Source organism: Natronosalvus rutilus, assembly GCF_024204665.1.
In the GTDB taxonomy this organism is placed as follows: domain Archaea; phylum Halobacteriota; class Halobacteria; order Halobacteriales; family Natrialbaceae; genus Natronosalvus; species Natronosalvus rutilus.
This window is the reverse complement of record NZ_CP100355.1, coordinates 1637826-1694317: the sequence shown is the minus strand read 5'-3', so window position 1 is coordinate 1694317 and position 56492 is coordinate 1637826. Positions and strand designations below refer to the sequence as shown.

Below are 56492 nucleotides of genomic sequence, written 5' to 3'. Positions count from 1 at the left end.
ACGTCGTCGTCGTAGACGTTCTTGCCGTGGAAGAACAGGTCGCCCTCGACGCGAGCGACGTCGATGAGGTCGTTCATGCGGTTGATCGATCGCAAGAACGTCGACTTCCCACAGCCCGAGGGCCCGATGAGCGCCGTCACCCGTCGTTCGGGAATGTCCATCGTGATGCCGTCGAGCGCCTGGGTCTCACCGTAGAAGACGTCGAGGTCGCGCGATTGGATCACGGGCGACTCGACCCCGGGCGATCCTCGCGGGCTGGCGATCTCGGTCATCGAGGTCACGCCGGAGTCGCCGGTCGCGTCGGAACGCCCTTCGGACTCGGCTCGGTTGGCGGTCATGCGCAGTAGGTGCCTAGTCACCCTTCGAGCAGTTACCTGTTGTGGACGCGTAGCGTACACGGTCGAGAACAGGGCACGCTCGAGAGGGAGACTTGGTCGCGGCCTTCGGCTGTGGCGGGTGAAGATTGCTCTCGGAGGCGCCGGGTCATCCCGAAAGCGCCGAGTCGTTCCCGAAGGCAAGTCGAATCGTTCGTCCGGCAGTCGCCGCTACGATGCTCGAGACGGCGTCTCTCGAACACGTTTCCGCCCGGGCTCGAAAATCTCCGCGTACCACTCCGCGGCCAGCGACTCGAGGTCGGCGCTCGCCGCCGAAACCGCGTGTGACTCCCCCAGCCCGCGCCAGGTGATCGACACCCGCGAGATCGGGACCAGTGCCAGGCCGCCGACGGTGACTGGCCCCTCGTTCGTCCGGACGATCCACTCCGTTCGCAGCCAGGAGGCCGAGCGGGTGACCGACTCGACGCTCCCGCCGGCGGCGACCCACTGCTCGACGAGCGATTCGGTCACGCGGCGGACACGGCGCTGACCGAGCCAGTGAGCGGCGAGTCCCGCGACGACCAGCGTTCCGAAGGCGACGAGGGCGAACTCGAGGCCGCCCGCGGTGAGGTTCGCGGAGGCCGCGAAGCCGGAGGCCACGAAGACGAGGGCGACGACCCGTAGATCGAAGGCGTTGGGGACGGTGCCGTCCCAGTCGGTGCGCGCGGCGGCGGACTCGAGTGACATCTGACGGTCGCTTGTGAGCGCGTTTGGGTAGGTTCGAGGGTGGCCAGATGCACGCGTTAAGTGGGTTCGGCGTCGAGTTGGGTCCCGGTCTCGAGGACGATTGAGCTAGTTCACAACCGAAGCGCCCCACGACCGCGTCGTCCCGACGAGAACCTGCCCTCCCCCGGGTCACGGCGCTCTCGCTGCGTACGCCGCGCTCGAGCGCCGTTCCCGGCCGTGTGTGTGGTGGTTGTGGCGGTGCCGTGACCTGGCGGTGGCGTCCTCGCGAGCGGTAACGGCGGTGAGCGACGGCGTACTCGAGTCGCGATTTGGCTCCGGGTGACACCGACGTTAGCGGAAAGGTATGTACGTCCAGCGCCTACGAGGAGGTATGAGCGACGACTTCGAGATCACCGCCGACCGACCCGACAGCCCCATTCAGACCACCGGCACCGATCACATTACGCTAATCGGTTCGAACACCGAGGACACCATCGCCTACTACCGGGACGTGCTGGGGATGCCCCTCGTTCTGAAACAGCCGAACCTCGACGACCCGACATCGACGCACCTCTTCTTCGACACCGGGGACGGCCGGATCATCACGTTCTTCGTGAGCGACGACCGCCAGTCGAACCCGGCACCGCTTCGCCACCAGATCGGTTCAGTCCACCACCTCGCGTTTAGCATCGATCCCGAGCGATTCGTCGACACCCGGGAGGCCCTCGAGGAGGCCGGCTACGGCTACAACGAGTTCGACCGGGGCATCTTCCACTCGCTGTATACCAGGGACAACAACGGCCTGACCATCGAACTCGCCACGGACAAGTTCTCGATTCCGGACGACCGCCGCGCCGAGGTACTCGCGACGACCCAGCGGATCCGCGAGGAGGACGAATCGGACTTCGCCGAGGAACGACACATGGAGGCCGCCCTCGAGGAGCTGGGAATCGAGGTCGACAAACAGGAATTGCCGGACGCGCCGACGGGTGCAGGCGTCGATAACTGACGCCGGACTATCGACGGCCGCGTTCAGGAATCAGGAGGGCGTCCCCTCCACCGAATACATCGTAAACTCCTCGCTCGAGATCAATCGGTCCGCGTAGGGCTCGCGCTCGATTTCCTCGAGCGCCGCCTCGGAGTGGTGGAGTTCGTCGTACACCTCGAGTTCGCGCGCCTTGTCGTAGGCACTCACGGTAAAGTAGTAGTCCGCACCGTGGTAGGCCTCCCGGTAGTTGCCGTCCTCGAACTCCTCGACGAGGACTGCTCCGCCGGCGCCGCCGTCGTAGTTGATCTCGCTCCCGGCCTCGGTGCCGTAGTGGGCATCGCCGTAGCGGTTGATCCCGTAGCCGAAGCCGGCGTACAACTGCTCGTCGACCCGGTGCTCGAGGGCGGTGTCGTAGCCGAACTGCTGCTGTTCGGTGACGTGCTGGGTCGGCTGGTAGATCAGCGGCGACGTGAACAGCGTCACGAGCGTCAGGACGAGACAGGCCGCGACGAAGACGGCGGCGAGCGCGTTCGCCCCCGGAGTCGTCAGCGGTCCGGTCAGCCAGCCGAAGAGGTGCGCGAGGGCAATTCCCGAGAGGATCGTCAGGACGACGTAGATGAAGCCGACCTGCCGGAACGCCATCGTCGGCGTCCCGAGGAAGTAGACGACGAACATGCCGCCGAGGGGCACCAGCGCGAGCGCGAAGTAGGTGACGTACGAGCGGCCGTCTGGATCCAGACTCGTTCGCCCGAGCCACGTCGCGAGGACGAACAGCGCCGCGATAGCCCCGAGCACGGCGGCGACGAGGAACATGATCGCAAACAGTTCGAGCAGGCTGCCGCCCAGTTCCGTCAGCGACCCGCCCCGCTGCCCGACGGTCGAGCCAGTCCCGATGTCGCGGCTGAACAGGCCGGAGACGAGCCCCGAGAAGGCGCGTCGGAACCGCGCGTTCGCGGCCGCCCAGACCACGAACAGGACGCCGAGCATGACCGCCGGCGCGAACAGCGACGGGTGGTGCACCATCGGATGATCGTCGTACCGGCGCTTCGCGAGGTACTGCACCCCAGCGAGCGCTCCGAGGAAGACGACCACGTTGATCATCTGCTGGGGGTGAACCAGCAGGAGGCCCACGCCCGCGAGAAACAGGCAGACGGTGAACGGCGAGATGCCGAACGGAAGGCGCTCGAGGTCCGAGCGGCGGCTCACGAGGGCGACGGTCGCGAAGAGGGCGACGGGGACGACGAACAGCGCGTTCGAGTTCGTGTGCGGCCCCATGTGCGTCGCCACGTTGTTGATGGGGAGCACCATCCAGGACGCGATGGCGGCGAACCCGGCAGCGGCGCCCGTTCCCGAGATGTCGCGTGCGATGAGCGGGACGAAGACGACGAACGGGACGAACAGGAGGACGACGGCGATCAGGAGCGCCCGCTCCATCGAGACGCCGCCCCCGAGGTGGAGGGTCGTCGCGACGGCGTGGAGCCCGGGGTAGAACAGTTCGTGGGGCTGCATCGTCCCCTGGACGAAGTCCCGGACCCACCCCAGGTGGGTGAGCGAGTCGCCCATCCCCTGGAAGTGGTAGTTGCGGATCACCGGCAGGCTGACGATGCTCGTCACCGCGAGCCCGCCGAGGGCGATGGCGCCGGCCTGGTACCACCCGCGAGTGCCGATGGTCACCCCGACCGCGACAGCCAGTGCGAGGCCCAAGGCAACCCAGGTGAGCGTCGGCGTGCCCGTGTAGATGGACCATTCGTATCCCGAAGGTGGGGATCGATGCGCGACGGCGATCGCGGTCGCCACGGCGAGAAACCCGACCGCGAGGACGAGGTCCAGCAGGGTTCGTCTCTGCGTCATCGACTCACCCGCGCGAGGCGACCGTCGACGGTGGCTGGCGTGACAGTTCGCATTGGTGAAATGCCTCGAGAAGAGAGGGGTTTGTTATCCCCCGCCTACCCCCTCGAGACGCGTTCGCGGTTTCGAACCGCCAGGGCGTCGCCCCGGCGAGCGACCGATTCGCGCGCACCCGACCGCCGATATCGGTCCGCTTTCACACGAATGGATCCCGCTCGAGGCGATGGACGACGCTCGAGGCGACGGATAGGGCCGACGGAAACCGGAGTAGAGCGAATCAGGCAGAGTCGGAGAGACAGACGAGTGCTCGAGCGGGCGGTAGATACGGCCGTCTATGGACGGTGATATGGCCGTCTATGGACCGCGGATACGGCCGCCTACCAATCTCTAGGCAGTGATTTCTACGACGCTCGACGCGTCAACGATTGTGCCTGTTTTTACCGTCCTCGGTGGTGGTCACGGGACGACCGGTCGTCACCCTCGAGCTGCAACTGGTGGCGACCCCGCTCTCGACCATGGCATTGATACACATCGACACCCCGACGACGGATGGACGCACCCTTCGAACGACCGTTCGCCCCTCGAGCGACCTCGCCCGGTTCTTCACCGGCAACCCGCTCGAGGTCACCTACGACGTCGACCTCGAGTCGGTCCCCGACTCGCTGCTCGTCGTCCCGGCGCTGGCCCAGGTGTGTCCCGTCGCCTGGGCTGCAGGTGCGGACGTCTACGTCGATACCGTCGACGCGACGTTCGTCTCGGCGCTCGAGGACGTCCAGGCGGCCATGCTCGAGATGTACGACTTCCTCGAGGGTAGCGACCTCTACGCCCGCGAGGTCGTCGACACGCGTGTATCTAGCGACGACAGCGACGATGAGAACGCGGAGAGCGGCCTCCTCTTCACCGGCGGCGTCGACTCCACGTGCTCGTACGTTCGCCACCGCGAGGAGGAACCCACGCTGATCAGCATCCGCGGATGGACGATTACGCCCAACCGTTCGGCCGACGAGCAGTGGGGCCACCTGGTCGATCGGGTGACCGGCTTCGCCGCCGACCGCGGCCTCGAAACCGCCTTCGTCGAGGCCAACATGCTCTCCTTCCTCGATCACCCGATGTTGCTCGCTCACTACAAACGCTACGTCGACGGCGGCTGGTACAGCTCCGTCGGCCACGGCCTCGGCTTGCTGGGGCTCTGCGCCCCGCTGGCTGCTGCCCGCGACATCGAGGACCTCTACATGGCCGCCACCCACTGGGAGGGGATCGACCTCGAGTGGGGCTCTCGACCCGACATCGACGACAACGTCCGCTGGGCCAAGACCCAGTGTCACCACGACGCCTACGACCTGACCCGCCAGGAGCGTCTCGACGTGCTCGCCGCCTACGCCGAGAGCGATGCCCCCGACCTCGAGCTTCAGACTTGCAACGACCGCATGGACGGCAACTGCGGGGTCTGCGAGAAGTGCTACCGGACGGCCGTCGGCCTCCGACTGGCCGGCCTCGAACCGACCGAACACGGCTACCCGTTTGCCGACGACGACTACCACGACCTGCGACGAGGGCTCGAGGGCGGGCGTTGGATCCTCGGCCAGGACGAGCGCTACATGTGGGAGGACATCCGCGACCGAGTTCACGAGACCGAGCCGCGATCTCCCCCTGAGCGGGCGTTCTTCGCGTGGCTCGAGTCCGCCGACCTCTCGGAGATCATCGACAACTCGGGGTCACCGCTGCGCCACCGCGTGCTCCGGGCGGGCGCCCGCAACGCACCCGACCCGGTGTACACGACGCTGTATCCCGCCTGGAGTATAGCGAAGGCGAGCTACCAGCGTTTGCTCACCAGGCGGTGAGCGGATCCGGGAACCGCGACCGACGGACTGGGTGGCTGGGTAGCCGACCGAGCGGCCGGGTAGAGCCGACGAACCACCGCGGCGCGCGCTGTCGAGCGGCCCCGAGCACCGTGAGGGTCGGTCGTCGACGTCGCGCGAGGGGTGAGGAGCGCAGCGAAGCGAGCACCGCAATCGGCTGGGGAGGGCGAGGCGTTATGCTATAGAAAGTCTACCTTTTGCTGGATAGGGTATTGTTCCGTCCATCCAACACAAAACCCAAACGCGTCGGTACTCTCGAGGTAGCGCCTCTTCCACGACAAACGTGCTCTCGGCCTCGAGGCCGGCGAACGAAAACGGAAATTCTGGTTATTCGTCGGTTGGCGAATCTGTGTCGACGTCCGCCTCGTTAGTGGCTGTCTCGTCAGCGTCCACCCCGAGTTCCGCTGGAATCACGTCCACACTGGCGACCGCGTCACCCGCTTCGACGTCCATCACCGTCACGCCCATCGTGTTCCGACCGACCGTCGAAATTTCGCTCGCCCGCGTGCGCATAATCTGGCCGCGCTCGCTCATCAGGACGAGCTCGTTGTCTTCCGTGACCGCCTTCACCGCCGTCACCGGGCCGTTGCGCTCGTTGGTCTTGATGTCGATCAATCCCTTCCCGTACCGCGACTGGGTCCGGTAGGCCGAGAGCAACGTCCGCTTACCGTAGCCGTTCTCGGTCACCGTCAGCAGCGCTCGCTCGTCGTCCTCGTCGGTCGAGACCAGACCTGCCACGGCGTCGCCGTCCTCGAGTTTGATTCCGTTGACCCCGCGGGCGTTCCGGCCCATGGCCCGGACCTCGTCCTCGTCGAAGCGAATCGTCATCCCCTGTTCGGTCGCGATGACCAGGTCCTTCGACCCGTCGGTGACGTCCACGTCGACGAGTTCGTCGCCTTCTTCGAGGCTGGCGGCAATGATGCCCGTCGAGAGGATGTTGTCGAACTCCTCGCCCGCCGTCCGTTTTACGTAGCCGTGTTTGGTCACCATCGTCACGTACTCTTCCCCGTCGAAGGCGTCGGTGTCGACGATGGCCGTAATGTCCTCGCCCGGATCGAGGTCGAGGATATTGACGGCGGATTTCCCCCGCGCCGTCCGGCTCATCTCCGGGATTTCGTAGGTCTTGAGCCGGTAGACCTGGCCGTGGTTCGTGAAGCACAGCAGGTAGTCGTGGGTGTTCGCCCGGAAGACCGTCGTCACGCGGTCCTCGTCCTTGACGTCCGCGCCGATGATCCCCTTGCCGCCCCGACCCTGGGCCTCGAAGTTCTCGATCGGCATCCGCTTGACGTAGTCGTCCTCGGTCATGACGACGAAGACGTCCTCCTGGGGAATCAGGTCCTCGTGGGTGACCGTCCCCATGTCCTCGATGATCGAAGTTCGCCGGTCGTCGGCGTACTCGTCTTTGATCTCGAGCAACTCCTCTTTGATGACCTCGTACAGCGCCGACTCGCTCCCGAGGATGGCCTCGAGGCGCTCGATTTCCGCCGTAACCTCCTCGTACTCGTCCTCGATTTCGGCCGACTCCATCGAGGTGAGGCTCCCGAGTTGCATCCGAACGATGTGCTCGGCTTGTGATTCGGAGAAGTCGAAGGTTGCCTCGAGACCCGCTCGCGCCTCGTCGCGGTCCTCGGAGTCCTGGATGAGGTCGACCACGTCGTCGATGTTCTCGAGCGCTTTCAGCCGACCCTCGAGGATGTGTGCGCGGTCCTCGGCCTCCGCGAGGTCGTACTCGCTGCGCCGTCGGACGACCTCCTTGCGGTGGGAGATGTACTCCTGAAGGGTCTCCCTGAGCGTCAACACCTTCGGCTGGCCGTCGACCAGCGCGAGGTTGATGACGCCGAAGGTTCGCTCTAAGTGGTTCTCGAGCAGTCGGTTCTTGACGACGTCCGTATTCGCGCCGCGCTTGAGTTCGACCACGATGCGGACGCCGTCGCGGTCGGACTCGTCGCGCAGGTCCGAGATGCCCTCGAGGGCGCCCTCGGTGACGTCCTCGGCGATGCGCTCGACCAGGCGGGCCTTGTTCGCCTGGTAGGGCACTTCGGTGACGACGATGCGCTCGCGATCACGCTTCCACTCTTCGACCTCGAACTCGGCGCGAACACGGATGCGCCCGCGGCCGGTCTTGTACGCCGAGTAGATGGCGTCGCGGCCGACGATGTTGGCTCCCGTCGGGAAATCGGGTCCCTTGACGTGTTCCATCAGGTCCTCGACGGTCGCGTCGGGGTTGTCGATGAGTTCGACCGTCGCGTCGATCACCTCGCCGAGGTTGTGCGGCGGGATGTTCGTCGACATCCCGACGGCGATGCCCGAGGAGCCGTTCACGAGGAGGTTCGGGAACGCCGCTGGCAGGACGTCCGGCTCCTGGAGACGGTCGTCGTAGTTCGAGGAGAAGTCGACCGTGTCCTTGTCGATGTCCTCGAGCAACTCCTCGGCGATAGCGGCCATGCGGGCCTCCGTGTACCGCTGGGCCGCGGGCGGGTCGCCGTCCATCGAGCCGAAGTTCCCCTGCCCGTCCACGAGCGGATAGCGCATCGAGAAGTCCTGGGCCATCCGGACCAAGGTGTCGTAGATCGCCTGGTCACCGTGAGGATGGAAGTCACCCATCGTCTCCCCAACGATCGAGGAGGACTTGCGGTGACTCGAGCGACTCGTGACGCCCATCTCGTGCATCGCGTAGAGGATGCGCCGGTGGACGGGTTTGAGGCCGTCCTCGACCCGGGGGAGGGCACGCCCGGCAATGACGCTCATCGCGTAGTCGATGTAACTCTGCTCCATCTCGTCCTCGATGCGGACCGGTTCGACCGAGGCCGCATCGATGTCCGTCGGATCTGGTACTTCGGAACTCATCGCTCGAGGGGCACCTCTATTCGTCGTCGGTCTCGTCGCGGCGTCGATTCGTGTCGTGACTGCATCGTCGTCAGTCGGTGTGTGGCTGCGTACATGGCGCTATCAGATGTCGATCCACTCTGCTTCGGGGGCGTGGTCCTTGATGAACTGCTTTCGGGGTTCGACGGCATCGCCCATCAGCACTGAGAACATGCGATCGGCCGCCGCCGCGTCCTCGACCGCGATCTGCTTGAGGATGCGGTTGTCCGGATTCATCGTCGTACTCCAGAGCTGTTCGGGGTTCATCTCGCCAAGCCCCTTGAAGCGCTGGACCTGCGTCGGGTTGCCGTTGCACTTCTCCTCGACGATCTCGTCGCGCTCGGCGTCGGTCATCGCGTCGTAGGTATTCCCGCGATACCGGATGCGATACAGCGGCGGCTGGGTCGCGTAGACGTAGCCGCCCTCGAGCAGCGGGCGCATGTGCCGGTAGAAGAACGTCAACAGCAGGGTCCGGATGTGGGCCCCGTCGACGTCGGCGTCGGTCGCCATGATGATCTTCTTGTACCGGATGTTGTCGATGTCGAACTCCTCGCCGATCCCCGCACCGATGGCGGTGATCATGTTCCGGATCTCGTCGTTCTCGAGAATGCGATCCAGTCGGTGCTTCTCGACGTTGAGGATCTTCCCCTTGATGGGGAGAACGGCCTGGAACTCCGGATTTCGGGCCTGTTTCGCGCTGCCGCCCGCGGAGTCACCCTCCGCGATGAACAGTTCGGCCTCGTCGGGATCTTTGGTCTGACAGTCCGCGAGTTTGCCGGGGAGGGAGGTCGACGCGAGTGCCGATTTTCGCCGCGTCAGTTCTTCTGCCTTCTTCGCGGCCTTGCGGGCCTTCGCGGCCTCGACGGCCTTCATCACGATGGCCTGGGCGGTGTCGGGGTGTTCCTCGAAGTACGTCGACAGGCCGTCGTGCATCGCGCTCTCGACGATGCCCCGCACCTCCGAGTTGCCGAGTTTCGTCTTCGTCTGCCCCTCGAACTGCGGGTCCGGGTGTTTGATCGAGATGACCGCGGTGAGCCCCTCGCGGATATCGTCGCCGCGGAGGTTCTCCTCGAGGTCCGAGAGCAGGTCGTTCTCGCCCCCGTAGTCGTTGACTACGCGGGTGAGGGCGGTCTTGAAGCCCGTCAGGTGGGTCCCGCCCTCGCGCGTGTTGATGTTGTTGGCGAAGGCGTGGATCGACCCCTGGAGCTCTTCGGTGGCCTGCATCGCCACCTCGACCTGGATGTTCTGGGCGTCGTCCTCGAAGTAGATGACGTCGTCGTGGAGGGAAGAGCGCGTCTCGTTGAGGTACTCGACGAACTCGCGAATCCCGCCGTCGTAGACGTAAGTGTCCTCGACTGGTTGCCCCTCGTCGTCCGTCTCGCGCTCGTCGCGGAGCGTGATCCGGACGCCGGAGTTGAGGAATGCGAGTTCGCGGAGCCGGTTCGAGAGCGTCGAGAAGGAGAACTCGGTCGTCTCGAAGATGTCGCGGTCGGGCCAGAAGGTGATCTGGGTACCCGTCTCCTCGTCGGGCTCGAGGTCGCGTACTCGCTCCATGTCCCCCTGTGGCTCGCCGTTCTCGAACGCGTGGGTGAAGACGCCGCCGTCGCGCTTGACGGTCACCTCGAAGCGTCCCGAGAGGGCGTTGACGACGGAGACGCCGACGCCGTGGAGCCCCCCGGAGACCTGGTAGGACTTGTTGTCGAACTTTCCACCGGCGTGGAGGACGGTGAGAATGACCTCGAGGGCCGGGCGGTCGTACTCCTCGTGGGTGTCGACGGGGATGCCGCGGCCGTCGTCGGCGACGCTCACCGCGCCGTCCTCGTGGATGGTCACGGTAATGTCGTCGCAGTGGCCGGCCAACGCCTCGTCGATGGAGTTGTCCACGACTTCGTAGACGAGGTGGTGGAGTCCCCGCGTATCCGTCGAACCGATGTACATCGCCGGTCGCTTTTGGACCGCTTCCAGGCCCTCTAAGACCTGGATTTGTCCGGCGCCGTACTCGCTATCTTGAGACATACAAAACCTGATTGCGGGTAGTGGTCGGGGGGTAATAAAAGTCACGTACGCGCGCGAGCGCGCGATTTCCGGTCGGCTGTCACATGTCCCTCGAGCGATCGGTTACTCAGCGTCTCAAACCGGTCGCGGCACGTAGGCTTTCCTCGCTTCGAGCGCGCAGAGACGGAGCGAACGGAACGCGTGGAACGAGCGAGTAGCGGCCGCCTGGAGCGTCGATCACTTTCACTACGGTAACGCACACCTTTTACCCCCGCCGCTACAACAGAACGACGATGACGTCGCTACAGTCGACACTCGGCGACGAGCCGGGGATCGCCGAGGAACTCGCTGACAACCAGCGAGCGATCTCCATCGCCGAGTTCTTCGAGAAGAACAAGCACATGCTGGGCTTCGACAGCGGTGCTCGCGGGCTCGTCACGGCGGTCAAAGAGGCCGTCGACAACGCCCTCGACGCCGCCGAAGAGTCCAGCATTCTCCCCGATATCTACGTCGAGATCCAGGAAGCCGACGACTACTATCGCCTGATCGTCGAGGACAACGGACCGGGAATCACGAAAGAATCGCTCCCGAAGGTCTTCGGGAAACTCCTCTACGGCTCTCGTTTCCACGCCCGCGAACAGTCGCGCGGTCAGCAGGGGATCGGTATCTCCGCGGCAGTGCTCTACTCTCAGCTCACGAGCGGCAAACCCGCGAAGATCACCAGCCGAACCCAGGGCTCGAGCGAGGCCGAGTACTTCGAGTTGATCGTCGATACCGACGAGAACGAACCCGAAATCAGCGTCGCAGAGACGACGACCTGGGATCGCCCCCACGGCACCCGGATCGAACTCGAGATGGAGGCCAACATGCGCGCTCGCGCCCAGCTCCACGACTACATCAAGCACACTGCGGTCGTCAATCCCCACGCCCGCCTCGAGTTGCGCGAGCCCACGGCCCACTTCAAGTTCGAGCGCGCCACTGACCAGCTCCCCGAGGAGACCGAGGAGATCCGCCCCCACCCCCACGGAGTCGAACTGGGCACGGTGATCAAGATGCTCGCAGCGACCGACTCCCACTCCGTCTCGGGGTTCCTCCAGGAGGAGTTCACCCGCGTCGGCAAGAAGACGGCCGACTCGATCATCGACGAGTTCCGCGACCGCCACTTCGGCCGCGAGATGGCCTGGAAGCCGCCCGCGAGCCACGAGGCCGCGGACGTCGCCGCCGCCGTCGAGAACTCCACCGCGAACAAGGGGGCCAAAGCGACGACCGACTTCGCCGAGGGAATCGCCGACACCGTCTCGAGCCGGGACCGAATCGCCCACCACGAACTGTCGACCGTCGTCGAGGAGGTCGCCGACGAGGTCGGTGACGAGTACGGTACGACGTTCGGGTCGACCGTTCGCGAGAAGGCGCTCGAGTCGGCGTGGGCCGCCCTCGTCGGGCACGATGAGGCGGACGAAGAGGACAATCAGGACGACCAGGACGGCACAGACGCCACGAACCCGGAAGACGTCTCCCGAATCGTCGCCGACCTCTACGAACTCAGCGACGACGCGACGAGCACCCGAAAGGACGACGAGGTCGTCCACGCCTTCGCCGTCCGCCTGGCCGGGACGTTCGAGGACCTCGAGGACGACCGCCATCGGCTCACCCGGAAGGCTCTCGAGTCCGCCGTCGACCGGGCCGCGGACCTGACCGAGGAGTACGACGACGTGGCGTTCGGCGACACTGCCCGCGAGAACGTCGTCGAAGCAATCTGGGACGTGATGGTGACCGTCCCGGACGACACGCCGCTCGTTCGCGAACTCGCGAGCGACCGGGACGCCGCAAGCGACCTCGTCGAGGGGATGCGAGCGACGAACATCATGGCCCCACCGACGCGGTGTCTCTCGCCGATCACGGCAGGCCTGGTCGAAGCCGGGCTGAAAAAGGAGTTCGACGCGGACTTCTACGCGGCGGCGACCCGCGACGCGGGTGTCTCCGGCGGTGACCCATTCATCGTCGAGGCCGGCATCGCCTACGGCGGCGACCTCCCGGCCGAGGGAACCGCCGACGTCCTCCGGTTCGCGAACCGGGTGCCACTGGTCTACCAGCGCGGCGCCTGTGCGACCACCGACGTCGTCAAGAGCATCGGGTGGCGCAACTACGGCCTCGACCAGCCCGGGGGCTCCGGGATACCGTCTGGCCCCGCCGTGATCATGGTCCACGTCGCCTCGACGAACGTCCCCTTCACGAGCGAGTCCAAAGACGCCATCGCGAACGTCCCCGAGATCGAAGACGAGATCGAACTCGCCATCCGGGAGGCCGCCCGCGAACTCAAGCGCTACCTCAACAAACGGCGCTCGATGCAAAAACGCCGGCAGAAACAGAACGTCCTGGGTAAGATCCTCCCCGAGATGGCCGAGAAGGTCGCCGAAGTGACGGGGCGCAACCAGCCCAACATCGACGACGCCGTGGCACGGATCATGAACAACGTCCTGGTCGAGCGTCACCTCGAGGACGGCGACGGCGGCGGTGATGGCGACGCATCGACGGTCAAACTCGTCGTCGAGAACCACTCGAGCACGAACGAGACCCTCGAGATAACCGACATCGTCTCCGCAGAACCGCAGAACCTCTCCGACGGTGCCTCGGCTGTCGAGATGGACGGTGAGTGGTTCGTCTCCTGGGAAGCGGACGTCCCCGGTGGCGAGGAGGCGACTCTCGAGTACGAAGTGTCGAGCGAGGCGTCGTTCGACATCGACGTCAAAGGCGTCGACGCGGAAAAACTGACGATCACATCATGAGCACGGACGAATCACAGGCCAGAGCACAGCTGATCGACCTCGCCGCCCAGTTCTACGACCAGTTCGAACTGGGCGAGATCCCCCACATGGAGGTCCCTACCCGATCGAAGAGCAACATCGAACTCGACGAGGAGGCCAACGTCTGGGTCTACGGCGACCGAACCTCGACCCGGAGTGCGAACTCCGTTCGCGGCGCCCGGAAGCTCCTCAAAGCCGTCTTCACCATCGAGTTCCTGGCAAATCAGCTCGAGGAGGATCGCTCCTCGACCCTGCGTGAACTGTACTACCTCTCGGAAAGCTGGGACAACGAAGAGGCCCAGTTCAACGACCAGGACGAGTCCAACGGGCTGGTCGAGGACTTAGAGATCGTCTCCGGGGTCACCCGCGAGGACTTCCACATGCGCCCGGAGGAGTCCGGCGCGAAGGTGATGGGGCCGCTGCACATCCGCGAGCAGACGAAGCGGGGCGACCGCGACATTCACTGCCAGCTCGACGTGGGGCAAGGCGGCTACCAGATCCCGAATAATCCCGACACGATCGAGTTCCTCGACCACGATGCCGAGTTCGTCCTCTGCGTGGAGACCGGTGGTATGCGCGACCGGCTCGTCGAGAACGGCTTCGACGAGGAGTACGACACCATCATCGTCCACCTCGGGGGTCAGCCCGCCCGAGCCACGCGCCGACTGACGAAGCGCTTCCACGACGAACTCGACCTCCCCGTGGTGGTGTTCACCGACGGCGACCCGTGGTCCTACCGCATCTTCGGCTCGGTCGCCTACGGCTCGATCAAGTCCGCCCACCTCTCAGAGTATCTGGCGACGCCCGAAGCGCAGTTCATTGGCATTCAGCCCGCCGACATCGTCGAGTACGACCTCCCGACCGACCCCCTCTCGGACTCGGACGTCAACGCCCTCGAGAACGAACTCACCGATCCCCGGTTCCAGACCGACTACTGGAAGGAACAGATCGAACTGCAACTCGAGATCGGGAAGAAAGCAGAGCAGCAGGCGCTCGCCTCGCGCGGCCTGGACTTCGTGACGGACACGTACCTGCCGGAGCGACTCGAGGAGATGGGCGTCCTCTGATCGTCAGTTCGTTTTCATTTCGGATTCCGTCGCTTCGGTCGCCAGGCCGTCGTCGGCTTCGACTCCGTCGTCTACCTCTAGCGCATCGCGGATCGAACTGGCGGAGGGATCGGCGTAGGCACAGCGGTCGCAGTAGCAGTTCGAGCCCTCGTTCGTCGTGACGATCGGAACGCCGGCGACGGCCAGTTCCTGCCGATAGGTTCGTTCGACGCCGTCGACGACCGGCTCGAGGCAGCCCGTGCAGCGTTTCTCGGGGGCGTGAACGCTCCGCTCCTCGATCGACCTCGTCCGGCCGTTCGTCGTGATCGGTTTTCGGCGCTCGAGGCGGCCCCTGGCCGGTGGCGAGACGACGATTCCGGTACCGAGAGCGAGCGCGCCGACCAGGAATCCGCCGAGACTCGTGCTCGAGGCGACGATCCAGAGTCCGAGTGCGAGGAGGGCGAGTGACACGAACGTCGAGAGCCACCTCGAGCGTCGTGTCGGTTCGTTTCCCGCTCGAACGGACGGACTCGCCCGCTCCCGAGTGGGCGAATCCGCCGACGGCGAATCGTCGGCGTGGAGCACTGTCCGCTCGGTTCGGTCGTAGTAACAGATCGCCGCGTAGATCGCGTTCGCGAGTCCCATCGTCCACCAAACCGTGATCGCCGCGATCAGCAGGTGAGTTCGCGTGGAGCCGAGGCTCCGTCGCACGAGGGTCGCGCTGTCGTCCGTTCGTTCCTCGACGCGCCAGCCGTCTTCGACGTGTCGTCGGACGCGGCGGCGGAGTCGCGCTCGCTGGTCGGGGGTCGCAGTTGACCGCGGGCCGGACGACCCCCGCGAGCGAACGGCCCACTGCAGCAGTTCGGTCACGGCTCCGCTCGAGGCGGCTCGGTCCCTGCTGGAATCGCCGACGTCGCCGTCGACGGCCGTCCCACACTGGCCACAGAAGTTCGCTCGCCTGGAGAGCCGTTCCCCACAGGATTCACAGAACCGACTCGAGGCTCGAGATCCGTCCATCATCGGTGAGTACGGGTCGCGGGACGTAATTGTTGTGGGAACCACATGTTATGCTGACGGTCACGCAGACGGGACGATCACTCGTCCAGGACGACCGGGATGCCTCGTCTCGCCACGTCGAGCACGAACGCGTCGGCGTCAGTCTCGAGCGCCTCGAACGTGTCGTAGTGGATCGGGAGGACGAGGTCAGGACGGATCGCCTCGGCGAGTTCGGCGACGTCGTGGCGATCCATTGTGTAACTGCCGCCGATCGGCGGGAGCAAGAGGTCGACGTCCAGTCGCTCGTGAATCGGGAGGATGTCGCTGTCGCCCGGCCAGAACGCACAGATACCGTCGATCGTCACGCCGAAGCCACAGCCCTCGCCCTCGGGATGGTAGGGCGAGCCGTCGTTGCGGGTGTAGGGCCCGTTCGGCTCGTTGTACGCAGGTGTCGTGAAGAGGTCGAGCGGGCCGAGGACGAACGACTCGTCCTCCCGAACGCGTTCGACCTCGTAGGGGAGGGCCTCTGGTTGTTCGTCGACGCGGTCGATTTCGTCGGCGTCGACGGCCTCGTGGATTACGACGATGGCGTCATCGTGCGCCACGCGCCGGATGCCGTCGGGATCGTAGTGGTCGTCGTGGCTCACGAGGATCAGGTCGCCGTCTTTCGGTTCGAGACCGTCGAGGACGCCGTACCGTCCGGGGTCGATGTAGACGACGGTGCCGGTCTCGCCCTCGAGGCGAACGGTCGCGTAGCCGAGCCAGTCGATGCGAAGCGAGTCGAATGTGACGGTCATAGCGGCCTTTCGGCCAGCGAGTCGAAAAGGGTTGTCGCTGCGGCCGATGCTGGCGACCCGGTTCCGCCCGTTCGGCTACGGCCGGGGCAACACCTGGTTCTCGAGCTCCTCGTACGACCCCGACTCGAGCACGCGTTCGACGTTCCCGGCGACGATGTCCGCCAGGCGGTCGTAGTACTTTGGCGTGTGTCCCGAGTTGTGCGGGGTGATCTGAACGTTCTCGAGCGTCCACAGCGAGTGGTCTTCCGGCAGGGGTTCGGGATCCGTGACGTCCAGCGAGGCCCCGCGGATGCCGTTGCGCCGGAGCGCCGAGACGAGCGCGTCGGTGTCGACGACTGGGCCACGAGCAACGTTGATCACCACCGCGTTCGGCGGGAGGGTGTCGAACGCCGCCGCGTCGACCAGCCCCCGGGTTTCGTTGGTGAGCGGACACGCCAACACGAGGTAATCGGTTCGAGAGAGCGCGTCGTGGAAGTCGTCCGCGTCGAAGCCGTAGACGGCGTCCGCCGGGCCGCCTTTCTCCGGCGTGTAGCGGACGCCCTGGACGTCGACGCCGAACGGCTCGAGTCGCTCGCAGACGGATCGACCGATCGCACCGAGGCCGACAACCGTCACGGTCGAGCCCTGCAGTTCGTGAGCCTGGTAGTGGCGCCACTCACGACGGCGTTGGCGGCGGGACGCAACGTGGAACCGGCGGGTGAACCAGAGAATCGCCCCCAGGACGTGTTCGCCGATGTTGGGGCCGTGGACGCCCGACGCGTTCGTCACCGTGACGTCCATCTCCTCGAGGGTCTCGAGGGGCAGGTGGCCGGTACCCGCGTAGGCGCAGGCGAACAGTTGCAAATTCTCGGCGTGCTCGAGGAGGGACTCGTCGATCGACATGCCGGTGACGATCTCGGCATCTCGGATCGCCTCCCGCTCTTCGGCGGGCGTGTTGGCAACGGTGATCTCGACGTCCGGGTTCGAAACCCGCTCTCGAAGGGCGTTCGCGTACGCCGAGATAGGCGTCCCGTGCGTTCCCTTGCGGAGGACCAGCACCGACGGGCCCTCGCCGCTCCGACCGCTGTCCATCTCGGTCATATTGCTACCCTCACGTCGATTCCTCTTGAACCTGTGGTCGGCCCGGGCTACCTCGATCACTCTCCCCTGAACGTCGGCGACTCCTTCTCGAGGAACCCGCGCAAGCCCGCGGCGTAGTCGGCCGTCGACGCCAGGTCGGTAATTCGTTCCTGTTCCTCCTCGAGGTGGGCCTCCAGCCCGTTCGTCGAGGAGGACGCGAGCAGGCGCTTGATCTCCGCGTAGGCCTTCGTCGGACCGTTCGCGAGTTCCGAGGCGACGGCCCCGAGGCGGTCGTCGAACTGCTCGGAGGCGACGACTTCGGTCGCCAGTCCTAGTTCGACGGCCTCCTCGGCGTCGACCGGTTCGTCCAGGAACGCGATCCGCTGGGCCGTCCGCCGACCGACGAGTCGGGGCAGCAGCCACGTTGCCCCACCGTCGCCAGAGAGGCCGATCTTCGGGTAGGCGTACTCGAACCGGGCATCCTCGGAGGCGATGACGACGTCACCTGCGAGAGCGAGTCCGAGTCCGCCACCGGCGACGACGCCGTTGACCCCCGCCACAACCGGTTTCGGCGCCGAGACGAGCGTCGAGACGGTTTCGTGAAGGGGCGTCGCGATGGCCTCGAGGCGCTCGGCGTCCGTCTCGTCGCCCTCGAACGTCGAGAGGTCCGCACCCGTGTTGAATACGGCGCCGGTACCAGTGAGCACGAGACACCGGACCGCGTCGTCTTCCGCGGCTTCGGTCACCGTCTCGGCGAGCGTTCTGGCCACCGTCTCGTCCATCGCGTTGTGACGCTCCGGTCTGTCGACGGTGATCGTCGCGGTTCCGTCGTCGCGCTCGAGCCGAATTACGTCCGTCTCGGTCTCGGTCATACGCGCCTCGAGGCTCGAGACCGAGAAAAAGGTGAATGGTTACGAACAGGCCGACGGTTCGAGGAGAATCGCGTCCACGTCGAACCCAGCCGTGCTCGTCACGAGTATCGCCGGATTTCGGTATCCCGCAGAGGACCGACGATCGAACGCGGTCGCTCGAGCGCCGTCAAGCTTCGATTCGACGCGAGCGAGGCGTCTCGATCATCGACCGCTATCGGCCAGCCAGCGGATCCACTCCCCGTAGGATTGGTACTCGGTGAGTCGCGTTGCCTCCATTGTCCCGTCGGAGAGGAGGGCGTATCGGTACGTCGGAACCCCACGTTCCGAAAACGGATCGTCCGACAGCCAGTGGATCGGCTGACGTCGACGTTGACTGCACCGGGCCAGCGCGTCTCGAAGCGCGGCGACCCCGTCTTCCTCCAGTTGATAGAGCGTGTGAGTGCTGAATACGCAGGGAGTCGCGTCCTCGGGAAGCCCGGCGATGACGTCGGGAAGGACGTCGAGTGCATCACCGGCGATCACCTTCGGCGGATCCTCCCGAGCCACCTCGATAGCCGCCCTGAGACGCTCGTGACGGCGCCGCTGGTCGGGGATAACGAGCGCCCGCATCCACCGAACGTCGGCGGGATCGGTCACGTCCAGCGGATTCAGGTCGATGCCCAGTCGACGGACGACCTCCGGGCGGGAGTTCGAGAGCGGCGGGGCGACGTCGCCACGAACTAGCGGCTCGATTCGAACCGCTGAATTGGGGCCATAGGAGCCGTACCCGGCGTATTCGTGCCGATAGCGATCCCAGCGGAGGTTGAGTCCGGCGCTCGCCCCGACTTCGACGAGCGCCAGCGAATCGCGACCGGCGATGCGGGAGACGTGTTCGAACGCAGGAACGAGGACCGCCGAGCGACCGACAGCGTTCGTCTGCACGCGCCGAGAGCGAACGATGTCCCGAATGCGCGATTCTCTGGTGAGACAGAACTCGCGAAAGTGAGGGTACGGGTCACCTGCTTCGGGGTCGTCGGTACGCGTCGAGTAAAAATCGGCGAGCGCGTGCTCGTCACCGTCGAGCAAGAGCGCGTGAACGGCTCCAAGAAGGAGTTGCGGGGCGGGTTGACCCGCCGACGCGTCGGCGGCGATGTCGAGGAGGGTGGGGTCGTCGGCCGCACCTCGAGCCAGCCGTTCGTAGAGGGGCGAGACGTCCGACGCCCAGTCGGCGTACCACTCGAAGTCATCCTCGAGGCTCATAGCGGGGGTTAGGAGCGAACCACGGTAAACGTTGGTCAGCGAGCAATCTAGCCTGGAAGTCGCCAAAAGCGTCCAGGCGGTAGCCGGCGGATTCGCTCGTCGGCTGGTCGGTGAGGATGGGATTTTAACCACGGTCGGACGTGCTCGCTCGCGTCGCTCGCTGTGCGCGACCTCCCTGATTCAAATCCCAGCGTTCACGCTTCGCTCCTCACGTCCGTTCGCCGCAGAAGCGGTGAGGATGGGATTTGAACCCATGAGGCTTGCGCCACCTGCTTTCAAGGCAGGCGCGTTGGGCCGCTCTGCCACCTCACCTCGAGCCGCACGTCGTCCTTTTCGACCGACTCAAAAAGCGTTGTCGGTGTCACCCTCGAGGACCGAAAGCGTCCGTTCCGGCGCGACTCGCCCCGCCAGCCGACGGGCTTGAGCCTCTGCGGCCGTCCCGACGAGTCCCCGAGGATCCGTCACCGTCGGCACCCGCGGCGCGAACCCGACCCCCAGGCCAGCGTCGTTCGCTCGAGTCGTCAGCGTCGACACCGCCGGCTCCGCGAAGGCGTCCGTAAAGTCGATCGGTTCCGTGAACGCCGCCAGGTACACGTCCCCGCCCTGGGACGGGCCGAGGACGACCTCGTTCCGGCGTAGCGACATTGCCACGCCGTCGATTTCCGTCCGTCCGACGAGGGGCGCCGTCGGCTCGAGCACCCCAACGCTCTGGACCTCCTCGCGCTCGAGGAGATGCGTTACCGTGTTGCCGACGCGAGCGGCCCGATTCGAGCCGACCTGGCGCTCGAATCGGACGGCTTCGGCGCCGTCAGCGTCTCCGGCGTCCCCGTCGAGAATCTCGAGATTCCCGAGAGCCTCGAGCACCATCCCCCGAACGGCCGCCTCGGAATCGTCGACCGCCACCTCATCGGGCAGAGTCTGCTCGTCGCGGTAGTTGATCAGCAGGTCGCCACCGCTCGAGGCGACGGCGTCCACGACGTCGGCGACCATCGCCCGGTAGTACTCCGGCCAGTCCGCGGCCGCGAACGAGTCGTGCTCGAGCAGCGAGTCGGGAGCCAGCGCCTCGTGGGGCGGGTCGACGGGAACGACGACGATCATACCCGAAATGGGGGCCGCCGCGGCCTTGAAGCCGTCGAAGCCTCAACCTATATACGGCTCTCGAGCGTCGTGTCGGGCATGCATCGTGTCGTCTCCGGTCTCGGGGTTCCGCTCGTGACCGCCGGCCTGGTCGCGGCCGCCCTCTGGACCGTCGTTGACACCTACGTCGTCAGGTCGTACACCGAGTACCTGCTGCCGACGGCTGGCGCCCTCGTCGTCGCCTTCGCGTTCGTCTTCGCGCTGTTCGTCCTGGGCGCGCGGTCTGACCGCTGGCTCAGCAGTCCGTACTGGTAACGGCGGAAAATTCTGCGTGGTAGGTGACGGCTCACGCCACCTTTCGAGTGCGGTCGCCCGACGGCGAGAGGTCCGCCACCGAGAGGATGCCGAGCTGTTCCAGGGCATCCAGGCTGTCCGATTCTTCCCATCGCTCGGTGATCTTCCCGTCCTCGAGTCGCATGAAGACCATGTTCGAACCCTCGAGTCGCTCGCCCGTGGGATTGAATCCCGCGAATGGCCCCTCGTGAGTCCCCGTGAACGTGAATCGTACCGCGACCATGTCGTCTTCGGCGATCACATCCTCGATCGTCACCGTCGCGTCGGGAAACGCCTCGTGCGCGGCCTCGACGTGGCGGACGAACCCCTCGAACCCCCTCGCCTCCTCAGGCGTGAGCGTCTCGTCCGACACCGGATCGTGGTTGACGACGTTCTCCGAAACCAACTCTTCGAGCAGGTCGGTTCGACTCTCGTTGAAAGCTTCCTCGTAGTACCGGCGGACAATCTCTTTGTTCTCTGCTGCAGTGCTCATAGCTAGCTCACCACACGATATAGGCCTCGAGCGCGTATAACGTGCGCCTCAGGGTTTTCTACGGGTCCCGCCGTCGACCAGTCAGGACGCCGTCGAAACGATTTTGATTACGTCACCCTCCTCGAGTTCGTAACTGTCGCTGATTTCCCTCGAACTGCGGGCGTCGACCGCGTGGAGGTAGCCGTCACCGATGTCCGAGTGGACCGCGTAAGCCAGATCGACCGGCGTTGACCCCTGCGCCAGGAGGAACGCGTCGGGGAGCACGTTCCCACTCCCGTCGGACCACTTCGCCGCGTCCTGGACCGGGTAGGCAGTGAGGTGATCGAGCAACTCGTAGACCGCGTAGTCTAACGCGGCCTGGACGCCGGTGCCCTCCCAGCGGGCCATCGTCTCCTGAAGCCCCTCGAGAGCCTCGCACTGGGCGTCGCTGACGTCGCCGGTGATCTCGAAGTCGGCGTCGCCTGGGTCGTAGTCGATCAGCCCGCCCTCGGCCGCGTTCCGGAGCGCGCGCTCGCCCTCGGCCGACGTCGGGATCACGGGTTTGTCGAGGTCGAGCAGTCGGTCGACGTTCTCCTCGGGCGCGACGTCGATCTTGTTCGCGGCGACGACGATCGGCTTGGTCCGCTGGCGGATCTCGGTCGCGAGCGCTTCACGGTCGTCGTCGGTCCACTGGATCGGGTCAGCGGGGTACTCGAGTTCGCGCAGAATCCGGGCGATGTCGGTGGGCGAGGCGCCGAAGCCCGACATCATGTCCCCCAGCACCTCGTCGAGGTCGAAGTCGGGCGAGCGGGACTTTCGCTCGACGCCCTCCCAGTTTCGCTCGACGATGCCGGCGAGCCACATATCCATCTCCGTCTCGATGAAGTCGATGTCCTCGAGCGGGTCGTGGCTCCCGATGTCGACGGGTTCGCCCTTCTCGTTGGTCCCGCCGGAGGCGTCGATCACGTTGACGATCACGTCGGCGTTGGTCAGTTCGTCGAGGAACTGGTTGCCAAGTCCCTTCCCCTCGTGGGCGCCGGGCACGAGCCCCGCGACGTCGAGCAGTTCGATCGGGACGTAGCGCTTGCCGTCGTGGCAGTTCTCGTTCCCGCAGCGTTCCTCGCGCTCGAGACAGGGGCACTCGGTGCGGACGTAGCTGACCCCGCGGTTGGCGTCGATCGTGGTGAACGGGTAGTTCGCGACGTCGACGTCGGCCATCGTCGCCGCAGTGTAGAACGTGGACTTGCCGGCGTTGGGCTTCCCGGCAAGCGCGATCGAGAGCATACCGTCCGTTGCCGGGATCGGGAAAACTGTCTTTCGGTTCTCGGAGTTCGCTGGAGGCGTCCAAACGAAAACGGTGCTACAGTTCGAGGGCCATCATCACTTCGTCGACGTACTCGCCTTCGAGCTTGTAGTGATCTTCGCGAATCGCTTCGACCTCCCAGCCGTGTCTCTCGAGGAAAGCGATGGCGTCCTCGTTGCTCGAGGGGACGCTGTTGTACACTTTCTCGTAGGCATTGCTGCCGGCCCACTCGAGCCCGCGCGAGAGGAGGTGTGAGCCGATCCCGTTCCCGCGATACTCCTCGATGACGCCGACCGTGAGTTCGGCCGTGTGGCTCAGTTTCTCGAGTTCGGGCGCGTGGAGGTGGACCCAGCCGACGACCTCGTCGCCGACGGTCGCGACGAAGAACATCCGCGACTCGAGTTCGTTGTGCCGGAGCAGGGCGTTCTGGTGGTCGACCTCGTCGGCGACGCTCTCGGCGACGATGTAGGTTCGCTCCTCGGCGACCTGCCGAATCGCGCCGACGATCCCCGCGAGGTCGTCCTGGCGGGCCGGGCGAATGTGGAACTCGAGGTCGTCGCTTCGGTACTCCTCCTCGGCCCCTGCGTCGATCGCGACCTGCAGGCGACCGTTGCGGTCCTCGAGTCGGCCGTCGCGTTTGAGGATAGCGACGTGATGGCGGAAGCCGCCGGGGTCGATCCGGAGGCGCTCCTGGGCGTCGTCGGGGTCGACTGCCCCGTGGCGCTCGACGTACTCGTAGATTCGTTTGCGGTCCTCGTGCCCGAATTCGATCTCTTCGGCGAACGTCATGGCATGCTATAACGCACCAGTATACTTAACCGTTGTTCACGGTGATCGCGCCGTCGGGTGCGCGCCTACTTCAAAGCACAAACTATCCACCCCGAACGGTTTCTCCCTCGACTCGAATCCTCGAGTGCGCGAGTCGGCCAGACCGACGGATTGATAACCCGTTCGTGAGAGACCGATACGAGCGCAAACGACGAATGAACGGAATCGATCTACTGGTTGCAGGAATCGCCCTCCCGATAACGGTACTGCTCGGCCTGGTCGCCCACGAGTGGGCCCACGCCCTGGTACTTCGACTCGCCGGCATCGACTACGACGTCGTGTACTTCCCAGACCGACGCGACGGCGTCCTCGCCGCCCTGGCGAGCTGTCCCTGGGCGGCCGTTCACCCCCGACCGACCGGGGACGAACCCCCCTGGCAGCTCCGGACCGCGGCAATGATCCCATTCGTGCTCGCGGTGCCCGCGCTGGTCCTCGCAACCGCGTTTCCAAGTTCGCATCCGGCTGTCGCCGCCATCCTCGTCGGCTGGCTGGCGTGTTCGATCCCCTCCCCGCAGGACTTCTCCGTGGCCTTCTACGCTCACCGCGTGCTCGAGGAGACGGCTGAGTCGGCGACGGTCGCCGCGCGATCGCCGTAACGAACGGGGAGCGAACCGCTTCTTTGGCAGTTGTCCGTTTCCGACGATTCCAGACCCGGTAGTGGAGCGTGGGTCGGCCTCCTGACTCCGCTACAGGTGGTTTCACGGTCGGGATCCACGCCAGAGAACACCAGTTCGACTCGCCGGGTACGCTGTCGCGTACACCACACTCGTGGGAGGTTCGACGAGGAACAGTCCCAGAAATACTGCGGCCGTGAGTGCGTTTCCGATGGTATTCACGAAACCGGGGTGTCCACCCGACCGCGTAAGAATCGGCAAGAGGCCACCGAACGTACCACCGAGGAGTAGTCCGCCCGTCGCGAGCACCGGTGAAGTGGGAACAGCGAAGACAGCAGACGAGTCGACGGAACTGACCATCGTACCCAGATACGCAAGGAATACGAACAGGGTAATTACGAGGGCGAGCTGGACAATCAGGGACTCGCGTGTCGATTCCGCCGACGTACGTATCGCCTCAGGCGATCGACGGACGAACGAGTAGAGCACTAGACCGAGAGCCACAGCCAGCACCCCGAGAACGACCTCACCAATGCCTCCGAAACGCCAGCCCAGAGCCCCCATACCCGTGCCGGCTACGACCAGGGCGATGGTGAGTACACGAAATCGCCGTTCGTTCCCCATACTATTCGAACACTTTCACGGAATAGAAAATACACTGATTCGAACGGTGGCGCCCTTACCGCTCCGGAACCCGCGTCAACAACTGCGCCGTGTGGAAGACGTTTCGCGTCTCGAGCAACACTTCTGCGGCTTCGCGAACGGTGAACTCGGCCTCGAGTTCGACGCCGTGACAGCGGGCGTATAGCTCGAGCCAGCCGTTCATCGACGTCCGCAGGGCGGTCAACTCCGATTCCGAAAACGGGACCATTCGGCCACCCGTTCGCGCCTCGACGTAGAGCCAGATCGCCTGTCCGGCTCCGTCCCGAAGGTACTGCCGTCCGTCTTCGACCGTGGCAGCCGCCGGATCGAACGCCTCGCGGTCGCGTTCGGCCCGGCGCTCGAGAGCGGCGATCCGGGGACCGTACCGGCTCATTCGGCTACCCCTGCCGGAACTCGACGCCCTTCCCGCCGCGGGGGTGTTCCCACTCGGTGTCGGCGACGACGGCACAGGTGCCACACTCGACGCAGGGTTGGGTGTCGAGGCTGACGACCGTCTCCTCGCCGCCGTTGGTCTTGACGGTTTCCGAGCGGTAACAGCCGCCGCCGAAGTCCTCGGCGCTGACCGGGCAGGCGTAGACGGCGGCGCCGCTCGCCTCGACAGAGTTGTCGCGCAAGCGGATGTGTGGATTGCCGACGTCAGTGTCGTAGGTCAGATCGCCGATGCGCTCTTCCAGCGTCGGCGGTTCGACCTCGTTGTCCCAGTGGATCGTCCGGCCCTGCTTTTCCCCGATGATCGACGGCAAGGTGGTGTAGCCCGTCTCCGTGTCTGGTAGCATCCCGACGAGGGTCGGGGAGTTGTAGGCCTTCTCGAGCAGCCGATTCGAGAGCCGATTCCCGACGGCGGCAGAGCCGACCGGCGAGTCGAGGACGCCTTCGATCGCCCGCGTCACGAGGCCGTGCTCGCCGACAGGGCTCGTCATCTCGTAGCGCCGCGGACGGAGTTTGCCCATCGTGCCCGACTGCTCGAGCATCGTCGTGTACCGTCGCCCGGCCGACTCGGGGTCGGCGTTCCCGCGGGTGACCGCGTGGGCGTCGGCCGCGAGCGCGCCCGCGGTGACGGCGTGGTTCATCCCCTTGATGATCGGCCCCTGGGCTTGCATCTGCCCACCGGCGTCGCCGACGAGCACGAGCCGGTCGCTGTAGGGCTCGCGGTGGGCGACCTTCTTCGAGTCGGGAACGAGTTTCGCGCCGTATTCGAGTTCGACGTACTCTTCGTCGAGCCACTGGGCGAGCAGTGGGTGCGTGAGAAGAGCGTCGAGCAGTTCGTGTGGCTCGGCCTGCTCGGCGACGAGGCTGTCCAGGTGGAAGACGGTCCCGATCGAGAGGGTGTCTTCGTTAGTGTAGAGGAAGCCGCCGCCGCGGACGTCCTCGAAGAGGTCGCCCGAGAAGAGGTGGGCGACGCCCTCGCCCTCCTCGATGTCGAAGCGGTCGTTGATGACCTCGGGGTCCATCTCGACGACTGCCTTGACGCCCTGGAACCACTCGTCGGGCTCCTCCCAGTCCATCAGGCCCGCGTCGCGTGCGAGTTCGGAGTTGGCGCCATCGGCGGCGACGATGAAGTCGGCCGTGATGGGGTCGAGTTCGTCGCACGTGACGCCCACGATCTCGCCGTTCTCCCGCAGCAGGCCGTTGACGCGCACGTCGGTCAACAGCCCGCCGCCGGTCTCGCTCGTCAGTTCGTGGACCCGGTCCTCGAGCCAACCGTCCATCCGACGCCGGAGGACGGCATCACACCACTCGGTGTCGTGCTCGTGGAGGTCGGTCAGGTCGTAAGACTTGACCTTCCGACCAGCGATGTTGTGGATCTCGTAGTCGGTGATCGGACGTTCGGCTGCTTCCTCCCGGAAGTTCGGGAAGAAGTCGTCGATCGTGTACGGCGCGGACTCCTCGGCGTAGATGAGGCCGCCGGAGACGTTCTTCGACCCGGCCTCGACGCCACGCTCGAGGACGAGCGTCTCGATGCCGTGTTGAGCCAGTCGCGCCGCCGCCGCGGCCCCGCCAGGGCCACAGCCAACGACGATCGCCTCGTAGTGTTCGTAGTCGCTCCCTGTCATTTGTCTTCACCTCCGTCGGTCGCGGCCTCCATCGGTAACTCTCCGAACTTCACCGCCTCGGTGAGCCGCGGCAGCACGTCGAAGAGGTCGCCCTCGATGAAGTAGTCGCTGAAGTCCCTGATCGTCGCCTCCGGATCGGTGTTGATGGCGACGATGGTGTCCGACTCGTCCATGCCGACCTTGTGCTGGACCGCTCCGGAGACGCCAGCGGCGATGTACAGCGGTGGTGCAACGACTTGCCCCGTCTCGCCGATCTGGCGCTCTTCCTTCGAGTACTGCTCGACGTGGCCCTCGAACTGGTAGGACGAGGTGACGATGCCCCGGGTGATCCCCAGAGCGGCGTCCTCGAAAGCATCGGCCAGTTCGAGGCCGAGTTCCATCCCGAGAGTTGGGTCGTCGCTGATACCGCGTCCGAGACAGACGACGACCTCGTGACCCGTGAGGTCGACGCCACCCTCGAGGGTGTCGTGTTCGGTGATCTCGACGCTGAACCACTCGTCCTCGAGGTCCATCTCGTGTTCGACGACGAGTCCCTCGCGGTCGTAATCGGGCTCGGGGACGTCGAACGTCCCCGGAATCACGGAGGCCCCTTGCGGGTGGAAGTCCCGGTCGGGATTGTCCAGACAGAGGATCGTCGAGTACTCGAAGCCCGAGAAGTCCGGGCGCTTCATGTGGAGCACGCGGTCGAACGTCTTCTTGACGCCGGGTTCGCCGGTCTTGACCGGGTTCGAAATCTTCTCGGGTTCGATGAACAGATCCGAGCAGTCCGAGGCCAGCCCCGAGTCGAGTTCGCCCTGGACGAGCGCCGAGAGGTCCCGTCCGTTGTTCGTCGCCGGGTAGAGGGCGTAACGCGGTTCGTCGTAGTCACGCCAGTCGGTGCTCTCCTCGCTCCCCTGCCCGCGGGCCATGTGCGCTGTGATCCGGGTGAAGGGCGTGTGCAGGAATCGCTCGAGGCGGTCGTCCTCGTGGTAGACGGCGACGTCGGCCCCGTAGGCGATGGTCTCCTCGGCCAGGTCCCGACAGTCGTCGCCCATGAGGAACGCGACGACGTTCTCTTCCTCGTACTCCTCGGCGTAGTCGTCCATCAGCTCGCGGGCCTTCCCGAGCATCTCCTTCGAGACGTCGAGCAGTTCGCCCTGCTGGGTCTCACAGAACACCCACATGTCGCGGTAGGTGCCGCCCTGGAGTGCGCGGACGTGCTTTTTGTCTCGAGTTGGGTGGGAGAGTCCGTCGTCTTCTTCCTCCTCGGCATTCGCTTCGTCCTCGTCTGCCGCTTCGTCCGCTTCCTCCTCGGCATCCGCTTCTTCCACTGCCTCAGTCGTCTCGTCGGACTCGGACTCGGTCTCTACTTCCTCCCCTTCGGCGTCCTCGCCGACGTCCTCTCGCGTCTCCTCGTACTCGCCTTCGGTCTCGTCGTCGGTTTCGGTCCCGGCGTCCTCGCCGAGCACCTCGAGCCGTCGCTCGATTACCTCACGGGCTGTCTTCCGGTTCTGTCCGGTCTGTTCGGCCTCGAGGACCGACTGGACCGTCTCGAGGTCGTCGACCGCGTCCAGTTCGCCGCGCAATTCGCCTACCGTGTACTCGTCCGGATCCAGTGTCATGATCAGTCACCCGTCGCAAACGGCTGCAGTTCCTCGAGAACCTGTCCCATCCCGTCGTCGTCTCCCGGATCGACCATCGTGGCCTCTCGCTCGGAGGGCGCCTTCGGGATCGGGTCGACCGAGGAGACGATGGTGGGCGACCCGTCCAGGCCGATATAGTCCGGATCGAGATTGAGGTCCTGGTGGTTCCAGGTCGTCAGTTCCTCCTCGTGGTCGGCCACCCGCTCCTGGGTCTCGGCGCGGAGTCGCTTGTGCTCGAGGCGGTGGGCTGCCTTCCGGTAGGTCGGCTCGAATTCCGGATCGGCGATGACGACGCACGGCAGGGGCGCTTCGACCGTTTCGATCTCGTCGACGTCGCCCTCGACGAGACGCTTCGCTCGCAACATTCCCTCGTCGGGGTCGATGTCCAGGGCCAGGACGTGGGTGACGATCGGCCAGTCGAGACACCAGGTGGTCTGCGGACCGGTGTGGCCCGTCTCCCCGTCGGCCGTTTTGAAGCCCGCAAACACGAGGTCGACGTCCGCGATCTCCTCCTGGTACTTCTCGATCCCCGCCGAGAGCGTGATCGCGGTCGCCCACGTGTCCGACGCTGCGAGTTCCCGGTCCGAGAGCAGGATGCTGTCATCGGCGTAGACTGACTCCATCGCCTCCTCCAGAACGCTCGCGTAACTCGGCGGCCCCATACTCATCCCCGTGACGTGGCCCCCGTGGCGGACCTTCGTCTGTAGGGCGGCCTGGAGTGCGAAGTAGTCGTTCGGGTTCATCACCGTCGGCGTCTTCCCCCGCTCGAGGTGGCCGTCCTCGTCGAAGGAGACGGCTCCCTCCGAGAAGTCCGGGACCCCCTTCGTCAGCACTATCGATCGCATACTCGCCTCCACTCACGTGGTATGGTTGTTCGTATCATGCCTAGTACGTTCCATCACAACAGGTGTTATTAAGAATGGTGGTGAAATCCGCTGACGTGGCGGTTTTTTTCGAGATACGAGCCGGTTTTTCCGACGCTCGCGGCGGTAGCACGTGCTCGACGCGTCACACTGCGGTCGTCAGAACGATCTTTACGAGCCGTCCACGCCACTCGAGCGCGCTACTCGAGGTCGCGCTCCGTCGTCCGCATCGTGATTTCGCCGCTGGCCCGGATCGAGCCGTCGACCTCCGCGCCGGGGTTGAGTTCGAGGTCCGAACAGGAGACGTCGCCCAGCACACGAACGTCGGGACCGAGCGCGACGGCGCCGTCTCGAGTCGTCACGTCGCCGTGGATGCGGGTTCCTTCGCCGACCGAGATGTCGCCTCGAGCCCGGAGGCTGCCGAAGACGTTGCCGTCGGTCCCAACGGAAATCGTCTCCGCGCGGACGTTGCCGTGGAGTCGACAGTCGTCGCCGATCCGGGCTGGCGTCGAGACCCGCCAGGCGTCGTCGCTGACGGTCGCGTTCCGCGGGATGACGAGCGGTTCCGTTTCGGGTTCGGCGTCGTCGTCGACGACCTCGGAGATGAGTTGCTGGGCGGCGTCCTCCTCGCCGATCAGGAGGAGGTGTTTGAGGTACATGAACAGGAAGATGATCGTCGGCATCGGGTTGCGGATGACGATCCAGCCGTTTGCCTCGAAGCCCTCCTCGATGTCGACGTCGTCGCCGATGTCGAGGTCGCCCGCGACCTTGAGTTCGCCACCGACGTGGACGCGCTCACCGAGGTAGGCGTCCTCGCCGACGAGGACGTTGTCGGCCACCTCACACCACATGTCGAGTCGACAGTCGCCCTCGGCTTCGATCGATCCGCCGAACTCGGCGCCCTCACCGGCGAGGACGTTTCGCCCGCGAACGCCGAACTCGACCGTCGACCGACCGCCGACGAGTACGTCGCCGCCGGTTACGAGGTCGTGCTCCTCGGCTTCCGTCCCCGTCGGCACGACGAGTTCGTCGAGCGGATCGCTACTGAACGCCACACTCTGAGCCAATGTGACCCCCGGGTAATAAACCCCGCGCGAACGTCTGACGGACGGCAGACGGGGCCTCGAGCGCCGAACGCAGGCGAGGTCGAGCGGGCGGACGCCCCGCAGTTCGCATCTTTTTTGCTCGCGCGTCGCTTCGATGGCGGTATGACCACACTCGCGTTCGACGATGCTGGCGTCGACGTCGTCTACGAAGGAACCGAGTTTCGCCTCGAGCGCGCCCTCATCGAGGAAGCCGTTGGAAAACCCTACCCCGAGGTGACCGACCACGAGGTGCTGCAGATGGTGGCCGAACAGCCGAATCTCCAAGGCGAACCGCGGCGTATCGCGGACATCATCTGAACCCAATTAGCGCGAGGCGTTCGACCGCGTATCGAGTGCCGACCTGGCCTCCCCGAGGAGCCACGGCAAACTCTCGTCACCGAACCGGTCCACGTGTGACTCCCTGAGGACGGACGCCGAGGACTCGAAGTCGTCGGGGGTGAAAAAGCGGGCGTCCGTCGCGTCTGACCTGGCCTCGAGGGTCCCGCTCGTCTTCGAACGAGGGACGGCGTACTCGACGTTCACCATGTACTGTTCCGGAACCGGTTCTCCCGCCTCGTCGTGGAAATACACGAGGTCGTTGGGGTCGACGACGAGTCCGGTTTCCTCCTCGAGTTCGCGGGCGACGCCTTCCCGCATCGATTCGCCGAGTTCGACTCGTCCGGACGGCAGTTTCCACTCCCCCGAGGCGCGAAAGTCCTCGACTAGGAGCAGGGCGTCGCCGTCGACGACGACAGCGCTCCCGCCCGGCGTTGGGTTGTAGAAGACGTAGTCGTCGCACGACTCGCAGCGGTAGACCATCGACGTCTCGACCCTCGAGTGCATCGGCGAATCGACGCCCTCAACCGGCGACCCACAGTAGGGGCAGAACGATGGTGGTTGATTCATGGTAACACAAACCATTCTGTAGTGTTGTAATACTTCCGTGGGATTGTTTGTGATAGATTTCAGCACCTGAATCACTTTGTGTCAAGGTTGGTTCCTCTCAGAGATGGTGAAGTAAACGAACCGGCCGTGCTGCATTTCTTCTCTGAGAATTGCACGCTATCGTTGGCACTCCAAACACGCCGGCAAACGGGTGAACCGGTCTTCCGGTTCGAGCCCCATCAGGTCGCCGAGTCCGAACCACGTCGGTCGCTCGAGAGCCGCCGAAACGTTCGAACGCCGACGAAGCGTGGCGTCGAGGCGGCGTACCGTTCGTAGGCCTCGCCGTACTGCTCGCGGAGCCACGGCTCCTCGGCCAGCGGCAGGAGGAGCCACCAGGAGACGTACAGGGCGCAGAGCGCCGACACGAGCGCGGAGTTCGCCAGCAGCGCGAATCCGACCGTAGCGACGAGGTAGGCGACGTACTGCGGGTTCCTCGAGTAGCGGTACCAGCCGCCGGTTCGCAACTCGCCGGTCAGACCGACGGTCTCCTCGCTTCCCAGATCGCGTCCAGCGGCGAGTGCGGCGACGAAGCCAGGGACGAAGAGCACGAGGCCGGCGACGAGCGTCGGCGTTCGCGGGAGGTCCAGGCTGTTCCAATCGAGGACGGCTACCGCGAGCAGAAATACGGAAAACGTCTGCGCGAGCGTCCACTGGGCGTAAAACCGCCAGTCGCGCTCGCCGGGCGGCCAGTAGTCGGCGCGACCCGCAATCGTCGCGAACACGCCGACGAAATTGAGCGATAACGCACTCGCGGCGACGACGAACGCGAGTCGTTCCGGTGTGTCGAGCGGAATCCAATCGACCATGGTGGTCAGTTGCGCCGCGGATTCGATCGGCATTATCACGAATTGACTAGTGTGTTTATATCCACTCGACCACTCGAGACGAACGAACCGTGAAGTCGCTCTCCGTGGAACTCTCCCAACCCGACTGGATGCTCCACCCGATGCAGCGATTCATCAGGGACGGCGACGCCGTTCGCTACGAGGAACTCCAGGCCTGGAACGTCGACGCCCGCCAGGACGGCCTCGAGTACGAACTCTTCTACGCCGAGGCCGACCACGAGCCCTACGAGGAGGCGCTCGAGTCCACGGAATCGATCCGGTGGTACGATCTGACGCCGATCGACGACGACTCGTTTTACCTCTACGTCTGCCAGGAGACGCGCGAGGAGGACGTCCGCTGGCGCGAGGCGTTCGCCGCGCTCGACCTCGTCGTCGTCCCGCCGATCACCTACGACGAGTCCGCGGATTTCGGGTTGACCGTCGTCGGCACGGGCGAGAACCTGCAGGCGATGCTCGAGGGTCTACCCGAGTCCATCGACGTCACCGTTCGCTCGATCGGCGAGTACGACCGTCGCCACGCCCCCATCGCGGACGCGCTCACCGACCGACAACTCGAGGCCGTCGCCGCGGGCGTCGACGTCGGTTACTTCGAGGTGTCCCGCGAGGCTGGCGTCGCGGCCGTCGCCAGGAAACTGGACTGCGCCTCAAGCACGGCGTCGCGCCTGCTCCAGCGAGCCCAGGCCCGCCTCGCACGGCGACTGGTGGCCCGGTATCACCGGTAGCCGGATCGCGCCCTCGAGGCCGATTTACCCACGCATGTGGTGGTCTCTCGCGAACATACCGATCGAAATATACATGCTTGTGGAATCGTGCTTACACGCATGAACCGAGCCGAAAAAGCCGCGCTCCAGCTGCGAGCGGTCGACGTGTTGCGAATGCTCAAGGAAACCCGGACGTACGACGAACTCGCCGAAGCGACCGGCCTGCCGGCGGGCGACCTCAACCGTTACGTCAACGGGCACGTCCTCCCCGGAACCGAACGCGCCCGCGAGGTGGTCGAGGAGGTCGGTCGCGAGGCGCTGGCGGCCGAACTCGAGGCCCGCATCCAGGTCGACTCGGAAGGGTACGTCGACAACTCCGGAGCGGTCTTCGACCAGCCGTTTCTCGACCTCGCCGCGCCCGTCGTGGCCGACGCCTTCGACTTCGAGCGCCCCGACGTCGTGCTAACGGCCGCCACCGACGGCATCACGCTGGCCGCCTCGCTCGCCAGCTACTACGGAACCCGCTGTGCGTACGCGAAAAAGAGAAAGGAGACCGCCGTCGAGGACTTCTTCGAGGCCCGCGAACGCCTCGAGTCGGGCATCGAACTCACCTACTACCTGCCTGCGGCCGCGATCGACCCGGACGATTCCGTTCTGGTCGTCGACGACCTGATCCGATCCGGCGAGACCCAGGAACTGCTCTTGGACATCGTCGAAACGGCAGGGGCGGAGGTCGCCGGGGTCTTCGCGCTCATCGCTGCTGGAAGCGATGGCATCGAGCGCGCAGAGGGTCGCACGGAGGCGCCAGTTGGGTCGTTGACGACGGTTTGAGGTCTCTTTTCGCTCTCGTCCTCACTATCTCGCTCTCCTTTCGCCCTCGTTCTCGCCCGCTCTCCTTTCGCCCTCTCTTGCTTTCTCCCTCGCTCGACCCTCGCCTCACTCGAGCATCTCTTCGGTGATCGTGTTCGGCAAGAGTTCCCCGAGCGTGTACTCACTCGGCGGGTCATCGTCGCCCTCGTCACAGCAGACGACGAGGTCGTCGTCGGCGAACTCCGCGAGTGTCTGGCGGCACATTCCACAGGGGGTGACGCCGTCGCGACGACCCGAACTGACGGCGAGTCGGACAAAGTCGCGATGGCCGTTCTTGACGGCTTCGGCGATCGCGACCTCCTCGGCGTGGAGGCTGTTACTGTAGTTCGCGTTCTCGAGGTTGCAACCGACGAAGACCTCGCCGTCAGCGGTCTCGAGCGCCGCGCCGACGGGGTACTTGGAGTAGGGGACGTGGGCTCGAGACTGGACGTCGCGGGCGGCCTCGATGAGTGAATCCATGGCTGTGGCCCACGGTTCGGCGGGGAGGTATCAAAGCGTTTCGTCGGGATTTCAGCCCCTGCCAGCGATTCCCACCGAGTGGGAGCCACTGGCGGGAGGTATGTGATCACAGGGTGACGATTATGTATGAGCCAGCTAGCAACCGACGGACATCCGTGCGGTATCAGCGACGGGGAGGGTGGCTGCAACCCCGAGCGTATCGTCTCCCTCCTCTCCGAGGACACCGCTCGCGAGCTGTATCGCTACACGGACGGCCCAACGACCGTCAGCGAGTTCGCAGAGGCACTCGAGCTTCCGCTCAGCACGACTTACCGAACCGTCTCCCGACTCGAGGACGCCGGACTGTTGCGCTCGGTGAGTCGGACCGATCCAGCGAAGTACGTCCGTGCGGCCGAGCACGTCTCCGTGAGCTACGATGAGCCGATCCGGATCACGTGCGTGCGTGGTGGATTGCCGCTGTACTGCGATCTGTAGACCCAATCGCTCTGCTTTTCGCTTTGCTCTTTTCGCCCTTCCAGAAGCCCCACGGCAGCGTTATCGGTGGTCGGCCACCGCCGACTCGATCACGTCACGCGCGTCCGAGACGAGCGCGTCGACGTCGTCGCTCTCGGCGTACAGGCGGACGTAGGGCTCGGTCCCGCTTGGGCGGACAAGCAACCACGACGCGTCGGGGAACTCGAGGCGGACCCCGTAGTCGGTGTCGACCGTCGCGTCCTCGAACGCCGCCGGCAGCGTCGACTCGAGGGTCGCCATCGCGGGGCCTTTCGCGGACTCCGGGCAGTCGACCGAGACCTTGCGGTAGGGTCGTTCGGAGACGGGTTCGCGCAGGGCCTCGAGCGACCCGGCCTCGAGGGTGAGCGCGCCGACGACGGCCGCGCTGGTGACGCCGTCGATCCAGCCGCCGGAGGCGGTGTGGATGTGTTTCCAGGGTTCGGCGGCGAAGACGACTTCGGTGTCCCCCGCGGTACCGTCTCCGGCAGCCGCTGCCTCGACCCGGGCGATGCCCTCGTGGAGCGAGCCCAGTCGAATTCGCTCGACGCGGCCGCCGGCCTCACGAACGCGCTCGTCGATTCTGGCGGAGGCGTTGGGCGTCGTGACGACGACCGGGTCGCCCGCGTCGCTCGTTTCGGCGTAGTGGGCGGCGACGACCGCCAGGATCGTGTCCTCGTGGACGACCTCGCCGTCGCCGTTCAGGACGACGAGTCGGTCGGCGTCCCCGTCGTGGGCGAGCCCCAGGTGGAACGAGCCCTCGGCCAGGAACGCCGAAAAGTCCGTCAGCGTCTCCGCGGTGGGCTTGCTCTCCCGGGCGGGGAAGTGGCCGTCGACGGTCGCGTTGATCGCCACCACGTCGGCGCCGAGGACGTCGAGCACCTGTGGGGTCGCCAGCGCGCCGACGCCGTTACCGCAGTCGACGGCGACCGACAGCCCCGCGAGCGGGCGGTCGTCCTCGGCGGGGAACCGCTCCCGGACGTAGTCCACCACGGCCTGCCGGTACCTCTCGAGGACGTCGCCGCGTCGCGGCTTCCCCCACTCGTCCCACGGGGCGAGGTCGGGCGTTTCGACGACCGATTCGATCGCCTTCTCGGCCTCGCGGTCGTACTCGACGCCGTCGACGAACAGCTTGATGCCGTTGTCAGCGGGTGGATTGTGACTCGCCGTGACCATGACGCCGCGACGCCCCTGGGAGGTGAACGCGAGCGCGGGCGTCGGCACCTGGCCGACGCGTTCGACGTTCGATCCGGCGCTCTCGAGGCCGGCCTCGAGCGCGGCGGCCAGCGCGGGGCCGGTCTCCCGGCCGTCCCGACCGACGACGAAGGAGTCACCCGGCGAGCCGGCGGCCTGACCGACCGCGAGCGCGAGCGACGGCGTCACCGTGTCGGCGACGGGGCCGCGAATACCTGCGGTTCCAAAGAGGGTCATGCGGGTGTGTTGCTCGAGGAGGTACTTAGCGACACCGTCTCGAGGAGTTTCGTTGGCCGGCGTCGGCACCGTTACGAACCCCGCCGTCCTCTCCTCCCGTTCGGTGCGACTGCAGGCACCACGCTTTTTGACGTCACCGATGGACCCTCGCGTATTTCCGACGAACGTCCGTCAGCCACCGAACTCAGGCAGGGAATGACCGTTCGAATCGTCCGGGGCGACCAGGACGTCCAGTCGACCGACCAAGAGCCGATCGTCGGCGAGATTGGCACGGTCATTGGCGACGACCCGGACGGGACAGAAGCCGAGCTAAAGAACGGGGCCGTGGGACACGTCCTCGAGGTCGTCCCCGACGCGTAGAGTCGAGCAGGATCGAAGTTCGAAACCGTCTCGAACCACTTCTCGCGTAGCCACGAACGTGCCGACTAATCGACCATTTCACTCTCTATCAACCACGATCGAGTAACTGCTTCGTGGCGAGACCCAACGCAGGATTCGGTAGAACGTCTCCTCGTAGCACCGAGTGTCTGCATCTATGGAGACTCTCTACTTGTAGTCTGGCACCCTGTTTTACGACGTGAGTACGGAGCAAAGAGGGAGGTGGCGATGGGCGAACGTCCCCGTCCCCGAATCGCACGTTTCCGGGCTACTCGCAGGGATGGTCGCCCACGCACTGAATCCGGTTCGGTTGCTCGAGAACCAGCGACTCGCTCGGTCCGCTGGCTGGGGATTGACCGGGATCGGCCTGCTGATCATCGGGTGGGCGGTTCGAACGGTTGGTGAACTGGAACTGAACGGTGGGAAGCCGACGGCGCTCGTGACGACCGGACCGTACGCGTTCAGTCGCAACCCGATGTACGTCGGGTGGACAGCGTTGTATCTGGGGATCGCATTGCTTCTGAACACCGCGTGGCTGCTCGTCGTACTCCCGGTCGTGCTGTCTACCGTTCACTTGGTCGTCCGACGCGAGGAACGTTCGCTGGAACGTGAATTCGGGGACGTGTATCGTGCCTACCGGCGCGACGTTCGTCGGTATCTCTAGACGAGGGATGCACCGTCGATGAGGAACGAATCGGCAAACGTCAAGTACATCCGTTCGGTCAGGACCGATCCAGATACGCCATCGCCTCCTCGTCGCTCACCTGGTCGAACCGGCGGTAGAACTGACCGACCGCGCGGAAGCTCGCCGGCGTCTGGAGGGCGACGACCGCGTCCGCTTCGTCTTCGAGCCTGGAAATAGAATCCGGCGAGCCGACGGGAACGGCGAGGGTGACGTGGGCCGCACCCGCCTCACGTACCTGGCGCAGACAGGCGATGGCCGTCGCCCCCGTTGCGACCCCGTCGTCGACCACGACGACGCGCTTTCCCTCGAGGTCGGGAAGCGTTCCTGCCTCGCCCTCGTCGCGGTAGCGAGCCGCCTTCGTCGCCGCGTTTTCGGCTTCCTGCTCGCGCACGTCCTCGAGGTAATCGCTGGAGACCGAGAGGTGCTCGACGAGCGAGTCGTTGAGCCAGACCGCGCCGTCGCTCGCGACGGCCCCGATGGCGAGTTCGGGGTTCGACGGCGCGCCCATCTTTCGCGCGACGACGACGTCGAGGTCGGCTTCGAGCGCGTCGGCTACCGGTCGGGCGATGGGAAGGGCTCCACGCGGAATGCCGAGGACGACGTCGGCCTCGACGCCCCGTCGTTCGAGTTCGGTGGCGAGCTGGTTCCCGGCGTCGGCTCTGTCCGCGAACATGGATACAGGTACGGGCTCGAGTGACTTGGTTATTCGCGGCGGAGCGCCTCGATCGGATCGACCCTGGCCGCCCGCCAGGCGGGGTAGAGCCCGGACAGCACGCCGACGCCAACGCCGACTGCGACCGCGATGGCAATCCACTCGAGCGGGTACACCATCGGCCACCCGAGAACCGAGACGGCCAGGTAGCCGACTCCGACGCCGAGGGCGACGCCGAAGACCGCGCCGACGGCGCCGAGAATCACCGACTCGACGAGGAACAGCTGGACGATATCCCGTTTTCGGGCACCGACAGCCTTCATGATCCCGATCTCGCGGGTTCGTTCGGTCACGCTGACGATCATGATGTTGGCGATGCCGATCGAGCCGACGACCAGCGAGATGGCGGCGATGCCGCCGATGAAGACCGTGAGCTGGTCGATGATGCCGGTCACCTGATCGATCGCGTCCTGGATCGTCTGCACCTCGATCCGATCCCCGTCGTTCTTGAGTTCTCGTGCGTCCGCGTCGCTCTCGAAGTACTCGACGACGTCGTCCTGGACCGGGTCGACGGTCTCGAGCCCGCTCGCCCGAACCTCGAGCGTCGGATAGGCCCGCTCCGTCGTTCCGCGTGGCGTCTCGACCGTGACGTTGTAGTGGGACTCGAGGGGCAGGTAGACTGCGGGCTGAACGGGTTGCCCCGTGAGGTCCTCGTCGACGACGCCGACGACGGTGACGGTGGTCCGCGAGCCGTCCTCAAGGGCGACCGTCAGTTCGTCGCCGGTCGTTACGTTCTCCTCGAACAGTTGCGCGGCACCGGTGTTGACGACGGCCTCGTCGCCCCCGGTGAAGGTCTCGCCCTCGGTGAGCGTGTACAGGTCGTCGTCCTCGAATCGCTCCCCGCTGGTCGCGATGGCCGTGAAACTGCCGGTGACGCGGTCGTCCCCGCGGGTTAACTGGACGGCCGAGAGGTCCCCGAGCGGCGCGACGTAGGCGACGTCGTCCATGGACTCGATGGTCTCGACGTCGGTTTCGGTGTAGATCGGCGAGTCGACGATCATGATGCCGGTGCCCGCCTCCGGCGAGGTCTGGGTCTGGACCTGCATGATTGGCGCGTTCTCCTCGCCGACGTCGCCGAGGATGTCGTCGGTGAACGCGCCCCCGAGGATCATGAACGTGATGACCGAGGCGATGCCGATGATGACGCCGAGGGTGGTCAGCGTCGAGCGAAGTTTGTGCCCGGCTATCGACCGCCAACTGATGCGGAAGCTCTCCCGGAGGTTCATCGATCTCCCTCCGCGCCATCGGTGCCGGACGGCTGGCCATCGAAGTGCTCGATCTCGTCGATTCGGCCGTCGACGAGGTGGACGATCCGATCGGCGTGTTCAGCGACCGATCGCTCGTGGGTCACCATGAGAATCGTCCGGCCGGCCTCGTTGAGGGCGCGAAAGAGGGCCATGATCTCAGCCCCCGTCTCGGTGTCGAGGTTTCCAGTCGGCTCGTCCGCGAGGACGAGCGCGGGTTCGTTCGCGAGCGCGCGGGCGATGGCGACCCGCTGGCGCTGGCCGCCCGATAACTCGTTCGGCGCGTGGTCGAGTCGATCGCCGAGGTCGACCCGCTCGAGCAGCGAGCGCGCCCGGTCTCGCCGGCTCTCGTCGACGGCGTCGTGAAACACCATCGGGAGGGTGACGTTCTCGGTAGCGGTCAGCCGGGGCATGAGATTGAACGTCTGGAAGACGAACCCGATTTCGGTGCCTCGAAGTCGTGCGCGCTCGGTTCCGGCGAGCTCCGCGACGGACGTTCCGTCGATTTCGACGGTTCCCTCGTCCGGCGTGTCCAGGCAACCCAGCAGGTTCATCAGCGTACTCTTCCCCGACCCGCTCGGCCCCATGACGGCCGTGAACGACCCCTCGGGGAGCGCGAGGGAGACGCCGTCGAGGGCGTGGACGGGTTCGCCCAGATGGTACGTCCGACGTACGTCGGTCGCGGCGACGACCGGACCGGAGTCCTGATCGACGGGCGCTTCGGGCATAGACATGCACCCAGGTTGTCATCTACGACGTATTATACTATTGATCTGTCTCCGTAGAATTAGAACGGCCCTCGTTTCGTTCGATCCGCATCGCGTCGTGAGGTACCACCGAATCGCCGAACTGGTTTACTGGTCCCGAGCGTTGTAGACGACGTCGACCTCGGCGTCGCCGAGTAGCGTGAAGTCCTCGAGGTCGCCGTCGAACCAGTAGGCGTCGAGCCAGTTGCCGACGGCGCCGCGGACGGTACGGTCCTCGAGCAGGTCGCCCTCGTCGACCGAGGCGTTTCGATAGTCGGCCTTGCGAACGCACCCGTCCACCTGGAGGGAGTACGTCGACGGACCATCGGCGTTCGTCCCGTCGACGACGAACACGTGGGGGAGGAGTTCGTCGTCGCCGGTCTCGTCGGGATCGACCGTCTCGTCGTTAAGCCGAACCGCCGCCGCACCGTCTGTGAAGGTCACGTCGGTGAGTGCACCGGAGAACCGGTAGCGCTGGCTGCCTTCGAGGATCGAGCTCTGAACGGTCGTTCCCGAGCGGACCGTCACCTCGTCGTCGTCGCCCTCGTACGCGATCGTTCCCTCGACCGTGACTTCGTAGCTCGCGGGCTCGCCGGTGCCCTCGATCTCGAGGACGTTCGGCAGATCCTCGCCGTACTCGCCGGGGTCGACTTCCTCGCCGTTGAGGGAAACGGCACCGGGGCCGTCGACGGTCAGCTGCTCGAGGTCGCCGTCGAAGCGGAACGCGTCCTTCCAGTTCGCGACGGTTCCGTGGACGTGACCGTCCGTAATTGCGTCGGCGTCGTCGATCGTCGCTCTCTCGTAATTCGACGGGACGACCTCGCCGTCGACGACGAACTCGTAGCGGGTGACGTCCGCGTCCGCGCCCTCGACGAGGAGCACGTTCTCGGGGCGGTCGTCGAACTCGCTGGGGTCGATCTCGACGCCGTTGACGCGAACCGCGGCGTCCCCGTCGAGCTGGAGGCTCTCGAGTTCACCGTCGAAGCGGTAGGCGTCGAGGTAGTTCGCGACGATGCCCTCGGCGCTTGACCCGTCGACCGTCGATTCCTCGTCGATCGTCGCCCCCTCGTCCGTGGACGACTCGAGGTCGCCGGTCACGGTGAACGCGTAGTCGGTGGTCGCCGTGGACGCGTCGCGGCCGTCGAAGACGATGACGTTGGGGAGGTCAGCCGAGTCGCGCTGGTCGGTCGCGGATACGATACGGCTCTCACCGCCGGTCGCGTTTCCCGACGCGGCCGCCTCCGCGCTGGTCGGACAGCCCTCGGGAACGACGTCCTCGGGCGACGTGCCGTTGCCCGACTCGAGGTCGATCGAGCCTCCTGCTCGTCTGAAGCCCCCGCTGTAGCCGGTGTCGTACTGCGTGTTCTCCATCCGAACGGTGGAGGAGCCGCCGTTGGCACCGACGACGACCGAGTAGTGCCGGCCGTTCATCGCGAGGTTGCAGTCCTGCACGACGACGTCGCCGGGGGCCCAGGCCCAGATGCCGCGGCCGTCCTTGTGCGCGCCCGTGTTCACGGCCGTGCAGTTCGTGACCGTCCCCTCGCCGAGTCGGAAGTGAGCGACCCAGGAGTCCCGGGAGTAACAGTTCGAGATGTCGACCGTTCCGCCGGCGCCGTTGTATCCCGGCGCGGAGCAGTAAAACGAGTTGTCGCCCATCTCGGAGATATTCACGCGGTCGATCTCGATGTGGCCGCTGTGCTGGGGGGCGACCCACAGACCGACGCCGTGGCGGTGGCCGTCCGTGGCGCCGTCGCCCAGGTAGACGTTCTCGATTCTGGAGGTGCCACCCTGGCGATCGGAGATACCGAAGACGGCGTTCTCGCTCGTGACGCGGCCCTTGATCCCGACGTTTCGGATCGTCCAGTTCGTGCCGTGGGCGGCGATAGTGACCGTTGCCCCGTCGGCGGTGACGTCGACGAGCGTGTTCTCGAGCGTCTCGTTCGACTCGACGCGGATCACTTCACGTTGTCCTGCGGGGACCGTGATCACGTCGTGGTCGGCTGCCGCGGCGTTGCCGGTGGCGGCTGCGAGTGCCGGACCCGCCACCGCGCTCGCGGACGCGAGCTTGAGGTAGCTTCGTCGATCGAGTAACGTGGTATTACCGTCTCGCGGGACGTTCCCGTCGTGTCCCGCAGCCGAATCGTCATCCAGTACCGAAGAGTCGCGTGCCATGCGTTCGGGTAATGCGAGGATACTGGTTTAAATCTTCCGTAGACAACATCCATTGAATTTACAGATAATAACAGCAACCGGAACGTGTGCTTTCGAAAGTAAGAACAATTACTCACAATAGTTTATACGAGCGACGGCGTAACGGACGGCAGTAATTGTATCTTACCGCTCGAGACGCGTCTTGACGGCCGAACGAGACGATAGACTGACTGCCGTGACCTTCATCCACCGATGAACGAACGAGCGACGCCTCGAGCGTAATCCCGGGTTACGACGGGTCGTTGCAGTGACCTATCGAGTGCGGAGGTGGTTTCGGCGTGTTCGAACGAGTTTCGAGTCGCTCGAAGGAGACACTGGAGTGGCAGGTGCCGTCAGAGCGATGAAACGCAGAAAGAGAGTCGCGTTGGCGACGTGGAGGGCCGCTACGTCGCTACGTCAGCAAACAGGGCGACTCAGTTCCCGCTCGCCGCGTCCTCGGCCGTCTCGGGGACGCCGTCGGGAATCGTCGGCTCGGGGTCGTTCCCAACGCCGTCGCCGAAGTCGACGCTCGAGCCGGCAGTCTCGTTGACCCCGCCGTGGAAGTCCGTGCTGTAGTCGGTGTCGGTCACTGTCACCGACGTCCCGCTCCCGTTCGCGCCCGCGTCGATCGCGTAGTTGTGGCCGCCGAGCTTGAGCTGGCAGTTGTCGATCTCGCACTCGCCGGGCGCCCACACCCAGATGCCGCGGCCGCCGTAGCCGTCGCGGTCGACCTGGACGCTCGAGTTCGTGACGGCGCTGCCCGCCGAGCCGATTCGGAAGTTCGCCACGTAGTTGTTCGCGGCGTAGCACTCGTCGATGTGGATCGTGCCGCCACCCTTGCCGGCCGGCGCGGAGGCGTAGATGCCGTTGTCCGGGAAGTTCTGGACGTTGACGTTCTTGAAGTCGATGTGGCCGCTGTGCTCAGGAGACACCCAGAAGGCGGTCTCGTCGGTGGCTTCCGAGCCGTGAATCGCACCGTCGGCCACGTACACGTTTTCGATGGTCGAGGTATTGCCACCCTGGTCGGAAATCCCGAAGGCTGCGTCGGGGCTTCCAACGTCGAACTCACCCTTGATACCGACGTTGCGGATCGTCCAGTCGGTCGCGTGGGCCGCGATGGTTACGCGCGCGCCCTCAGCCGTACAGTCGAACAGGACGTTCTCGAGCGTCTCGCCATCTCCGACGGTGACCTGGTGGTCCTCGCCGGGGTCGAGGGTCACTGTTTCGTAGTCGCTCTCTGCCGCCGCGGCGTCAGCAACGCCACCGAAGACGCCCGCTGCGACCGCGGCCGTCGCGATCGATCGAACGTAGGAACGACGGCTTACCAGTGAGTTTCGAAGGGTAGTCGAAGATTCAACGTCGGTAGTGGGGGACTTCTGCGCCATGCACTTGCGTAACCCCGCCTTTCGCACATAAACTTTTTCTTATCACACTCATTAAATTTACGTAGTTTACTTCGAACTGTTGGGTTCGTTCACGTATTTTTGAACGATTAGTCGTGGTTCGAAGAGTTTCAGAGACGATCGACCATCGGACTGGCACGCGAATAATGGCTCGTTACCGTCGATTTGGGCCGTGTGCGTCGATGGGCTCGTCTCGATACCGCCGTTTTCCGTCCGGAACGTTCGTACGTACTCGAGAATTACCCGGTGAAACAGTCCGGGATTTTTCGGTTTCGGCGCTTCCCACCGTCTCCGACCAGCCGACGAACCAGCTCACACTCGCCTCGACACCGCCCCGCGCGTACGAACAAGAACGACAACCACTAAACCGCCGACTCTCCTCCACAGAGGTATGCGAGCCGAGCCGCAGTCGTTCGACCGGGTACTCTCCTCTATGTGCACCGAGCCACACCCGGTCGCTCGCGAGGCCGCCGTCCGCTTTCTGGCGACCAACCCCGGCGATCCCGGCACCTATCCGCAGGTTTCGGAACTCGAGCGCGAGGCCGTCTCGCGCCTCGGCGACGTCGCCGGACTCGCCGAGGCTTCTGGGTACGTCGCCAGCGGCGGCACCGAGGCGAACCTCCAGGCCGTCAGAATCGCCCGCGAGCGCGCCGACGATCACCGTCCGAACGTCGTGATGCCCGAGTCCGGCCACTTCAGTTTCCGAAAAGCCGCGACCGTGCTCGAGGTCGATCTCCGCGTCGTTCCGACCGACGACGACCACCGGGCCGACCTCGAGGCCGTTCGCCAGGCCGCCGACGAGGAGACCGCCCTGGTCGTCGGCGTCGCCGGGTCGACGGAGTACGGACGCGTCGATCCCATCCCGGAACTCGGCGAGGTCGCCCGAGCAGTCGACGCGCTCTTTCACGTCGACGCTGCCTGGGGCGGCTTCGTCCTCCCGTTCACGGACTACGAGTGGAACTTCGCGCACGCGAGCGTCGACACGTTGACCATCGACCCGCACAAGATGGGCCAGGCGGCCGTCCCCGCGGGCGGCCTCCTTGTCCAGGACGAGACCCTGCTCGACGAACTCGCCGTCGACACGCCCTACCTCGAGACGACCTCGCAGGCGACGCTCACCGGCACGCGGTCGGGGGCGGGCGTCGCCAGCACGGTCGCCGCCCTCGAGGAACTCTGGCCCGGCGGGTACGCCGCCCAGTACGAGCGCTCGCAGGCGAACGCCGAGTGGCTGGCCGGCGAACTCGAGGCGCTCGGCTACGACGTCGTCGAGCCGACGCTCCCGCTGGTCGCAGCGGACGTGTCGACGCCGACGTTCGAGGCGCTTCGTGAGGCTGGCTGGCGAATTTCACGGACCGGATCGGGCGAACTGCGCGTAGTGTGTACGCCGCACGTGACGCGAGCGATGCTCGAGGCGTTCCTCGCGGACGTAGCCGAACTGACGCCGCAGGCGACGGCACCCGTCTCGAGTTGCGACTGAGGTAGATCGGCTCGAGTATCGCGTTCACGCAATCTCACGGGACCTCTTGTCGACGACACTCCCATTCTCGAGTCACCCGTCCCGAACTGGTCCCCGACTGTCCGGCGGAGACGGGGCCGTTCGCTCGAGGGGCGGGTACTCGCCGGACGAGACGGTCGTCCGACCGTTTCGCCGCGACCGGGGGGCTGTTAAGCGTCGACGTCCCGTTCGTCAAGTAGATGCTCCGAGTCGACGAGAGCGTTCGGCAGGTCTGGCGGCGAGCGTTGCGCCTGGGCTGGCCCGTCGCTGTCCAGCAGACGCTGACGACCCTGATGCGGACCGTCGACGTCATCGTCACCGGCCTGTTTTCGCCCGCGGCAGTCGCCGCGGTCGGCCTCGCGGACCTCTACGGGCAACTGCCGCTCCGGATCGGCCTCGGCCTCGGAACCGGCGCGATCGCGCTCTCGAGCCAGGACACGGGCCGTGGCGCGGAACGCACGCGCGACCGGGCGATCACCCAGGCACTTCTCATCGGTGCCCTCTGTGGCATCCCCCTCGCCATCGCCGGGCTGGTCGCCAGCCACTGGATGATCGCCGTGCTCGGGGCGGAATCGGCGGTCGTCCGTCTCGGTGGGCTCTACCTGGCGATCGTCTTCGCCGCGGCGCCGATGCGCATCATTGGTCTCGTCGGGGCGAACGCGTTACAGGGCGCGGGTGACACGCGGACGCCGATGGTCGTCAACGGCGGGGCGAACGGGCTCAACGTCGTGTTGACGGTCGCGCTCGGACTCGGCGTCTGGATCGCCCCCGACATGGGAATCGTCGGCGTGGCCGTCGCAACGGCGGCCAGTCGAACCGTCGAGGCTGGCGCAGTCGTCGCGGCCATCGCGAGCCCCTGGACACCGGTTTCGCTCGCTCGACCGCGGGACCTCACCATCACCCGCCAGCTATTCGCCGTCAGCCTACCGAACGTCGCTGAGGGGATGAGTACGTCGCTCGCGAACTTCCCGTTCAACGCCCTGATCCTCCTGTTCGGCACCGAGGCGAACGCGGCCTACCACATCGGTCGCCGCATCTATCAACAATTTACGGGCCCGTTGTACCGCTCAAGTTCGACCGTCTCGAGCATCATCGTCGGCCAGACGCTCGGCGAGGGCGAGCCCGCGGCGGCGCGTCACGCCGCCCGGTCGATTCTGGCCCTCGGGATCGTGACCCTCGGCATTTCGGGCGTCCTGTTGTTCGCGGCCGCGCGACCGCTCGTGTGGGTGTTCACGCGCGATCCGTTGACTGCGAGCTACGCCGTCGAGTTCACCCGCGTATTCGCCGTCTCGATGCTGTTCTTCGGGATCTTCTTCCCCATCGCCGGCTCCCTGCGCGGGGCCGGCGACACGCGGACGCCGTTCTACGCTCGACTGACGGGGACGGTCGTCTTCATGCTCGGCGGCTCGTACCTGCTCGGGGTCACCCTCGAGTACGGGCTCCCCGGAATCTACGTCGGTATCGTCCTGTCCTACGTCTGCTGGGCAGCGGTGGCCCTGGCCGGGTTCCACTGGGGCGACTGGACCGGCCTCGCCGCCTCGATGATGGCCGAACGGGCCGAGACGAGCGGCGGCAGCGACGACTGAGTGGGGAGAATCGAGCGACTGATCGGCGCCACCTCGAATCGAGACTCACGGGCGAACGGGCGCTGGAAAAGTAACGTCGACTCAGACCGTCAGAAGAACGTGGTCTGCAGGAACTCCACGTACTCCTGGATCGCGAGCGCCAGCGTGACGAGGAGGGCGATCGGCACGACGTACCGAACGACGTTGATCCAGTAGGTGTCGAATCCGCCATTGCCGCCACGCCCCTGGCCGAGTTCCTCGAGCGCGTCGGAGGCGAACACCCATCCGATGAACAGCGAGAGCACGAGCCCGCCAGCGATCAGCAGGATGTTGTTCGCGAATTTGTCGTAGGCGTCGAGGTAGTTCAGGTCCATCGCCGTCGGCAGGCCGATGACGAAGATGATCGCTGCCAGCGCCAGCGTCGCCGGAACGCGTGCGATGTCGAAGGTATCGACCACGTACGAGACCACCATTTCGAGGATGCTGAACGCGCTGGTGAGCGCAGCGACCGCCAGCATGATGAAGAAGACGCCGCCCACGAGATGGCCGGCGGGCATGGTCTCGAACGCGGCCGCGAGACTGATGAAGACGGCGCCAGCCCCGCCACCGTCTTGCACCAGATCCTGGCCCTGAGAGGCGAGGAACGGGAAGGTGACCAGCCCCGCCAGGATCGCGATGAACGTGTCGATGGCAACGATGATGAGCGAGTCGTTGAGCAGATTTCGATCTTCGCCGAGATAGGAGGAGTAGGTGATCATGACACCCATCCCGAGTGACAGCGTGAAGAACGCCTGTCCGGCCGCGGCGGGTAGAATGTTCACGGCATCGGAGGCGAACGTGTCGACGTTCGGCGAGAGGTAAAACTCGTACCCCGGGCCGGTGTCGGGTAGCGTGGCGGCGTAGACCGCGAGGATCACGAGGAGCACGATGACGCTCGGCACCATCAATTTGGCCGCTCGCTCGAGGCCGTCACGAACGCCCAGCGAGACGATGCCGGCGACGAGCGCCATGAAGATAGCGTGGTAGATTATGGCATTCGTGCCGGACGCCGTCTGCACGAAGAACGCTCCCGTGTCGCCGGTGTACCCGCCCGAAAAGCTGGCCACGATGTACTGGAGCACCCACCCGCCGACGACGCTGTAGTACGAGAGGATGATGAAGCCCGCTAACGCGCCGATGGCTCCCGCGAACTTCCAGGACGGGTGGCCAAGGCGTCTGAACGCGCCGACCGGATTCCGTTCCGACCGTCGCCCGATGACGAACTCAACGAGCATCACGGGGAGGCCGATGAGCGCGACGAGAGCCAGGTAAACGACGACGAACACGGCGCCACCCGATTCACCAGTCAGGAAGGGGAACCGCCAGATGTTTCCAAGTCCCACTGCGCTACCGACAGCGGCGAGGATGAACCCCGTCCGCGTTGCCCAGGTATCACGTACCATGGGTGTGCGTTTCCAGGTAATTGATTAAATACCTATTGAACTACCATCGACGCAGTCTGTCGATAGACTATTTATTAAGTTATGACACGAACGCCTCCTGATTGGTGAAGGTACCGATCACTGACGACCGCACCGTCGACCATCACGGAATTGATTCTCGAGCAAGCCTGATCTCAGAGGACTCGCAGTCGGTCCAACACGCATCGCGGGTACTGCCTCGACGGCCGCTCGAGCCGGCAGGAATTGCCCCCTCCGCGCGGCGAAAACCGGCGGGTTTTACGCCCGCGGGCGAGTGGTGACGAGTATGAGCCACGACGACTTCCCGACGGACCGCCCCGCAGTGGTGACCTGCGGGTTGCCCTACGCCAACGGCAACCTTCACATCGGTCACCTCCGCGGCTACATCGGCGCCGACGCGTTCAACCGCGCCCTCGAGACGCTGGGCCAGGAGACGGCCTACGTCAGCGGCTCGGACATGCACGGCACGCCGATCGCCGTCACCGCCGAAAAGGAGGGCGTCGACCCCGAGGAGTTCGCCCTGCGATTTCACGAACGGTACCTGGAGACGTTCCCGAAGTTCGACGTCGACTTCGACAACTACGGCCACACCCACGACGAGACGAACGTCGAACTCACCCAGGAGATCGTTCGCACCTTGGACGAGGAGGGGTACGTCTACGAGGACGAGGTGCTGGTCGCCTACGACCCGAAAGCCGACGACTACCTGCCCGACCGCTACGTCGAGGGCACCTGTCCCTACTGCGGCGCGAAGGCCCGCGGCGACGAGTGCGACGAGGGCTGTCAGCGCCACCTCGAGCCGGGCGAAATCGAGAACCCGACGAGCGTCCGCACGGGGAACCCGGCGGAGTACCGCGAGCGAACCCACAAGTTCTTCCGCGTCTCAGAGTTCGCCGACTACCTGACGGAATTCCTGGACGGCCTCGAGGGCACCGACAACGCCCGTAATCAGCCTCGCCAGTGGATCGAGGAGGGACTCCAGGACTGGTGTCTCACCCGCGACATGGAGTGGGGGATCGACTATCCGGACACCGACATCGGCGACGGTGGTGCCGAGGACATCGTGCTCTACGTCTGGGTCGACGCGCCAATCGAGTACATCTCGAGCACGAAGCAGTACACGGAGCGCGTCGGGAGCGACGAGTACGACTGGGAGCGCGTATGGAAGGACGATGGGGAAATCGTCCACGTCATCGGTCGAGACATCATCCAGCACCACACCGTCTTCTGGCCGGCGATGCTCGAGGGCGCGGGCTACAACGCCCCCCGAGCGGTGGCCGCGACGGGCTTCATCACCATCGACGGTAAGGGGCTCTCGACCAGCCGGAATCGCGCCATCTGGGCCAGAGAGTACCTCGAGGAGGGATTCCACCCAGACCTCCTGCGGTACTACCTGACGACGACCGGCGGCCTCCAGCAGGACATCGACTTCACCTGGACGGCCTTCCAGGAGAAGGTCAACGGCGAACTCGTCGGGACGATCGGCAACTTCTGGTACCGCTCGCTGCTGTTCGCCCAGCGGAATTTCGAGGGGACGCCCGACGCAGCCGTTTCAGATGAGGTCCGGGAACGCATCGAGGGCGCCATCGGCGAGTTCCGCGAGGCGGTCAACGACTACTCCCTCCGAAACGTCGGCCTCGCCGCGACCCGCCTCGCCCAGTTCGGCAACGAGTACATCCAGCGCAACGAGCCCTGGAAACTCGAGGACGGCGACCCCGAGCAGGCCCAGGTCATCCGCGACTGCGTCCAGATCGCGAAGGCCGTCGGCGTCCTGCTCGAGCCGATTGCCCCCGGCAAGGCTCAGGCGCTCTGGGAGCAACTCGGCGAGGACGGCGCGGTCGCTGACACCCACCTCAAGGACGCCCTCGAGGCGCCGCCGCGGACCTTCGGGGAACCCGGCGAGCTCTTCGAGAAAATCGAGGACGAGCGCGTCGAGGCACTCGAGACGAAGCTCGAGGAGAAGATTGCGGCCGCCGCTGAAGACGCGGATTCGAACGAGGGCGAGGAAACCAAAACCGAAACCGAAAGTGACGAACCCGGCGAGCGCGAAGATGGCGGCATGAGCGACGCAGACACCACGGAAGCGGACGCCGACGCTGACACCAGCGACCTCGAGCCCCTGCTCGAGGATCGAATCGGCTTCGAGGACTTCCAGGAACTGGACATCCGCGTCGGCCGAATCGAGGCCGCCGAGGGCATCGAGGGCGCCGACGACCTGGCTCGCCTCGAGGTCGACATCGGCTTCGAGACCCGCCAGGTCGTCGCCGGGATCAAGCGACTCCACGACCTCGACTCGCTGCCGGGGACGAAGTGCGTCCTGCTGGCGAACATGGAACCCGCCGAACTGTTCGGCGTCGAGTCGAACGGCATGATCCTCGCGGCTGGCGAGGAGGCGGACCTGCTGACGACCCACGGCGACGCCGGGCTCGGCGAGAAGATTCGATAGCGCCGCTGACTCGAGGGGAACCGATCCGACCTGAGGAGTCGTCTTTTCGCCGGATTCAGGAGAAACGGCGTGTTGACGCCAGAATCGGGTGCTGATCGAACCAGTTTCATCTGCTCGAGACCAGAATCGGGTGGGCGCACTCGAGTAACGAGGCGGTTATACCGTCTCGACGTTTACGCTCCGCAATGAGTGCGAAGGAAGCGGGGACGGAGGAGCCAATCACGATCCTGCTGGTCGAACCGAACCCGGGCGATACGCGACTCTTCACGGAATCGCTGCACGAGGCGAAACTCGCGAACCGTCTGTACACAGTAACTAACGGCGAAGACGCGCTCGATTTCCTCTATCAGCGAGGGGAGTACGAATCGAACTCCTGCCCGGACCTCATCTTGCTCGAGCCGCAGTTACCGGGGAAAAGTGGAATGGAGATCCTCTCGGAACTGAACGACGAGCCGGCGCTCGCGGAGATTCCGGTCGTCGTTCTCACGGGATCGGACGCCGAAGAGGACATCGTCAGGTCACAGGACGTCGACGCGGACCACTACATCCAAAAACCGGTCGCCCCAGACGACTTCTTCCAGTTCGTTCGATCGATCGAGGACTTCTGGTTCGCGATCGTTCAGGAACCCACCAGCTAGGGCCGAGGTCGCTCTCCTGGTGTCGCTGCCGGATGCTTCGACACTCGAGGTTCCGTCCACCGCTCGTCCTCAACGTTCATCGCTCGTCGGCGGATAGCACACGCAAGGCCAAATGACACGGGCGAGATCATTGTATATCTTCACGGATACTATCATGGTCGCCCAGAAACACAGTCGAGATGACAGGCCGTCCGCCGAGCGCGAGACCTCGAGGGGTGACGTCGGCCGTGATCCGTCGGCCGTCACCCTCGCCGAGGAGGGCGACGAGCCCAGGACGCTCCTACCGGACGGCGGCGAAGCAGAGACAAAGACAGACGACTCTTCCGGTTCCGACGACGGAACCGCAGATTCCGAAGACGACGATGACTCGAGCGACGCGGCGGACGAGTCCGAAAGCGCCGACGAAGAGACTGACAACGGAGAACCCGACGACTCCGAGGATCAGGACGGTTCGGCTGACGACGACGAAGAATCCGAAAACGGTGACGGTGAAGGCGACGAAGCGGACGAGGGTGACGGCGAGAGCGAGGGAGAGGAAGAAGCGGGAGGCGAGAGCGAGGAACCCGGCGAAGAACACGACCGCGACGCCGAGGAGGTCTACGAGAGCGAGGACGCCACCGGCGTCGCTCACCTCGACCTGGACGGCCTCTTTCTGGACGTCCTCGGGCTCGAGGTGAACCTGAACGAAGTGACCCTCGACGTCTCGGCCCGACCGGGCGACAACAACCTTCTCGGTAACCTGTTGTCGTCGGTAACTGGCCTCCTCGATAGCCTGGGGTCGCCGCTCGAGAGCATCTCGAACGCACTCGGGAAGATCCCAGGCGGGCTCAAGAGCGCCGCGACCGGTCTCCTCGGCGGACTGCGGGACCGACTCGGCGGACTCCTGCCCGGAATCGGTTCGGGCGAGGGTGACGGCGACGAAGACGAGGAAGCCGAGGACGGCGAGGAAAGCGAGGGCGGCGTCCTCTCTTCGATCGCCGACTGGTTCCGCGGCATCGGCCGTTCGATCGTCGACACCCTTCGCAACCCGCTCGAGCGAGCCATCTCCTCGCTGCCGATTGAGAAGGTACTCGCGACGATCGTCCGGTCGGTCCTCGAGCAGGTGATCGAACGGCTGGAAGCCGCGTCGGAAGGCGACGGCGACGAGAGCGCCGAGGAATCGGATGACGAAGAGGGGAGTCAGGACCAGGATCAGGAGCAGGAGCAGGAAGCGGAGGCAACTGCATGACCGACGACACACTGACCCAACGCGTCGACGTGGACGAGATCATCGACGGCATTGACTTCGAATCGCTGCTCGAGGGCACCTCCCTCGAGGACGAGTTCGACTCGGAAGAACCGATCGGGCCCGAGTTAGGCGGACTCATCGGTGCGACAGTCGGTCGGACGGTCGGCAAGGAGGTCGGCCGACTGCTCGGCGACGTCCTCGTGGATTCGATCCTCGAGAGCGACGAGGAGGAATCCGAGGAGACGGACGACGCTGACGAGTCGGCGGAAGACGAGGCCGAATCGGACGAGGCGGCCGACGGTGAGAACGATGAAGACGGTGGTGAAGCCGGCGAGTCAGACGAGGAGTCGACGGGTGAGGAGAGTGAGGGCGGCGAAGACAGCGATGACGGCGAAGCAGACGGGGGCAGTGAGGACGGCGAGGGTAGCGAGGATAGCGAAGACAACGAGGACGACGCTGACGCCACTGACGAAAATGACGAGTCGTGACGAACCCCCCCGTGATCAGCGGACGACTCGAGGGCAACTGCCACTCGAGGCGGATCGACGAAAGAAGCGGATCAACAACCGTCGCGCCGGCCACGGAGGGATCTGAATGAGCGACGACCCCACACTGCAGGAAATCGTCGTCGAGGAAGCCCTCGACTACGTCGACATCGAGTCCGTCATCAACGGAGACGGCGTCGGCGACGAACTCGAGGCCGGCGAAATCGGCGCCGCCGCCGGCGCCCGAATCGGCGAGCGGTTCGGTCGTTCGATCGGCGAACGCCTCGGCGGGGCGATCCAGGAGACGGCTACCGACGCGATCGAAGAGGGCCTGAGCCTCCGGACGTTCCTCGAGGAACTCGTCGTGTCGCTCCGGAACGCGATCGCCGCCTGGCTCGAGGAGTTCGGCCAGGAGGGGTTGGCCGAACGAGTCGCCGCCGGTGAGGCGGAAGGCGACGCGAAGGAGGAGAGCGCTACCGACGACGCGCTCGAGGAGTCCGACGAGGGCGAGGAGGGGGACGAATCCGACGACTCCACGACCGAGGACGGAGAATCCGATTCGGGCGAAGAAGGAGAGACAGAAACGGACACCGAAGCGATCGTCGAGAACGGTCCACCCTCCCTCGACACGCTCGAGGACCTGCGCCGGGAGACCCTCGAGGACGTCCTGGAGATGCTCTCCTACCGGGACCTCCAGTCGGTCGCGAAGGACGTCGGCGTGAAGGCGAACCTCAAAGGTGATGAAATGCGCGAGCAGATCGTCGACGCCGTGCTCGAGGACGAAACCTGACCGGAACGGAGCGTATTACCCATGACTACAGAAACGGACGACCGCATCACGAAACTATTGACCAACGCTCGAGCGGCGCTCGACGACCTCGGTATCCGCGAGACGGCGGACGAAAGCGATGCGGACGACGAGGCCGGCGGTGACGGCGGTGACGGTGGTGACGAGAGGCGACCACTCGAACTGACCGCCGACCTCGAAGGTGGCGCCCAGGACGGTCTTCCAGAGCCGATTTCGTCTACCGACCTGCCGTCGCTCGCGGAGGAAGCACACGAACTCGTCGAGGAGGGTGACGTCCAGTCGCTGCTCGAGCGCGTCGGCCTGGATACGCTTCCCGACGGCTCCGCCCCGTCGTCGCTCCCGGAGGCGATCGCGAACGGCGACCCTGGCCAGGTCGCCACGCTGCGGGCTCTCCAGCGGTTGGCCTCGCTCGCTGACCCCGATCCCGATTCAGATCCCGACCTGGACGACGCGGACTCGCTCGAGGAGACGGTGCTGGATCTGTACGGCCTCCTCACGAAGAGCGTCGCGGTCGAGACGGGTGACGAGGAGGCCAGCGAGGCCGACACCGAGGCGAGCGACGACGCCGATGAACCCGACGAGGAGGAGGGTGAAGCGGCTGGAGACGAGACGGACGAGGACGAGTCGGGCGAAGACGAGATGGACGAGGAAGGCGAAGCGGATCAGAAGGACGAAGACGAGACGGACGAAAGCGAGGAATCCACGTCGGAGTCCGATAGTGAACCAGCGGAAGCCACTGACGAGACTGACAGCGACGAAACTGACGAGGCCGACGAAACTGACGGCGACAGCGACCTCGAGGACTCCATTTCGTCTGCGCTCAAGGATGCAGTCGGCGGGTTCGGTGACGAAGTCGAATCCCTGAAAGCGGGGCTCGAGGCAGCGGGGCTCGGTGACGACAAGGAGGCGGATGCCGAGGACGAAGCAGATACTGAGGACGAGGAGGCAAATGGAGACGATACCGACGAGGAGAACGGCGATGAAAGAGACGAGGCCGACGACGCCGAAGAAGACGAAGACGAAGATGACAGCCTCCTGAGCACCGGAGACGACGGCGGCCCCTTCGGCGGCTCGAGCAGCCGCCGCAGGCGCGGGACGATGTACTCGACCGTCGCCCGCTCGCCCTCGAAACGGGCGGACATGAAGGCGACGACTCGTCACTCGACGATGCCGAAACGAAACTGAGGCCGTCGATCGATCCAACAGGTACTCGTCAGTGGACCCACTTTGGGCGGCTAATGGACGTTTCACGGGCGCTCGAGTCGACGAAATTCTCGAAACCCGAACTCGCCGTCTTCGTCTCCGGCGTCGTCAGCATGGGTCTCGAGATCCTCGCGCTGCGCATCGTCGCACCGCAGTTCGGGAGTCACATCTACACGGTCGGCGGCCTGCTGACGGTCTTTCTGGCCGGACTGAGTCTGGGCTACTGGCAGGGTGGGCGAGCGGCGGAGCGAGCATCGAACAGCCAGATGCGATGGTTGCTGTTCGCCACGGCAATCTACATCGCGATCATCATCTACACGAGCGATATGTTGCTGTACGCGACGGCAGCCATCCCGCTCTCGCCGCGGTACGCCTCGCTCCCGTCGATCATCATCCTCTTCGGGCCGCCGACGTACCTCCTCGGGTTCATCAGCCCCTACGCGGCGGAACTGTCGGCCAAGGAGGGCATCGGTGAGGCCTCCGGGCACGTGTACGCGCTCGGCACCATCGGGAGCATCGTCGGCTCCGGCGTGACGACGTACATGCTCATACCGTCGCTGTCGATCACGCAGATCAGCCTCTTCTTCGGGTTCGTGCTCGTCGGAACCGCTGTCGTCGTGTCGCTTCCGCGGCCGTCGAGGCGGACGCTCGCCATCGTTACCGTCGTCTCGCTCCTGCTGGTCGGTGCCGCCACCAGTAGCTCCATCGGCCTCGACCCCCGTGGCGACGTCGTCTACCAGACCCAAACGCCACACCAGCAACTCGAGGTGGTCGACAATGGCGACGTCCGAACGCTATACCTCGACGACACGCGCCACAGCGCGCGCGACCTGAACGATCCCGACCGGCACGTCTTCGAGTACACGCGGTACTTTCACCTGACGATGCTCATGGCCGAGAGTCCCGAGTCGGTCGACCGGGTGCTGTTCATCGGGGGTGGCGGCTACACCGGTCCGCAGGACTTCGAGCGCCAGTACGACGTCAAGATCGACGTTGTCGAAATCGACGAGGAGGTGACCACCACTGCCGAGACCTACTTCGGCCTCGAGCAGTCAGAGGACCTCCAGGCCCACACCGTAGACGGGCGATCGTTCCTCCAGAACAGCGACGAGACCTACGACGTGATCGTCCTGGACGCGTTCAAGCGCGACCAGGTCCCCTTCGAGTTGACGACCGTCGAGTTCATGCAAGTGGTCGACGACCACCTGAGCGAGGACGGCGTCCTCATCTCGAACGTCATCTCCGCGCCCAGCGGCCCGGCCTCACAGTTCTATCGCGCCGAGTACGCGACCATGGACGAGGTCTTCCCGCAGGTGTACAGCTTCCGTACGTCCGATACCGGAGCAGTCCAGAATATCCAGGTTGTCGCGACCAAGAACGCCACGCGCTACTCGGAAGCCGACCTCCAGGCGCGAAACCGGAACACCGGCCTCCCGATCGACCTCTCCGGGGAGATTGAGAACTACATGGCCGAACCGAACACCAACGACGTGCCGGTGCTCACCGACGACCGGGCGGCGGTCAACGAGTTGCTCGACCCGATGCTCGGTCAGCAGTACGTGATCGAGGAGACGGCCGACGACGGGGCGTCCGGGGCGCGTTCGGGGTCGGGTCCGGAGTCGAGTAACGGCACCGACGAAACGAACGACACTGACGGCACGACCTCGAGCGAAGGCGATACTGGCGGAAACACTTCGAGTCTGACGCCGCTCGCGCGAGCGTCGTAGTCGTTCGTCGCGGTCGG

Annotated in this window: 51 protein-coding genes and 1 tRNA gene (1 of these 52 only partly in view); 21 read left to right on the top strand and 31 right to left on the bottom strand. The window is 65.3% G+C overall.

Annotated elements, in window-relative coordinates:
• Positions 1–338, bottom strand: the beginning of a protein-coding gene (gene pstB / locus NGM29_RS08140; protein ID WP_254160027.1) for a phosphate ABC transporter ATP-binding protein PstB. The gene continues 520 nt to the left of window position 1, outside the view; only the first 338 of its 858 coding nucleotides appear in the window; the start codon lies at positions 336–338; its stop codon lies off the left edge, out of view.
• 207 nt (positions 339–545) lie between these two features.
• Entirely contained in the window at positions 546–1061 is a 516-nt protein-coding gene (locus NGM29_RS08135; protein ID WP_254160024.1) for a hypothetical protein, read from the bottom strand.
• A gap of 370 nt (positions 1062–1431) precedes the next feature.
• Between NGM29_RS08135 and NGM29_RS08130 the strand changes: the two genes are divergently transcribed.
• Positions 1432–2049 carry a VOC family protein gene (locus NGM29_RS08130; protein ID WP_254160019.1) on the top strand — a complete coding sequence of 206 codons (618 nt, stop codon included), beginning with the start codon at positions 1432–1434 and terminating at the stop codon, positions 2047–2049.
• A 30-nt stretch (positions 2050–2079) separates the two neighbouring features.
• Here the strand turns inward: NGM29_RS08130 and NGM29_RS08125 are convergent, their stop codons facing one another.
• Positions 2080–3879 carry a DUF6541 family protein gene (locus tag NGM29_RS08125; RefSeq protein ID WP_254160016.1) on the bottom strand — a complete coding sequence of 600 codons (1800 nt, stop codon included), beginning with the start codon at positions 3877–3879 and terminating at the stop codon, positions 2080–2082.
• 512 nt (positions 3880–4391) lie between these two features.
• Here NGM29_RS08125 and NGM29_RS08120 point away from each other — a divergent pair.
• A complete protein-coding gene (locus NGM29_RS08120) occupies positions 4392–5717 on the top strand; it encodes a hypothetical protein (protein ID WP_254160509.1) in 1326 nt (441 codons plus the stop codon).
• Positions 5718–6062: 345 nt separating this feature from the next.
• On the opposite strand, the gene gyrA is transcribed toward NGM29_RS08120, so the two are convergent.
• Entirely contained in the window at positions 6063–8582 is a 2520-nt protein-coding gene (gene gyrA, locus NGM29_RS08115) for a DNA gyrase subunit A (RefSeq protein WP_254160014.1), read from the bottom strand.
• A 102-nt stretch (positions 8583–8684) separates the two neighbouring features.
• Positions 8685–10616, bottom strand: a complete 1932-nt coding sequence (gene gyrB, locus NGM29_RS08110) for a DNA topoisomerase (ATP-hydrolyzing) subunit B (RefSeq protein ID WP_254160013.1) — start codon at positions 10614–10616, stop codon at positions 8685–8687.
• Positions 10617–10888: 272 nt separating this feature from the next.
• On the opposite strand from gyrB, the gene NGM29_RS08105 reads away from it, so the two are divergent.
• Positions 10889–13381 carry a DNA topoisomerase VI subunit B gene (locus NGM29_RS08105; RefSeq protein WP_254160011.1) on the top strand — a complete coding sequence of 831 codons (2493 nt, stop codon included), beginning with the start codon at positions 10889–10891 and terminating at the stop codon, positions 13379–13381.
• Complete coding sequence (locus NGM29_RS08100) at positions 13378–14466, top strand: DNA topoisomerase IV subunit A (protein WP_254160009.1); 1089 nt, start codon at positions 13378–13380, stop codon at positions 14464–14466. The genes NGM29_RS08105 and NGM29_RS08100 overlap by 4 nt, the downstream gene beginning before the upstream one ends.
• 3 nt (positions 14467–14469) lie before the next feature.
• Here NGM29_RS08100 and NGM29_RS08095 read toward each other — a convergent pair whose 3' ends face one another.
• The 7 genes from NGM29_RS08095 to NGM29_RS08065 form a co-directional block, all read right to left on the bottom strand.
• A complete protein-coding gene (locus NGM29_RS08095) occupies positions 14470–15462 on the bottom strand; it encodes a DUF8108 domain-containing protein (protein WP_254160007.1) in 993 nt (330 codons plus the stop codon).
• 77 nt (positions 15463–15539) lie between these two features.
• Positions 15540–16238 carry an MBL fold metallo-hydrolase gene (locus NGM29_RS08090; protein ID WP_254160005.1) on the bottom strand — a complete coding sequence of 233 codons (699 nt, stop codon included), beginning with the start codon at positions 16236–16238 and terminating at the stop codon, positions 15540–15542.
• A gap of 75 nt (positions 16239–16313) precedes the next feature.
• Positions 16314–17318 (bottom strand): D-2-hydroxyacid dehydrogenase, encoded by a 1005-nt coding sequence (locus NGM29_RS08085; RefSeq protein WP_254160003.1) that lies wholly within the window; start codon positions 17316–17318, stop codon positions 16314–16316.
• 56 nt (positions 17319–17374) lie between these two features.
• Positions 17375–18169: an enoyl-CoA hydratase/isomerase family protein gene (locus NGM29_RS08080; protein ID WP_254160001.1), complete on the bottom strand. Its 795-nt coding sequence runs from the start codon at positions 18167–18169 to the stop codon at positions 17375–17377.
• A gap of 201 nt (positions 18170–18370) precedes the next feature.
• A complete protein-coding gene (locus NGM29_RS08075) occupies positions 18371–19408 on the bottom strand; it encodes a DUF2332 domain-containing protein (protein WP_254159999.1) in 1038 nt (345 codons plus the stop codon).
• 230 nt (positions 19409–19638) lie between these two features.
• Positions 19639–19720, bottom strand: a tRNA-Ser gene (locus tag NGM29_RS08070).
• 30 nt (positions 19721–19750) lie between these two features.
• The gene (locus tag NGM29_RS08065) at positions 19751–20506 is read right to left on the bottom strand and encodes a hypothetical protein (protein WP_254159997.1); all 756 of its coding nucleotides are present in this window, start codon (positions 20504–20506) and stop codon (positions 19751–19753) included.
• 78 nt (positions 20507–20584) lie between these two features.
• On the opposite strand from NGM29_RS08065, the gene NGM29_RS08060 reads away from it, so the two are divergent.
• Positions 20585–20800 (top strand): hypothetical protein, encoded by a 216-nt coding sequence (locus tag NGM29_RS08060; RefSeq protein WP_254159995.1) that lies wholly within the window; start codon positions 20585–20587, stop codon positions 20798–20800.
• A 31-nt stretch (positions 20801–20831) separates the two neighbouring features.
• Here NGM29_RS08060 and NGM29_RS08055 read toward each other — a convergent pair whose 3' ends face one another.
• From NGM29_RS08055 to NGM29_RS08045, 3 genes are all read right to left on the bottom strand, one after another.
• On the bottom strand, positions 20832–21311 hold the full coding sequence (locus NGM29_RS08055; protein WP_254159993.1) for an ester cyclase: 480 nt from the start codon (positions 21309–21311) through the stop codon (positions 20832–20834).
• A gap of 81 nt (positions 21312–21392) precedes the next feature.
• On the bottom strand, positions 21393–22574 hold the full coding sequence (locus tag NGM29_RS08050) for a redox-regulated ATPase YchF (protein ID WP_254159991.1): 1182 nt from the start codon (positions 22572–22574) through the stop codon (positions 21393–21395).
• A gap of 76 nt (positions 22575–22650) precedes the next feature.
• Complete coding sequence (locus NGM29_RS08045) at positions 22651–23382, bottom strand: GNAT family N-acetyltransferase (RefSeq protein WP_254159990.1); 732 nt, start codon at positions 23380–23382, stop codon at positions 22651–22653.
• 194 nt (positions 23383–23576) lie between these two features.
• On the opposite strand from NGM29_RS08045, the gene NGM29_RS08040 reads away from it, so the two are divergent.
• A complete protein-coding gene (locus NGM29_RS08040; protein ID WP_254159982.1) occupies positions 23577–24017 on the top strand; it encodes a hypothetical protein in 441 nt (146 codons plus the stop codon).
• Positions 24018–24119: 102 nt separating this feature from the next.
• Here the strand turns inward: NGM29_RS08040 and NGM29_RS08035 are convergent, their stop codons facing one another.
• From NGM29_RS08035 to NGM29_RS08010, 6 genes are all read right to left on the bottom strand, one after another.
• Entirely contained in the window at positions 24120–24659 is a 540-nt protein-coding gene (locus NGM29_RS08035) for a DUF8100 family protein (RefSeq protein WP_254159980.1), read from the bottom strand.
• Between the two features lie 55 nt (positions 24660–24714).
• Positions 24715–25071, bottom strand: coding sequence for a DUF8055 family protein (locus NGM29_RS08030; RefSeq protein WP_254159978.1), 357 nt, complete (start codon positions 25069–25071; stop codon positions 24715–24717).
• 4 nt (positions 25072–25075) lie between these two features.
• A complete protein-coding gene (locus tag NGM29_RS08025) occupies positions 25076–26752 on the bottom strand; it encodes an NAD(P)-binding protein (protein WP_254159976.1) in 1677 nt (558 codons plus the stop codon).
• Entirely contained in the window at positions 26749–28353 is a 1605-nt protein-coding gene (locus tag NGM29_RS08020; RefSeq protein ID WP_254159968.1) for an electron transfer flavoprotein subunit alpha/FixB family protein, read from the bottom strand. Before NGM29_RS08020 ends, NGM29_RS08025 begins: the two co-directional genes overlap by 4 nt.
• Before the next feature lie 2 nt (positions 28354–28355).
• Positions 28356–29219 carry an electron transfer flavoprotein subunit beta/FixA family protein gene (locus tag NGM29_RS08015; protein WP_254159966.1) on the bottom strand — a complete coding sequence of 288 codons (864 nt, stop codon included), beginning with the start codon at positions 29217–29219 and terminating at the stop codon, positions 28356–28358.
• A 218-nt stretch (positions 29220–29437) separates the two neighbouring features.
• Positions 29438–30292, bottom strand: a complete 855-nt coding sequence (locus NGM29_RS08010; protein ID WP_254159964.1) for a polymer-forming cytoskeletal protein — start codon at positions 30290–30292, stop codon at positions 29438–29440.
• A 153-nt stretch (positions 30293–30445) separates the two neighbouring features.
• On the opposite strand from NGM29_RS08010, the gene NGM29_RS08005 reads away from it, so the two are divergent.
• Positions 30446–30640 (top strand): DUF5800 family protein, encoded by a 195-nt coding sequence (locus tag NGM29_RS08005; RefSeq protein ID WP_253433691.1) that lies wholly within the window; start codon positions 30446–30448, stop codon positions 30638–30640.
• A gap of 6 nt (positions 30641–30646) precedes the next feature.
• Here the strand turns inward: NGM29_RS08005 and NGM29_RS08000 are convergent, their stop codons facing one another.
• Both NGM29_RS08000 and NGM29_RS07995 read right to left on the bottom strand, forming a co-directional pair.
• Positions 30647–31228: an NUDIX domain-containing protein gene (locus NGM29_RS08000; RefSeq protein WP_254159962.1), complete on the bottom strand. Its 582-nt coding sequence runs from the start codon at positions 31226–31228 to the stop codon at positions 30647–30649.
• A gap of 218 nt (positions 31229–31446) precedes the next feature.
• Entirely contained in the window at positions 31447–32073 is a 627-nt protein-coding gene (locus tag NGM29_RS07995; protein WP_425499256.1) for a methyltransferase family protein, read from the bottom strand.
• An 89-nt stretch (positions 32074–32162) separates the two neighbouring features.
• On the opposite strand from NGM29_RS07995, the gene NGM29_RS07990 reads away from it, so the two are divergent.
• Together NGM29_RS07990 and NGM29_RS07985 are read left to right on the top strand one after the other, a co-directional pair.
• Complete coding sequence (locus tag NGM29_RS07990; protein ID WP_254159960.1) at positions 32163–32834, top strand: helix-turn-helix domain-containing protein; 672 nt, start codon at positions 32163–32165, stop codon at positions 32832–32834.
• Positions 32835–32933: 99 nt separating this feature from the next.
• Positions 32934–33644 (top strand): phosphoribosyltransferase family protein, encoded by a 711-nt coding sequence (locus tag NGM29_RS07985; RefSeq protein WP_254159958.1) that lies wholly within the window; start codon positions 32934–32936, stop codon positions 33642–33644.
• A gap of 105 nt (positions 33645–33749) precedes the next feature.
• Here NGM29_RS07985 and cdd read toward each other — a convergent pair whose 3' ends face one another.
• The gene (gene cdd / locus NGM29_RS07980) at positions 33750–34142 is read right to left on the bottom strand and encodes a cytidine deaminase (protein ID WP_254159957.1); all 393 of its coding nucleotides are present in this window, start codon (positions 34140–34142) and stop codon (positions 33750–33752) included.
• 126 nt (positions 34143–34268) lie between these two features.
• Between cdd and NGM29_RS07975 the strand changes: the two genes are divergently transcribed.
• Positions 34269–34616: a winged helix-turn-helix domain-containing protein gene (locus tag NGM29_RS07975; RefSeq protein WP_254159955.1), complete on the top strand. Its 348-nt coding sequence runs from the start codon at positions 34269–34271 to the stop codon at positions 34614–34616.
• A gap of 60 nt (positions 34617–34676) precedes the next feature.
• On the opposite strand, the gene NGM29_RS07970 is transcribed toward NGM29_RS07975, so the two are convergent.
• Complete coding sequence (locus NGM29_RS07970) at positions 34677–36062, bottom strand: phosphohexomutase domain-containing protein (RefSeq protein WP_254159953.1); 1386 nt, start codon at positions 36060–36062, stop codon at positions 34677–34679.
• A gap of 153 nt (positions 36063–36215) precedes the next feature.
• On the opposite strand from NGM29_RS07970, the gene NGM29_RS07965 reads away from it, so the two are divergent.
• On the top strand, positions 36216–36422 hold the full coding sequence (locus tag NGM29_RS07965) for a DUF2196 domain-containing protein (RefSeq protein ID WP_254160508.1): 207 nt from the start codon (positions 36216–36218) through the stop codon (positions 36420–36422).
• 217 nt (positions 36423–36639) lie between these two features.
• Positions 36640–37104: a methyltransferase family protein gene (locus NGM29_RS07960; RefSeq protein ID WP_254159951.1), complete on the top strand. Its 465-nt coding sequence runs from the start codon at positions 36640–36642 to the stop codon at positions 37102–37104.
• Positions 37105–37162: 58 nt separating this feature from the next.
• Here NGM29_RS07960 and NGM29_RS07955 read toward each other — a convergent pair whose 3' ends face one another.
• The 5 genes from NGM29_RS07955 to NGM29_RS07935 all read right to left on the bottom strand — a co-directional run bounded on the left by NGM29_RS07955 (position 37163) and on the right by NGM29_RS07935 (position 43402).
• Positions 37163–37798: a phosphoribosyltransferase gene (locus NGM29_RS07955; RefSeq protein ID WP_254159949.1), complete on the bottom strand. Its 636-nt coding sequence runs from the start codon at positions 37796–37798 to the stop codon at positions 37163–37165.
• Between the two features lie 29 nt (positions 37799–37827).
• Positions 37828–39063 carry an ABC transporter permease gene (locus NGM29_RS07950; RefSeq protein ID WP_254159947.1) on the bottom strand — a complete coding sequence of 412 codons (1236 nt, stop codon included), beginning with the start codon at positions 39061–39063 and terminating at the stop codon, positions 37828–37830.
• Entirely contained in the window at positions 39060–39815 is a 756-nt protein-coding gene (locus NGM29_RS07945; protein ID WP_305882369.1) for an ABC transporter ATP-binding protein, read from the bottom strand. Before NGM29_RS07945 ends, NGM29_RS07950 begins: the two co-directional genes overlap by 4 nt.
• 120 nt (positions 39816–39935) lie before the next feature.
• The gene (locus NGM29_RS07940) at positions 39936–41999 is read right to left on the bottom strand and encodes a right-handed parallel beta-helix repeat-containing protein (RefSeq protein ID WP_254159945.1); all 2064 of its coding nucleotides are present in this window, start codon (positions 41997–41999) and stop codon (positions 39936–39938) included.
• 452 nt (positions 42000–42451) lie between these two features.
• Positions 42452–43402: a hypothetical protein gene (locus tag NGM29_RS07935; RefSeq protein ID WP_254159944.1), complete on the bottom strand. Its 951-nt coding sequence runs from the start codon at positions 43400–43402 to the stop codon at positions 42452–42454.
• 409 nt (positions 43403–43811) lie between these two features.
• On the opposite strand from NGM29_RS07935, the gene mfnA reads away from it, so the two are divergent.
• Both mfnA and NGM29_RS07925 read left to right on the top strand, forming a co-directional pair.
• The gene (gene mfnA, locus NGM29_RS07930; protein WP_254159942.1) at positions 43812–44897 is read left to right on the top strand and encodes a tyrosine decarboxylase MfnA; all 1086 of its coding nucleotides are present in this window, start codon (positions 43812–43814) and stop codon (positions 44895–44897) included.
• A gap of 218 nt (positions 44898–45115) precedes the next feature.
• Positions 45116–46501 carry an MATE family efflux transporter gene (locus tag NGM29_RS07925; RefSeq protein WP_254159941.1) on the top strand — a complete coding sequence of 462 codons (1386 nt, stop codon included), beginning with the start codon at positions 45116–45118 and terminating at the stop codon, positions 46499–46501.
• 89 nt (positions 46502–46590) lie between these two features.
• Here NGM29_RS07925 and NGM29_RS07920 read toward each other — a convergent pair whose 3' ends face one another.
• A complete protein-coding gene (locus NGM29_RS07920) occupies positions 46591–47922 on the bottom strand; it encodes a sodium-dependent transporter (RefSeq protein ID WP_254159939.1) in 1332 nt (443 codons plus the stop codon).
• Between the two features lie 304 nt (positions 47923–48226).
• On the opposite strand from NGM29_RS07920, the gene metG reads away from it, so the two are divergent.
• The 7 genes from metG (at position 48227) to NGM29_RS07885 (ending at position 56475) form a co-directional block, all read left to right on the top strand.
• Complete coding sequence (gene metG / locus NGM29_RS07915; RefSeq protein WP_254159937.1) at positions 48227–50386, top strand: methionine--tRNA ligase; 2160 nt, start codon at positions 48227–48229, stop codon at positions 50384–50386.
• Positions 50387–50571: 185 nt separating this feature from the next.
• On the top strand, positions 50572–51024 hold the full coding sequence (locus NGM29_RS07910) for a response regulator (protein WP_254159935.1): 453 nt from the start codon (positions 50572–50574) through the stop codon (positions 51022–51024).
• Between the two features lie 154 nt (positions 51025–51178).
• The gene (locus NGM29_RS07905) at positions 51179–52252 is read left to right on the top strand and encodes a hypothetical protein (RefSeq protein ID WP_254159933.1); all 1074 of its coding nucleotides are present in this window, start codon (positions 51179–51181) and stop codon (positions 52250–52252) included.
• Entirely contained in the window at positions 52249–52740 is a 492-nt protein-coding gene (locus tag NGM29_RS07900; RefSeq protein WP_254159931.1) for a hypothetical protein, read from the top strand. Before NGM29_RS07905 ends, NGM29_RS07900 begins: the two co-directional genes overlap by 4 nt.
• A gap of 106 nt (positions 52741–52846) precedes the next feature.
• Complete coding sequence (locus NGM29_RS07895; RefSeq protein ID WP_254159930.1) at positions 52847–53527, top strand: hypothetical protein; 681 nt, start codon at positions 52847–52849, stop codon at positions 53525–53527.
• 21 nt (positions 53528–53548) lie between these two features.
• Positions 53549–54730 (top strand): hypothetical protein, encoded by a 1182-nt coding sequence (locus NGM29_RS07890; RefSeq protein ID WP_254159929.1) that lies wholly within the window; start codon positions 53549–53551, stop codon positions 54728–54730.
• A 53-nt stretch (positions 54731–54783) separates the two neighbouring features.
• Positions 54784–56475, top strand: coding sequence for a spermidine synthase (locus tag NGM29_RS07885; RefSeq protein ID WP_254159927.1), 1692 nt, complete (start codon positions 54784–54786; stop codon positions 56473–56475).
• Positions 56476–56492 lie beyond the last annotated feature (17 nt).

Excerpts from the sequence above, each read along its gene's own strand:
- NGM29_RS07995 (WP_425499256.1), bottom strand. The coding sequence starts at position 32,073 with ATGGTCGATTGGATTCCGCTCGACACACCGGAACGACTCGCGTTCGTC.
- NGM29_RS08090 (WP_254160005.1), bottom strand. The coding sequence starts at position 16,238 with ATGACCGTCACATTCGACTCGCTTCGCATCGACTGGCTCGGCTACGCG.
- gyrA (WP_254160014.1), bottom strand. The coding sequence starts at position 8,582 with ATGAGTTCCGAAGTACCAGATCCGACGGACATCGATGCGGCCTCGGTC.
- NGM29_RS08040 (WP_254159982.1), top strand. The coding sequence starts at position 23,577 with ATGAACGGAATCGATCTACTGGTTGCAGGAATCGCCCTCCCGATAACG.
- NGM29_RS08050 (WP_254159991.1), bottom strand. The coding sequence starts at position 22,574 with ATGCTCTCGATCGCGCTTGCCGGGAAGCCCAACGCCGGCAAGTCCACG.
- NGM29_RS08080 (WP_254160001.1), bottom strand. The coding sequence starts at position 18,169 with ATGACCGAGACCGAGACGGACGTAATTCGGCTCGAGCGCGACGACGGA.
- NGM29_RS08025 (WP_254159976.1), bottom strand. The coding sequence starts at position 26,752 with ATGACAGGGAGCGACTACGAACACTACGAGGCGATCGTCGTTGGCTGT.
- NGM29_RS08085 (WP_254160003.1), bottom strand. The coding sequence starts at position 17,318 with ATGACCGAGATGGACAGCGGTCGGAGCGGCGAGGGCCCGTCGGTGCTG.
- NGM29_RS07900 (WP_254159931.1), top strand. The coding sequence starts at position 52,249 with ATGACCGACGACACACTGACCCAACGCGTCGACGTGGACGAGATCATC.
- NGM29_RS08100 (WP_254160009.1), top strand. The coding sequence starts at position 13,378 with ATGAGCACGGACGAATCACAGGCCAGAGCACAGCTGATCGACCTCGCC.
- NGM29_RS07945 (WP_305882369.1), bottom strand. The coding sequence starts at position 39,815 with ATGTCTATGCCCGAAGCGCCCGTCGATCAGGACTCCGGTCCGGTCGTC.
- NGM29_RS07925 (WP_254159941.1), top strand. The coding sequence starts at position 45,116 with ATGCTCCGAGTCGACGAGAGCGTTCGGCAGGTCTGGCGGCGAGCGTTG.
- NGM29_RS08005 (WP_253433691.1), top strand. The coding sequence starts at position 30,446 with ATGACCACACTCGCGTTCGACGATGCTGGCGTCGACGTCGTCTACGAA.
- gyrB (WP_254160013.1), bottom strand. The coding sequence starts at position 10,616 with ATGTCTCAAGATAGCGAGTACGGCGCCGGACAAATCCAGGTCTTAGAG.
- NGM29_RS08015 (WP_254159966.1), bottom strand. The coding sequence starts at position 29,219 with ATGCGATCGATAGTGCTGACGAAGGGGGTCCCGGACTTCTCGGAGGGA.
- NGM29_RS08000 (WP_254159962.1), bottom strand. The coding sequence starts at position 31,228 with ATGAATCAACCACCATCGTTCTGCCCCTACTGTGGGTCGCCGGTTGAG.
- NGM29_RS08075 (WP_254159999.1), bottom strand. The coding sequence starts at position 19,408 with ATGAGCCTCGAGGATGACTTCGAGTGGTACGCCGACTGGGCGTCGGAC.
- NGM29_RS07885 (WP_254159927.1), top strand. The coding sequence starts at position 54,784 with ATGGACGTTTCACGGGCGCTCGAGTCGACGAAATTCTCGAAACCCGAA.
- NGM29_RS07955 (WP_254159949.1), bottom strand. The coding sequence starts at position 37,798 with ATGTTCGCGGACAGAGCCGACGCCGGGAACCAGCTCGCCACCGAACTC.
- NGM29_RS07920 (WP_254159939.1), bottom strand. The coding sequence starts at position 47,922 with ATGGTACGTGATACCTGGGCAACGCGGACGGGGTTCATCCTCGCCGCT.
- NGM29_RS08120 (WP_254160509.1), top strand. The coding sequence starts at position 4,392 with ATGGCATTGATACACATCGACACCCCGACGACGGATGGACGCACCCTT.
- NGM29_RS07910 (WP_254159935.1), top strand. The coding sequence starts at position 50,572 with ATGAGTGCGAAGGAAGCGGGGACGGAGGAGCCAATCACGATCCTGCTG.
- NGM29_RS08105 (WP_254160011.1), top strand. The coding sequence starts at position 10,889 with ATGACGTCGCTACAGTCGACACTCGGCGACGAGCCGGGGATCGCCGAG.
- NGM29_RS08095 (WP_254160007.1), bottom strand. The coding sequence starts at position 15,462 with ATGGACGGATCTCGAGCCTCGAGTCGGTTCTGTGAATCCTGTGGGGAA.
- metG (WP_254159937.1), top strand. The coding sequence starts at position 48,227 with ATGAGCCACGACGACTTCCCGACGGACCGCCCCGCAGTGGTGACCTGC.
- NGM29_RS08060 (WP_254159995.1), top strand. The coding sequence starts at position 20,585 with ATGCATCGTGTCGTCTCCGGTCTCGGGGTTCCGCTCGTGACCGCCGGC.
- NGM29_RS07975 (WP_254159955.1), top strand. The coding sequence starts at position 34,269 with ATGAGCCAGCTAGCAACCGACGGACATCCGTGCGGTATCAGCGACGGG.
- NGM29_RS08065 (WP_254159997.1), bottom strand. The coding sequence starts at position 20,506 with ATGATCGTCGTCGTTCCCGTCGACCCGCCCCACGAGGCGCTGGCTCCC.
- NGM29_RS08135 (WP_254160024.1), bottom strand. The coding sequence starts at position 1,061 with ATGTCACTCGAGTCCGCCGCCGCGCGCACCGACTGGGACGGCACCGTC.
- mfnA (WP_254159942.1), top strand. The coding sequence starts at position 43,812 with ATGCGAGCCGAGCCGCAGTCGTTCGACCGGGTACTCTCCTCTATGTGC.
- NGM29_RS07940 (WP_254159945.1), bottom strand. The coding sequence starts at position 41,999 with ATGGCACGCGACTCTTCGGTACTGGATGACGATTCGGCTGCGGGACAC.
- NGM29_RS08125 (WP_254160016.1), bottom strand. The coding sequence starts at position 3,879 with ATGACGCAGAGACGAACCCTGCTGGACCTCGTCCTCGCGGTCGGGTTT.
- NGM29_RS07905 (WP_254159933.1), top strand. The coding sequence starts at position 51,179 with ATGGTCGCCCAGAAACACAGTCGAGATGACAGGCCGTCCGCCGAGCGC.
- NGM29_RS08035 (WP_254159980.1), bottom strand. The coding sequence starts at position 24,659 with ATGGGGAACGAACGGCGATTTCGTGTACTCACCATCGCCCTGGTCGTA.
- NGM29_RS08055 (WP_254159993.1), bottom strand. The coding sequence starts at position 21,311 with ATGAGCACTGCAGCAGAGAACAAAGAGATTGTCCGCCGGTACTACGAG.
- NGM29_RS08045 (WP_254159990.1), bottom strand. The coding sequence starts at position 23,382 with ATGACGTTCGCCGAAGAGATCGAATTCGGGCACGAGGACCGCAAACGA.
- NGM29_RS07970 (WP_254159953.1), bottom strand. The coding sequence starts at position 36,062 with ATGACCCTCTTTGGAACCGCAGGTATTCGCGGCCCCGTCGCCGACACG.
- NGM29_RS07895 (WP_254159930.1), top strand. The coding sequence starts at position 52,847 with ATGAGCGACGACCCCACACTGCAGGAAATCGTCGTCGAGGAAGCCCTC.
- NGM29_RS08020 (WP_254159968.1), bottom strand. The coding sequence starts at position 28,353 with ATGACACTGGATCCGGACGAGTACACGGTAGGCGAATTGCGCGGCGAA.
- NGM29_RS07985 (WP_254159958.1), top strand. The coding sequence starts at position 32,934 with ATGAACCGAGCCGAAAAAGCCGCGCTCCAGCTGCGAGCGGTCGACGTG.
- NGM29_RS08030 (WP_254159978.1), bottom strand. The coding sequence starts at position 25,071 with ATGAGCCGGTACGGTCCCCGGATCGCCGCTCTCGAGCGCCGGGCCGAA.
- cdd (WP_254159957.1), bottom strand. The coding sequence starts at position 34,142 with ATGGATTCACTCATCGAGGCCGCCCGCGACGTCCAGTCTCGAGCCCAC.
- NGM29_RS07890 (WP_254159929.1), top strand. The coding sequence starts at position 53,549 with ATGACTACAGAAACGGACGACCGCATCACGAAACTATTGACCAACGCT.
- NGM29_RS08130 (WP_254160019.1), top strand. The coding sequence starts at position 1,432 with ATGAGCGACGACTTCGAGATCACCGCCGACCGACCCGACAGCCCCATT.
- NGM29_RS07935 (WP_254159944.1), bottom strand. The coding sequence starts at position 43,402 with ATGGCGCAGAAGTCCCCCACTACCGACGTTGAATCTTCGACTACCCTT.
- NGM29_RS07950 (WP_254159947.1), bottom strand. The coding sequence starts at position 39,063 with ATGAACCTCCGGGAGAGCTTCCGCATCAGTTGGCGGTCGATAGCCGGG.